Consider the following 57029-nt stretch of genomic DNA (forward strand, 5'->3'; position numbering starts at 1 on the left):
ATTGCTGTTCGAGCTTTTGATAAGCGTCCTCGATCTTCTTGGCCTTCTCCCTCACGGAACGGGGAACCCAGTCGCCTTGACGGAGCCCGTCGATCATCGCTCCGCGAATACGCCAGGAGGCATACGTTTCAAATTGCAGTCCCCGCTCGTAGTCGAACTTTTCGATGGCATCGATCAAGCCCATAATACCGCAGCTCGATAAATCTTCTTTCGAAACGTTTTTAGGCAGACCGATGGAAAGACGACCCGAAACGTAATCGACCAACGGCAAATACGTTTCGATGAGCGCCTGCTTCGCTTTCAATTGTCTGTCTTCTCTCCATTGCTTCCAAACATCGATATTCGCCAAATGGGATTTTTGCGCGATCATGACAGATGGTCACCATCCTTATTCTTCAGACATTCGGCGAACCGCCTGTGCCAATTCGTCAGGACTCCCTTGTATCTTCGTTGAGAGCTTCGGCGGATTCAGCGGGGAAAAATCGGTCTCCGCGGCGTCCTTCGGACCCGGCGACGGTTTCAGCATCTGATGCAGCTCCGCATCCTGATCGGGCGTTACAACATCGACCGCCGTTCCTTTAAGCTCATCCTCTTCTTCCGAATGCTCAGGAATCGGAGCGCCCGCCAATCCAGCAACCGTGCCAAGCAGCCAACGGAACAAAAATACGATTACAAACATCAGGACAAAGCTGTAGAAGCTGCGAATCAAGGTAGTCAGCCAAATATTGTCGGTGATCGACAATGCAAAGGTAATGACGAATGCCGCGGCTCCTACGATAAAGTTCCAACGTATCGATCCGATCATAGGTTTACAATTCCTTCACTCCGTGTTGTACGCTGCGAATCATGAGCATACCGGATTCGCAGTCGAATTCGATGGTTCGCCCGTAATTGCCGCCGGTATCTTCGGCAATAATCGGGATCTGGTACCGGCTGAGCATTTCCTTGCAGGACTCGACATTCCGCGGTCCAATCCGCATCGTGTCCGATTGGGAGCCGAATGCGAACATTTGTGCTCCACCGGCCATTTTGGCAACCATGCGCTTCACTTGAGCCCCAAGATCCTCCATCAGGCGAATCATTTCGGGGATTGCCGTATCTGCATATTTCGCGATGTTCAACTTTCCTTCTCTGGCAATATCCGAGGTCGGCAGCATGACGTGGGCCATTCCGGCTACTTTGGCCTTGGCATCGAACAAGGTAACGCCCACGCAGGAACCGAGCCCCGTCGTCTTGAGCACACCGGTCAAGTGAGCGACGTTCAGGTCGGCCATTCCTACTTTAATCAGATTGTCTTGGATCATGGAGTATGCACTCCCAAAGCAACGAAAATACGTTCGAAGGACTCCGGGTCCGGGATGAGGAAGAAATGCCCTTCCACCTCATCGCTTCCGTCCAGAAACTTCGTGTCGATCAAGAGCGCCTGGTCCCCCATTTGACCGAATTGGAGCAGGCCGTAGCTCAGAATGGCTCCCGCCATATCAATCGCAAGCGAAGGAACGGTCGGCTGCATGTTCAGCTGTGTGAAATCCGCCAGGGACGACAAGTACGAGCCCGCCAAAATGTTGCCGATCTCGTTGAGCGCGGACAACTCCATTTCGGAGTACTCTTCGTCTTCCACCGCGTCCATTCCGACCAAGTTACGAAGAAGCTTCTTGGCCGACTCGAACTTCAGGATAAAGAATAAATTTCCCGGCGTTTCCCCTTCGACTCTCAGAAATATAGCGATAACGGCTTCCTCGGCTCCTCCTACGCTGTCCGCGATTTCCTCGAAAGGAACCATTCGCACTTTGGGCACAAGCATATCTACAGGCTTATCGAGCAGTTGCGAGAGCGCAGTAGCCGCATGTCCGGCACCGATATTTCCGACTTCCTTCAGCACATCCATTTGAAAATCGGCAAAAGAATTAAATGCTTCCACTAGGCCTACTCCTCTACATTCTCCAGTTGAACGATCTCGCTCTTGGTCAATACTTCCTTCAGGTTCAGCAGCACAAGCAGCCGGCTTTCGCCTACTTTGGCAATCCCGTGAAGATACTTGGCCTTAATGCCGCCTACGATTTCCGGCGGATCGTCGATATGATCCGAATCCACATCGATGACGTCGTTGGCCGAATCGACAATCAGGCCGACTTCGATGTCGCCGACGGCAACGATAATGATCCGCGAGTTGTCGGTATACTCGGTCTCCGGAAATCCGAAGCGGCCGCGCAGATCGATGACGGGGGTAACAACACCGCGCAAATTGATAACGCCTTTGACAAATTCGGGCGTTTTCGGAACCCTGGTCATCGGCTGCATCCGTTCAATGGTGCGGACCTTCTCGACCTCTACCCCGTATTCTTCCTTTCCTAAAGTAAACACGATGACTTTCAATTCTTCTCCCATACTCGCAGCCTCCTTAAGTTATCGCGTGAATGTAGCCGTCTTTGCGTCCCGCTATTTAATCAAGGCATTCGTATCGATAATTAACGCGACTTGTCCGTCTCCCAGAATGGTTGCACCGGAAACCGCAAACAGCTTGGTCAAATATTTGCCGAGCGTCTTCAGCACGATTTCCTGCTGGCCGATAAATTCGTCGACGACGAGCGCAGCCATTTTATCGCCTTTGCGTATGATGACCACTTGCGTCTCGTTCTCGGAAATATTCGTACCTCCCGGCACATCGAACAGATCGGCCAAGGATACGAGCGGGATAACCCCGGTACGGTACTCGACCATGCGATTGCCGTGAACCGAGCGAATCTGTTCTTGACGGACAGCCATCGTTTCCACAATGGAAGAAAGCGGAATAGCGTACTTCTCGTTATTGAGCCGGATCAGCATCGCCGAGATAATCGACAGCGTCAGCGGCAGCTGAACGGAAAATTTGGAACCTTTCCCCCATACCGAATCAACTTGGACTTGTCCGCCGAGACTTTGAATCTTCGTCTTCACGACATCAAGTCCGACCCCGCGGCCGGAGATGTCCGATATTTTATCCGCGGTGCTGAAGCCGGAGGCAAAAATCAACTGATTGACCTCGTCATCCGTAATGCGCTCGGCTTGTTCCTTGGTCAAAACGTTGTTTTCCAGAGCTTTTTTCAACACTTTGTCCCGGTTGATGCCGCGTCCGTCTTCCTCGATCTCGATAAACACATGGTTTCCGCTATGATACGCGCGCAGATGAATCGTTCCGGTCTCGGGCTTTCCGATGGCAACGCGCTCGGCAGACGGCTCCACGCCATGGTCGACGGCATTCCGGAGCAAGTGCACCAACGGATCGCCGATTTCGTCGATGACCGTCCGGTCCAATTCAGTATCGGCGCCGGTGATGATCAGATCTACCTTTTTGTCCAGCGTCTTCGCGACATCCCGGATCATGCGCGGGAAACGGTTAAAGACGGTATCGATCGGCACCATGCGCAGCTTCAGTACGATATTTTGCAAATCGCTGCTGACCCGTGACATATGCTCGACGGTTTCCGTCAGTTCGCTGCGGCGAATTTCGCTGGCAAGCTGCTCCAACCGTACCCGATCGATCAACAACTCGCTGAACAGGTTCATCAGCGTATCAAGCCGCTCGATGTCGACGCGGATCGTGCGTCCGGCTACAGGGGCACCGCCTGCAGCAGGCGCTTTTTTGGCTTCCTGCTTCGGCGCTTCCTGCGTCGATGCGGCGGCTGTCTCGGCTTGCGCCTGCGCGGCCGCTGCGTTGGACCCGGAAGGCGGACTCATAAGCTCAGTCAGCTTGGTCTGATCCAAAACGATGACGTCCGCTTTATCGATTTCGGATACGCTCGCGACTTGCTTTTGCAGCTCATCGCTGTCGATTTGGGATATGTAATAAACGACGAACGATTGATCAAATCGCTCCTGCTCGATATCTTCCACGGAAGGATTGGACTTGATGACCTCCCCGTTCTGCTCGAGCACGTTGAACACCATATAAGCGCGCGCCGCTTTTAACACGCAATCTTGTCGAACCGTTACTTCCAGGCGAAGTACAGGAATACCCGCTTCGATGGACTGGAGAAGAATCGAATATTGAAATTCGTCAAGCTCTCCCCCGGCGATAGTTGTTGGCGCCGCTTTGGCGGTCGTGCCTCCGGCTCCGCCGCTCTTGGTGTAATCGCCGGAAACGATGGACTTCAGCGCGGCAACGATTTCGGTTACGTCCGCTTGGCCTGTACCGCCTTGAATGATGTTCTCAACCATGGATTCCAAGGAATCCAGACTTTTGAACAGGCAGTCGAAAATAAACGAATCCATCTTCAGCTTATGGTTGCGGACGAGGTCCAGCACATTCTCCATCTCGTGAGTCAGCGACGCCAGATCTTCGAATCCCATCGTCGCCGACATTCCTTTCAACGTATGCGCCGACCGAAAAATATTTTGCACGATCGTGATGTCTTCCGGGCTGCTCTCCAGACTGAGCATCTGTTCGTTCATCGCTTGCAAGTGATCTCTCGACTCATCGATAAACATCGAGAGGTATTGATTCATTTCCATATCTACACCTCCATCATGGTAATTGCTCTATCAAGGCTTACCCGGAAGTCAGGGCTCGCGGGCGACGGCTTGTACCAGCTTCGCGGTAATTTCCTGCTGGGGGAGCACATGCGTTACGCAATTCAGCTCCACCGCCGCACGGGGCATCCCGTAAACGATGCAGGTGTCCTCCGATTCGGCAATCGTCGTTACGGCTCCGGATTGCTTCAGCGCCAGCATCCCTCTGGCTCCGTCGGAGCCCATACCGGTCATGAGCACGATGTGGCGTTTAAGCTCCCTCATCGGCAACAGCGATTCGAAAAGCACGTCCACCGACGGCCGGTGTCCGCCGCGCGGATCTTCTTTAGTCAGATGGATCTTGTAAGAATGGTTCCCATTGCGAGCGACGGTCATATGATAGCCGCCAGGGGCGATATAAGCGGTGCCGCTCTCCAAAATCATGCCGGCTTCCGCCTCAACCACCCGCAGCCTTGAAACGGAATCGAGCCGCTGCGCCAGCGACTTGGTAAAGTTAGGAGGCATATGCTGGACGATAACGACCGGAGCGGGAAAGTACTCCGGGAAATCGGACAACACCTGATGCAGCGCCCGAGGCCCCCCGGTCGAGGTGCCGATGGCGACGATATGTTCGAATCCAGCCGTACCTGTAGCGGGGCGCCGTTCCATCCTTGGGGCCGGTTCCGAGAACGGCCGCGGATCTTTCGGCACCTCCGGCGCTTTCAGCGACGGCTTGCTCAACGCGGAACGAGACAGCTTGCGCATGTTCGTTTTTACCGCGATGTGCAGTTTTTCGAGCAGCAATTGCTTGACTTTATGCAAATCGAGTGAAATCGAACCCGACGGTTTTCCGACGAAATCGACAGCCCCCCATTCGAGCGCTTTGATGGTCTCCGCCGCGCCTTCCTGGGTCAGACTGCTTAACATGATGACCGGAACCGGGTGCTCATTCATGATCGCGCGAAGCGCATCCAACCCGTTCATTTCCGGCATCTCAATATCCATGGTGACAGCATGGGGATTCAATTTTTTGACCAGCTCGACGGCTTCCTTGCCGTTTTTTGCGGTTCCTACTACCCGCAGCGCCGGGTCCCCCGATATAAGGTCGGTGATGATTTTTCTCATAAAAACCGAGTCATCCACCACAAGCACATCATAAGGCTGCATACGTTTCACTCCTCTGCGTTGTGTCTGAAATCTGAAGGTCGGAGGACGTTCTCTTTTATTTAAGCAGCTTAATCATTCGGTTCAAGAAGCCTTTGACCGCCCCCGAGCTCATTTCCGCCGGCTTTTGGTTCGCAATAAAATCATCGGTCAGATCGTAGATCGATTTGGATGCGCCGCTCGACGGAAAAGCTACGGTAAAAGGCACCTGCTTTTTTACGGCCTTGGATACCGCAGCATCATCAAGCACGTAGCCGATTGTTGGAATGTCCAGATTCAAAAATTGCTTGGCGACCATACTGATCTTTTCGGCGGTTTGCCTGCCTTCCCGCCAATCGGTCACCCGATTGACGACCAGCCGGAAGCGAATGTCGTAATCCATCGCGCTTACCATTTTGATAATGGCATACGCATCGGTAATCGAGGTCGGCTCTGGCGTCGTCACCACGATCGTTTCTTGTGCGGCAACGATAAACTTGAGCGTTTCTTTGGACAACCCGGCCCCCGTATCGAAAATAATAAAGTCCGCATGTCCGTTCAGCTGGCCGATTTGCTCTTGAAAATAATCCAATTGTTCCTCGGACAGCCGAATCAGGTCGTTAAAACCGGATCCGCCTGCGATGAATTGCAAATTGTTATAACCCTTATGAATGATATCCCAAATCGTCTTTTCTTTTTTCAATAAATGATACAAATTGTACTTCGGCGTAATTCCCATCAGCACGTCGATATTGGCCAGACCGATATCGGCGTCGAAAACAAGTACCTTGAACCCTTTTTTTTGAAGCGCAAGAGCAAAATTAAGTGTAAAGTTCGATTTGCCGACCCCGCCCTTACCGCTTGTGACAGCGAGAATGCGTGTCGGCTTTTCTGCGGAGTTGGCTCGATGCCTGATCAGATTCCGAAGCTCTTGTGCCTGATCATTCATGGTTGTTATCCTCCAGAATCCAATCGATCAGCTGCCTCTCGTTCAACTCCTCGATATCGTCGGGAACGCTCTGTCCGTTGGCGATATAAGAAGTCTGCAATCCGAAATCGCGGATCAGGTTAACGACGGCGCCGTACGAATCGGTCTCGTCCCTTTTCGTAAACAATACTTTGTCTAATTTGAACTTGCTGAAGTTGTATGTAATGGCCTTCATATCTTTATATTTGGTCGTTAGGCTGAGCACCAGGAACGTTTCACTCTTCCCTCCGGATTGAAGCAGTGCATTGAGCTCCGAAACGTACATCTCGTTGCGGAAGTTCCGACCGGCCGTATCCATAAAAATAAGGTCGCAGTCTTTCAAATTCTCGAGTGCCTTGTTCAAATCCAGCGGGGAAAACACAACCTCAAGCGGAACGTTCAAAATGGTAGCGTACGTCTTGAGCTGCTCCACCGCGGCAATGCGGTACGTATCCGAGGTGATGAACCCGACCTTGCGGCGGTGCTTCAGCACTTGTTCCGCAGCCAGCTTGGCAATCGTCGTCGTTTTGCCGACGCCTGTAGGCCCGACAAAATGAGCGATTCGGGTATCGGAAGCGATCCCTTTGCCGTCCTGCGACTGAAGCAGCGTTTGGAGCTGGTTCCGGAGAGAATGGACCGCGAATTGTTCCGTGATCGGAATGTCCTCGGCTTCGGCTTCCTCCGATACCCGGGCCAGAAGCTCCTGAACCATCTGCGAGTCGATCTCCTGATCGAGCAGCCGGCGCTCCAGTTCCACTAAAACCGGATCTTGGGCTGCCTCCGGCATACGCTGTGAAGAAAGCTTCTGCATCATTTCTTTCATTTGCTTGATCTCTTCAAGCAGCGTATCTTCCTTTGCTCTGCTGCTGACGGATGCCGGCGGAGACCCAACAGGACCGGCCTGAGGAGGCGGGCTTGCCGGGAGCACGTCCGGCACTTCGGGAAACGAAAGCGTCGGCTGCACTTCCCGCTCCCGTTCCCGCTGCACCCCGTAAGCGGCAGTTGCAGCCGTACTCCCCACAAGCGTATTAGCCGCCGGGGCAGCCGGCTTCGCCAAGGTAGCGGTGGCCGACCTGCCGGTAGCCGGTTGTCCGCTTCCGGCTGCCGAATCCGTGGCAGCAATCACTTCGATCTTTTTCTTCGAAAACATGCCGAGAAATCCGCCGGAACGAATTTCTTTCGTATTGATGATGACAGCGTCTTTCCCGAGGTCCGTGCGAATTTTTTGCAGGGCATCCGGCATGGAGTCTACGACATACCGCTTCACTCTCATAGATTAACAACCCCCATGCTCTGAATTTCAACGCTCGGTTCCAGCTCGCTGTAAGATAAGACCGGAATGTCCTGCATCGTGCGTTCAAGCAGCTGCCTCAAGTACATGCGAATGGTGGGCGAGGTGAGAACGATTGGCTGCTGACCTGCTTGAAGCAGCTTGGTTACTTGATCGGTAACCTTCTGATAGATCACTTGGCTGGACGTCGGATCGAGCGCGAGATAGCTGCCTTGGTCGGACTGTTGTACCGACTCCGCAATTTTTTTCTCGAGCGTCGGCCCGACGGTAATGACCTTCAGCGACTCGCCACCGATCGTGTACTGCTGCGTAATTTGTCTGGATAACCCCTGCCGGACATATTCCGTCAGCACTTCCGGATCCTTCGTATACGTACCGTAATCGGCGAGCGTCTCCAAAATGGTGACGAGATCGCGGACGGATATTTTTTCGCGAAGCAGCTTGACCAGCACTTTTTGTACGTCGCCAATCGACAGAACGTTCGGGATTAAATCGTCGACCAGCGCCGGGTGATGCTCCTTGACGTTCTCGATAAGCGCCTTCGTTTCCTGGCGGCCCAGCAGCTCGTGAGCATGCTTTTTAATAATTTCCGTCAAATGCGTCGCTACGACGGATGGCGGATCGACAACCGTGTAGCCGGAAAGCTCGGCCCGTTCTTTAGTCGGTTCGTCAATCCATAGCGCCGGCAGCCCGAAGGCCGGCTCCAGCGTATCGATCCCTGTAATCGAATCGTCATCGATTCCTGGACTCATCGCCAAGTAGTGACCCAGTAGCAAATCGCCGCGTGCGACCGTATTGCCTTTAATTTTTATGACATATTCGTTCGGACGCAGTTGAATATTATCGCGAATCCGGATCACCGGTACGACGATTCCGAGCTCGAGCGCGCACTGTCTGCGAATGAGAATGACGCGATCGAGCAGGTCTCCGCCCTGCTGCGTATCCGCCAGCGGGATAAGTCCGTAGCCGAATTCGAACTCGATCGGATCGACCTGCAGCAAGCCGATGACACTTTCGGGGCTTCGTACTTCTTCGATCTGCTGTTCCTCCTCAAGCTGAACTTCAGCAGCTTGCTTGCGGTTCATCGTCTGCTGCATTTTGTAAGCTGCGAATGCAAGCACGGCAGCGATCGGCAATGTAGTGATCAGATGGATCGGCGTGAAAATGCCCAACGCTGTAATCGTTCCCGCTACAATATAAAGCAGCTTCGGATAAGAAAAGATCTGCGATGTCAAATCATGCGCCAAGTTTCCTTCGGAAGCCGCCCTCGTCACAATAATCCCCGCTGCGGTAGAGATCAGCAGCGCCGGAATTTGGCTGACGAGACCGTCCCCGATCGTCAGGATCGAATAGAGCGCTCCCGCTTCACTAAGCGACATTCCTTTCATCGCCATTCCGATAATCAAACCGCCGATGATATTGATCAGCAGCATGATAATACCCGCGATCGCATCCCCTTTGACGAATTTGCTCGCACCGTCCATCGCGCCGTAAAAGTCGGCCTCGCGCGAAATTTTCTCGCGTCGTTCTCTGGCCTGCTGTTCGTTGATCAGCCCTGCGTTCAAATCCGCGTCGATACTCATCTGTTTCCCCGGCATCGCGTCGAGCGTAAACCGTGCGGCTACCTCGGCAACCCGCTCCGAGCCTTTGGTAATGACGATAAACTGCACCAGCACCAAAATGATAAATACCACAAAGCCGACGACAATGTTACCCTGGGCAACGAACGATCCGAAGGTGCTGACCACGTTGCCCGCGTCCCCATGGGCCAAAATGTTTCTTGTTGTCGATACGTTCAGCGCAAGCCGGAACAAGGTGGTGATGAGCAGGAGCGACGGAAAAATGGAGAACTGAAGCGCGTCCTGTGTGTTCATGCCGATCAAAATGATCATAAGAGCAGCCGATATGTTGATAATCAGCAGGACATCCAGCAACCATATCGGCAGCGGGACGACCATCATCAGAACGATGCCGATCACGCCGATCAGCACGACCAGGTCTTTTGCTTTCATTGCAGGGTGTCCTCCTTTCCGGGATTAGTTCGCTTTTCCTTTAACTTTGTATACGTATGCCAGCACCTCGGCTACGGCCTGAAACATATCGGCCGGTATCGATTCTCCGATCTCAACCTGCGCGTATAAAGCGCGGGCGAGCGGTTTGTTTTCCATCGTTATGATGCCGTTATCCTTGGCAATCTGCCTTATCTTCAAGGCGATATAATCGGTCCCCTTGGCGATAACGGTAGGCGCCTGCATCTTGGAGGCATCGTATTGAAGCGCGACGGCAAAATGCGTCGGGTTCGTGATGACGACGTCCGCTTTAGGAACGTCCTGCATCATCCGCTGCAGTGCCATGCGGCGCTGCTTCTCGCGGATCTTCCCTTTAATCAGCGGATCCCCTTCCGTTTTCTTATATTCGTCTTTAATATCCTGCTTGGACATCCGCAAGCTCTTCTCATACTCATAACGCTGATAAATGTAATCCAAAATTGACATGACGATCAAAATCAAACCGATTTTAATTCCCAATTGCAGTGTCAAGGAGGCGGTGAAAGCGATGATTTCTTCCAGCGGCAGCCGCGCAAGCTGCAGTATGTTGTCCTTTTCCGCCATTAGCGTCGAATAAACAACAACGCCGATGACCGTCATCTTGAGCACCGATTTGAGAAAATCGACGATGGCCCGCATGGAGAACAGCCGCTTTGCCCCTTCGAGAGGGTTAATTTTGCTGAATTTCATCATGAGCGGTTCGCCCGTAAACAAAAAGCCGATCTGCACATAATTACCGACAACGCCGATGACCATCGAGATCAAAAAAATCGGACCAAGAATCAAAAACATCTGTGTGGCGATCTTTTCGAATAACACCATACTGTTATCCATGGTGACGTTCATATTGAGAAAATCGATAAAGATCGAGCGAAACAAACCGACGAGTCGCTCTTTCATGTAGCCTCCGAACAAGAAAAACGATAAGAAGGAGAAAAACAAGATGAAGGCGGCCGGCACTTCCATGCTTTTGGCCACTTGCCCTTTTTTGCGGGCTTCTTGTTTTTTCTTAGGCGTTGCCGCTTCCGTTTTCTCTCCCGAGAACAATTGCAAATCCAGCTTTAAACGTAATGCAGCCACGGCCTGCCTCCTCACACGCTAACTGCCAGCGAACAATCCGAAAAACTTGGCCATCGTTTCCAGCATGGTCGAGAATTTCTCTTTGTAGATCAATTCGTATCCCGGAAACAAGAGAAGCAGCAGAATAAAACCAACGATAATCTTCACCGGAATCCCGATGACGAAAATGTTGAACTGCGGGGCTACCCGAGCGAGAAGCCCAAGACCGACATCGGTCAGAAACATTGCGACGACAAGCGGCGCCGCCATTTGAAAACTAATAGCAAATACTTGAGAGAACGTCTTCAGCATAAAGTCCGAAAGCTGACCGTTATAATTTTTAACAAACAAATCGTTGTTCAAAGGAATCCATTCGTAGCTTCGCATGATTCCTTCGAGCAAGTAATGATGACCGTTGAAGCTTAAAAACAGCAGCATGGCGATCATGTACTTCAAGTTGCCCAGAATCGGACTTTGCGCTCCTGTTAGCGGATCGATCACGTTCGCTATACCGAACCCCATCTGAAGGTCGATGAAGGCACCGGAGATCTGAACGACCTGAAAGAACATATACGCTATGAAACCGAGGCTTAATCCCACAAACACTTCCCGGACAACGGAAAGAATATACAGTGAATCCATAGCCACCGGCGTCGTCAGCCCGATGCTGAAGAACGTAATGAAAGCAACGAAAAACGATAGCCCTACCTTCAGCTGCATCGGCACATTACGGGCCGCAAATACGGGAGCGACGACAAAAAACGAAGAAATCCGACAAAAAAACAACAAAAATCCGGGAAGATACTGCAAAACCCACTCCATTTCACCCACAACCTATCCCACGTATTTATACAGGTTATTCAACAGATTATAGGTAAAATCAACGAGTGTCGTCAGTATCCAAGGACCGAATATAAGTATCGCAAGCAGCACAACGACGATTTTCGGAACAAAGGCAAGGGTCTGCTCCTGGATTTGCGTCGTCGCTTGAAATACACTGATGATCAAGCCGACCGCCAGCGCCAGCACCATCATCGGAGCGCTGGCTTTAAGCGTGGTGTATACCGCTTCTCCGGCTAATCTGATTACAAATTCCGAGCTCAAAGTGCTCTCCTCCCGGCTGGTCCGTCTATGTATTGTAACTGAGCAGAAGCGAACGAACGACGAGATACCAACCGTCCACAAGAATGAACAGCAAGATTTTGAACGGCAACGAAATCATTACCGGCGGCAGCATCATCATCCCCATCGCCATCAGCGTACTGGCAATGACCATATCAATGACCAAAAACGGAATAAAGATCATAAAGCCCATCTGAAACGCCGTCTTTAACTCGCTAATCGCATAAGCAGGAACAAGTGCCGTAAGCGGTGTATCTTCCACTCCGCTTGGCCGTGGCGCCTTGCTGTAATCCAGGAACAGCTTCAAATCTTTCTCCCGGGTATGCTGAAACATGAACTTCTTGATCGAAACGGATGCTTTCTCCAGCGCTGCCGTCTGGGTCAGCTCTCCCTTAAGATAGGGCTGCACAGCCGTTTGGTTGATGTCTCCAAGCGTTGGCGCCATGATGAAAAAGGTCAGAAATAACGCAAGACCTATCAGCATTTGGTTCGGCGGCATTTGCTGCGTACCGAGCGACGTCCGGACAAAGCCGAGCACGATGACAATTCGGGTAAAGCTGGTCATCAGAATCAGAATGGCCGGAGCGATGCTGAGAATGGTAATCAGCAGCACGATGGTAATGGCGCTCGAAGCCCCCTGCGTATTGTCGGATGTCCCGATATCGATGTTGATTCCGGGAATCGGATCGGCCGCATAGGCAGTACTTGCGAGCGAACCGCACAGAACAAGAAGAATCAGCAGGAAAATGAGCCTCTTATTGAATTTCATCATTTATCATTCAACCGATCTGAATTAGTGTCTTGCTTGAGCAGCTGTTCCATTTGTTTCTTCTGATCCGACATATGCTGGATTTTTGTGTGAAACACCTCTTGGAACGAGGCTGTCACTTCTATGTCTTCTTCGATTGCCGGCTTGTTGCGAAGCTTTTTGAGCCAGCCTCCGATGGAATCGAAGGTCGGGCCCGCAAACGCCGGGCCGGAAGACATCAGCTCCGTAATCAAAGCGACCTCGGTTTCGTCCTCGATCTTTTCGAGCAGTTGAATGTTCTCCCCCACTCCGACGATATAAAGCGAACGGCCGATTTCGACAACTTGAATCGATTTATTTTGTCCGAGCGGCAGCCCACCCAAGGAACGTATCGACCGCCCGGATAAAAATTTATTTTTCTGCGAAATCATCTTCACGATGACCAGAAAAATTCCGATAATAAGTAAAAGAAAAAAAAGGACTTGGAAGATCATCCAGAACGTGCCCCCTGAACTACCTTCCGTTACAAGTCGATCCGGTGTGCCCAGCATTCCCGCCCCAGAAGGGGCCGGGTTCTCCGATTCCGCGAAACAAACAGCAGCAGGCCATACTGCTGTTTGCATCCAAACCATGGCAACACCGGACGATAACTTGGCTATGAGTCTTCTCAACATTTCACTTTCCTTTCAATTTGCGCAAGACCCATCGTTCGACCCTGGTTGAAATTATCCCAAGGTTTTCTTGATCGCTTCAATAACACGGTCCGCCTGAAACGGCTTCACGATGAAATCTTTGGCGCCTGCCTGGATCGCATCGATAACCATAGCCTGCTGCCCCATAGCAGAGCACATAATGACCTTGGCATTTCCATCAAGCTTCTTGATTTCTTTAAGCGCATGGATACCGTCCATTTCCGGCATCGTGATGTCCATCGTAACCAGATCGGGGCGGAGCTCTTTAAATTTTTCAATCGCTTGTGCGCCGTCGTTTGCTTCTCCGACAACTTCATAGCCATTTTTCGTTAAAATATCTCGAATCATCATTCTCATAAATGCTGCGTCGTCTACAATCAAAATACGGTTTGCCATGGGTAACCATTCCTCCTATAGGATGCTTAAGTAATCTTGTTGGTTGATTATTATTGTAATTTTTGAATCCGATCCCATTGATTCACAATATCCGTCACGCGGACACCGAAGTTTTCGTCAATGACGACGACTTCGCCTTTAGCGATCAATTTGTTATTGACTAAAATATCGACAGGTTCCCCGGCCAGCTTGTCCAGTTCGATGATCGATCCTTGAGACAATTCGAGAATGTCCTTAATGACCTTATGCGTACGACCCAGTTCGACCGTCACTTTAAGCGGGATGTCCAGCAGCAGATTCAAGTTCGTATCTTCTGCAGGGGATAGCTGCGGGTGACTGAAATTGGCGAATTGAGCCGGTTGGACGTTTACTCCCCGTGCCGTCGGAACACCGTAGTTGGCCGGCTGCGGCGGATAAGCTTGCGCTGCAGGCGGAGTCATCGGCGGCTGGTAAACCGGCTGCTGATAACCGTGCTGCGGCGGCGGTTGATGCCCTGCCGGAGGCTGCGAATAAGGATCTTGTCCGAAGGCGCTCGGCGCGGCAAAGGCTGGCTGTTCCGGGACCGGTTGGGAAACGGGCGCGGATTGTGCAGGCGCCGGTGCAGGTTCCTCTATTGCGTCTCCACCTCCCATTAAAGTAGACACCATCTCTCTGGCGAAAGGGACCGGCAGCAGCTGCATGATGGTCGAATCAATCAGGTCGCCGATCGTCAGTCGGAAAGAGATTTTGATAAATACATCTTCTGGAGGCAGGGAGGCAGTTCCTTCCCCTGACGCTAAATTTAATATGTCGATTCCCGGCGGCGAAATATTGACAAACCGGTTGAAGATCGTCGACATCGATGTAGCGGACGAACCCATCATTTGGTTCATCGCTTCTTGAACCGCGCTGATATGAATTTCGCTAAGCTCTTCCGTTTGTCCCGTTCCGTCTCCGCCCATCATCAAATCGGCGATAACCTGGGCATCCCGGGTTTTAATCACCAGAAGGTTGATCCCATGAAAGCCGTCGACGTAGTTCACATGGACAGCCACGTGCGGCTTCGGAAACTCGTCGGCGAGTTCAGACTGAGCGATGATGGATACTTTTGGAGTCGTAATATCCACCTTTTTGCCAAGCAGGGTGGAAAGTGCAGTAGCCGCGCTTCCGAATGTAATGTTTCCGATTTCGCCAAGCGCATCTTGCTCCAAAGAAGACAAATAATCTTCTACTTGAGGAACAAACTCGGAAATAGCGGAGGATTCGCCATCACCCGATTGTCTCAATAGCGCATCGATCTCTTCTTGAGACAAATAATCCTTGTTATTCGTCATTCTCTTCCACTCCTTCTTCTTGGACAATCTCGCTGATTTGGACAGCCAGCTTGCCTCGCGTCGTTCCGGGACTGCCGTAAAACTTCAACTTTTCCCCTATGCGAATGTCCAACGGCTCGTTCACGGATTTACCAAGCGTGATGACATCCCCGGCGTTGAGGTTCAAAAACTCCCTCACGGAAATTTGGGAAGAACCCAACTCCGCGATAATCGGCAGTTTCGCTTTATGCAGTCTGGACTGGAGAGCCGTAAGCTCCTCCGGCGCGCTTGTTTTTTTCTGGGAAACGAACCAATGGTGCACCGATAGTCTCGGCATAATCGGTTCGATGACGACATGCGGGATACACAGGTTGATCATCCCGGTCGTGTCGCCGATTTTGGTGCTGAGCGAGATCAGCGCGATCGTTTCGTTAGGCGATACGATCTGCATAAACTGCGGATTCGTTTCGAGCGCTTCCAGTCGCGGAGACAAATCGATAACCGTCTTCCAAGCCTCCTGCAAACTGTCGAAGGCCCGGCTGAAAATCCGTTCGATGACAATGGTCTCGATCTCGGTCAACGCATTGATCTTCGTTGGCGATGTCCCCGCTCCGCCTAACAGCCGATCCAGCATCGCAAAGGCTACGTTCGGGTGAACCTCAAGCACCATGCGGCCTTCCAACGGCTCCGCTTCAAAAATGTTGAGAATCGTCATCTTCGGAATGGACCGGATGAATTCGTCGTAAGGCAGCTGTTCAACCTGCACTACGTTGATCTGGACAAAGGTTCTAAGCTGAGCGGAAAAATACGTCGTCAAATATCGGGCAAAGTTTTCATGAATTCGGGTTAAGCTCCGGATATGATCCTTGGAGAAACGCACGGCACGTTTAAAATCGTACACCCGTATTTTTTTCTGCGTCTCTTCCTTTTTAAGCTCCTCCGCATCCATTTCCCCTGAAGAAAGCGCCGCTAGCAGGGCGTCAATCTCATTCTGTGAAAGAACATCAACCATTAGCGTCACCTCCTTTGAACTGCTGCATCATGCTATGTAGTTATTGGAGTACGAAATCCGTAATCAAGATTTGATTCATTTTTCCCGATTGGAGAAGCGGGTTCATTTTATTCATAAGGGCGGAAGTGAGATTGTCGAAGCCTTTGCTTCCCGATACTTGCTCCGGTGTCATATCGGATAGCGTTTGAATGACAATGGCCTTCATTTGGCTGTCCAACTTCTCAAACTCTTCCTTGGCCTTCTTATTTTCCAGTTCAAAGGCAAAGCTCAATTTAATGAATTTGCCATTGCCCCCGGCCAAATTGGTAAGCACGTCTTTCATGATGACTGTATTTTGCTTGACCTCATCCGGGGTCAGCTTTTTGGCTTGTTTTACGTCGCGGGCAGAACTTTGCGCCTGCTCTTGAGGGTTCTGATTCGCTTTATCCATATAGTTCCACAGTACGAACGCAGCCGTCAATATCAATGTAATCGCAATAAGAATAGCAACAACCATTATGAAAATTCTGCTTTTAAACAACTTACGACCCCTCCGAATTCAGGCTCTTAACCGTACCGCCGACAAGACCTACGGTTTGCAAAAAGCGGTGTACGGTGTCCATTACTTCCGCCACCGGCTCGAGCACCATGATTTTTTTACCGGTCACCAGCGTGATCATAGTGTCCGGCGTTTCTTCGATTGATTCGATCAAAAGCGCGTTCAGGACGATTGCTTTCCCATTAAGCCGTGTCAGGCGGACCATCGGTTACCTCCGAAAGGATAAAATCGGGGGAGAATTACTCCCCCTTGAAGCAAACTATCGTTTCAGATTGACGACTTCTTGAAGCACTTCGTCGGATGTAGTAATAATTCTCGAGTTGGACTGGAAGCCGCGCTGAGCGACAATCATTTCCGTAAATTCGGACGTTAAATCCACGTTGGACATTTCAAGCTGACCGGAGATGATAGCGCCGGTTCCCGTAGTTGGGTTGTTTGCCGTGGATCCGTTCGGGTCGATTGCTTCCGTATTCGAGTTTGGCGTCGTCCGGTACAGGTTGCCTCCGATTTTCTCCAACCCGCCAGGATTTGTTACTTTGGCAACGGCGATGAACTGATTTGTCGGCGTTGCAGCCCCGTCAGCTCCGATGGCGATAATTTCGCCGGACTGCGAAATCGAGAATGCGGTAACGGTCTCTTCCAGCGCCACAGCTGTACCTCCGGTGTTCAAAACAAACATACCGTCCGCCGTAACGAGACGACGTTGGGCATCCAGATCAAAGTTACCGGCACGTGTAAGGAGCGGCTGCCCATTTACATCAGTAGTTGGTGACACAAGGAAGAACCCGTCTCCGTCAATACGCAAATCCGTTATTTTATTCGTTGTTTGGGCGCTGCCCGGGGTGTGGAGAGTATCGATAGCGCCAACCGTCACGCCAAGTCCGATTTGTTTGGCATTAACGCCGCCAACCGTATCCGTCGGGGCCGTTACGCCTGAAATCTTTTGGCTCATGATGTCTTTGAACGCTACGCGTCCGGCTTTGAAGCCGTACGTATTCACGTTTGCGATGTTGTTGCCGATGACGTCAAGCTTTGTTTGAAAGCCTCTCATACCCGAAACGCCGGAATAAAGCGATCTTAACATCGATAGTTATCCTCCCATATTGCAACTGCGCATCGATGGATGAAAACAGTTGTCAATGATGATGTAATTAACGTTAGTTACAGCAAGTTCTATAACACTCGTTCTTCGGTTGTTTCAGTCGGTCCACAACCTCGGCCTCCGAAATTCGGGCCGGCCTATCGCTACGAAATAATCATGGCCGAGTCGATTTGGGTAAATACGTTGTCCTTCATCGATGCTCCGTCCATAGCTGTAACTACCGTGCGATTCTTGATGTTGACGATCAGAGCGGTATCGTTGATCAGCATCAACGAATCCTTTGCCCCTTTGCTCGCGGCTTTGTCAATCGCGGTGTTAAGCTTGACAAGCTGCTCGGGCCCAAGCTGAATGCCCCGCTGCCGCAAACGTTCTTCCGCGTGATGACTGAACCGCACGAGCTGATTTTGCAGCATCGCATCGAACGAGGTTGTCTGAACCCTCGGTTCCGGGTCCGTTCGTCGTACGGGCTGCGGCGCCACGGCATTCGGAAACAGGCGACCAACCGTTATTCGATCCGTCATGGAGTTACCTCCGGATTGGAAATCTGGCTGATCTGATCCATCTTCACTTCGTCGCCGTTAATTTTTGCGTACTGCTCGTCCTTCTTCATAAGGATGGACTCCACAGTTCCGGTTTTGACGATAGATTTGTTGTTTTTGTCAACGTAGGTGTAGGTAACCTTTTTACCAATCAAACTGGATGCAAATCCAAGCGACTGCCGAAGCATTTTCATTTCCGAACTCATTTTGGCGAGCTGCTCGACGGATGTAAATTGAGCCATCTGAGCGATGAATTCTTTATCCTGCAGCGGCTGCGTCGGATCCTGGTTTTGCAATTGGGTCATCAGAATTTTAAGGAATTCATCTTGTCCCAATTTCCCTTTTTCATCGGCCTTGCCGGCGTTCTGAATATTTCCTTTGGCGTAATACGGCCATATATTTCTGGTGCTGACATTTGAATCGGGCACGGTTTCACCCCCTGCTCCATCGGTGTAAGCTTACTTAGGCCGTAACGTCAATCGATCCGGTTCCCAGACTGCCTGCGGTGCTCGAAGTCATCGCTTCTTCCTTCAACTCGTCTTCCATCGCGGCAATTCGGCCGCTGGCCGCTTTCTGCTGCTTGGAGGATTGTCCGGACTGCTGCTGCTGGCGTCCTTCCTGGAACATGCCGGACTGGTAGTTCTGGCTCTGACTTACTTCGAGCTTCTCCACCTGGATGCCCTGACTTTGCAGTGTCGTTCTCAACTGCGATAACTGGCTCTCCAGCATTTCCTTACCGGCCAAGCTGTCCGCTACGAACTGGGCAATCAGTTGTCCGTTATGCATGGTCAATTTAACTTCGACATGTCCGAGATGCTGAGGATACAACGAAATTTTAGCCTCGGTCATCCCGTCTGCCGACGTTCCCATAAATATGGAACGAACGACAAACTGCGTCATGTCCTCCGAAAAAGTAGCTGCCTGCATCTGTACAACCGGCGCTTTTATCTGCGCATGATTGCCTTGCTGCTTAATGTATTCGTGCAGCGGCATCGGCTGACTTTCCGTACTGTCTGCCATTCCCGCGTTTAACGGTTCAAACAGAGGCCCTTCGTCGGCTTTCGGCGGATCCATATGAAGCTGTACCATCGCCGCCTTCGCTGTAAGCGCTTCGAGCTTTTGCACCGGGCTGGAGACCACTTGGACAAGCTTCCCGGCATCCGAGGATGGAGCTGCTTCCGCTGTCGCTGCAGTCTGTATAGTAGAAGAAACACGGCGTTGATCGGCGCTAGGTTTTTGCAGTTCGCTTAATTTGGACGCGGCCGACAACAGAACAGCCGGCAACTCTTTCACCGCTTGCTGAAGCTTCGAGTCTGTTTTCCCTTCCGCTACCAGGTCTTTCAACTGTTTCAAAATGGCGGCGGCTTCCTGTGCCGTCAGCGCTTTGGGCTGCTGTATCGCGCCAAGTTCATCCGTCTCCGACCCCGCAGGCGTATCCACCGTAGGCGTCAAAGGAATAAACAGCAGCGGATTAAGCGCATCCGCACTCTCTTCCGCGTTGTTTCCTTCGCCTGTTGGAACAGCCGTTTGACCGTTCTCCGGCTGACTCAAGGGAAGTGCTGCAAGCAGCGCTTGAAGCTGCAGCAACCAGGCTTGCAAATCCGGGTTGTTTATCAGCGCGTTCGCATCCTCGCCTTTTGCCGAGTCGAGCAGTTGGATTAAGCCGTCGATTTGTTGAGCCGTTTGAGCCTGAGCTTGATCCGCCGTCTGCGGGAGCGCGGCAATCAAAGGAGCGATCAACTGAGCAATTGCCGACAAGCCGGCGGTTCCTGCGGTGGTGGCTCCCGCTCCGGAAGCATCGCCTGTCATCATTCCGTTTAGAGCCGACGAGAAGGATCCGGCCCCTCCGGCTGCGCTCCCCGTACTGGCGGAAGCGTTCGATCCGGCAGCGGATGTCCCGGCAGATGCGGCCACAGGAGTTTGTGTTGAAATTTCCATCTTTTTTCACCTCCTTTCCATTGTATTTATTGAACCAGTCGGGCCGAGATCAGCGCTGCGGTTTCTTTGGACTGATCCGATATGGCCGCCAAAATTCTGGAGCGTCCGCCGCTGTCCATAGAACTCAAGATGGAGATCACTTTGTCGGGATTCGATTTCTGCATTTCCATCAAGACGGTAGCCGCACTTTTGGGCGTCATATTCGAAAACGTGCTGCCCAAATCGTCTTTGCTCAGCTTGTCTGCGGGCTGCTTGCTCTGCGACGCCAATTCTTTCAAGCGTTCCTGCAGGGCTGCAATTTCCGTATCCCTTACGTTCGTTTGGTCCTTCAGCAGAATCGAGGCGTCAGCAGCCTTCTTCGGGTCCATCTTCTCCAGCACCTTTACGCGCTCGTCCGGTTTCATCATCCCAAGCACCAAAACCAATTCTTTGGAGGTTAAGTTCTCCATAATCGGTGCCGATTTGCTCGGCGACATCTTCGCATACATGGTAGCAAGCTGTTGAATTTGATGCGCATATTCCTCGTCGCTCAAAGTCTTGCTTTTTGCGCTTTCTTCCAATGTACTGTTCTTGAGCTGCAATTCCTTTATCGTCTCATCCCGCTGCTGCAGCGAGGCCTCCGCCTTTTTCAGCGCCTGCTCCAATTCCTGAAGCTTGGCCGTCGTACCGGCATTCGCATTCTCCTGTGCCGGAGCGGACGACTCGGTCCCGGCAGATTGAGCCGTTTCCTGCTTGTCTGCCGTCTCCTTCGTTTTCGGGTCCGGGATGATGCTGTTTACGATAGGAATTTTATTGGCTGCCCGAAGGACGTTGTTCATCACATCATAATCAAAAATCGTCAACAGAACACCGAGCAGTACAGCTGTAAAAACAAAAGGGATCAGGAACCATATTAAAAACCGCTCCATAGCTCCGTAAGAGGAGGACTGCTCCGTATCTGTGTTTGCCACTTCCTCACCTCCCGCATTTTCATGAATTACGAAAGCCGTTTAAAACGATTCGTCGCCATTTCGTCCAATTGATTTTGTTCATTCTTCAAAACCTCGGTAGAAAAATGCTGAAACGCTCTTTCTTTCGCTTTCGTCCAAACTTTTTCTTCAATCATCTTACCGGTTAAATCGTCCTGTTTGAGCTGTACGATCGTTTTGGCTGCTTGCACATCCCGATGCTTGAGCTGAATGCGACCGTCAATATGGTTCACGTAACTTTGCATCATGAGCAGGTTGGATACCGTCGTTACTTGGCTGGAAGACTTGTGCAGCTCCTCCTGCATCTCGTGCTTGGCTTTCTCCAGTTCGGCCAGAGAAGATTCCTCTGCACGCATCTTACCGATCGCTTCGGACAGCATCCATTCCGCTTGCGTTTTCTCGTTCATCTTCAAATCAACGATTTTTTGAAAAGCGTATCGAAACCGCATGCTCCTTCTCATCCCCTGTAAAATTCTCGAATTAGCCTTTCCTGCGCTTCCGCGTATGTCAGCTTCTCCGTGACGCGTTGTCGCGTATAATCCCATATCGCTTGTATAGAGTCGAGAGATTGATCAATTTCTGAATTTGATCCTCGCTGGTACGCCCCGATATTGATCAGATCCTCCGAATCTTTATACACAGATAGCAATCTTTTCAAGTTCTCGGCCGCAAGCTGTTGCTCGTGAGGAACAATTTCTTTCATCACCCGGCTAACGCTGGCAAGAACGTCGATAGCGGGGTAGTGCCCGCGGTTGGCTATGTTACGGTTCAACACGATATGACCATCCAGTATTCCCCGTACAGCATCCGCAATTGGCTCATTCATATCATCCCCGTCGACAAGAACCGTGTAAAAGGCCGTAATGGAACCCTTGGGTCCGGTGCCCGACCGCTCCAGCAGCTTAGGGAGCGTCGCGAATACGGAAGGCGTATAACCGCGAGTTGCAGGAGGTTCGCCTACCGCCAAGCCGACTTCACGCTGTGCCATGGCAAACCGGGTCACCGAGTCCATCATCAGCATCACGTTCATCCCGCGATCGCGAAAAAATTCGGCGATCGTCGTAGCGATCAGCGCACCCTTGATCCGGATAAGCGCTGGTTGATCCGACGTTGCAACAATGACAACCGAACGGGCCAGCCCTTCGGGACCGAGATCGCGTTCGATAAAATCGAGCACCTCTCTGCCGCGTTCTCCGATAAGCGCAATCACATTCACGTCGGCTGACGTATTGCGGGCGATCATTCCCATCAGCGTACTTTTACCGACACCGGACCCGGCGAAAATACCGACGCGCTGTCCCTTGCCTATCGTCAGCAAACCGTCGATGCAGCGTACACCGACGCTGATCGGATCTAGAACGCGCGGCCGTTTTAACGGATTGTTAGGTATATTATTAGTAGAATATTGTGTCATGCGCGACGGCAAAAACGTTCCGTCGAGCGGTTGACCGAGCCCGTCCAGCACTTTGCCGAGCAACTCGTGTCCTACCTGCACCGTCAGCGGTTTGCCGGTACCGACCACATCGCAGCCTGGACCGATCGCATGAAGCTCGCCGAGCGGCATAAGAATAACCTTGTTGTTCTTAAAGCCGACAACTTCCGCTTTCAGCGGCTGGTTCGATTTGAACGGATAGATGTAGCATACATCGCCGATGCTCGCATCCGGTCCCTCCGATTCAACCGTTAATCCAATGACTTGAGTGACTTTTCCGTTTACGCGCACCGGGTCGATTTGACTTAAATGCTCTATGTATTTCTGCGCGGATGGCACCTGCATGATCTAAGATCCCTCGCTTCGCAGCGCCACTTGCCGAAGCGCATTCTTGATTTCGTTCAGCTGCGTGTCGATGCGGGCGTCGATGCTTCCGAAGGAAGACCGAATAACGCATCCGCGATCTTGTACCGAAGCATCCGGAATAATTTGTAGCTCCGCTTGCGAATCTAAGTGCAACAAAAGTTCTTCTCGTGCGTCTTGTATATAGGAGAATTGAGAAGGCGATACGCAAAGCGCAATAATTCCCTTTTCTCTTCGCCGTGACAGTACCTTTTGGATCAGTTCGATGACCCATTCGGATTCCAGCGTCAGCTGGCGGTCGACGATTTTCTCGGCAATCGAGCAGCTAAGCTCGATCAAAAACGGTTCGGACTCTTGAATGATCTGCTGCTTTAATAAGTACGATTGTTCCAAGATTTGCGATGCTTCCTGCAGCATGCTGTCGTATTGCTGGCGAAGCTCCGCTTCGGCTCTGGCCAGCCCTTCCTGGTAACCTTGCTCGAAGCCCCGGTCCATCGCTTGCTCGATCGTTTCCTGATCCAGCTGTCTGCGCTCGTCCCACCAAGCTTCAATTTCGGCCTGGGCCTGTTGTCTGATGGCTGCGGCCTCATCCATGGCGCCTCGAACTTGCTCTTCGGCAAACGATTCGGCGTCTTGAAGAATTTGGTCCTTCATCTGCATCAGATTGTCGAGCTCGAGCTGTTGTTCCTCCGTCAGTTCGCCGTCTTGCAGCGGTTCTTGTTTGAGAACGGGAGGGGCCGGAGGCTCTACAAGCTTGCTGTCTTCCATAGCTACATATTGAAATGATTTGATGACATTAGACAATAATATCATCTCCTCCGCCACGGGCGATGATGATTTCACCGGCTTCTTCCAAACGCCTGATCGTAGCTACGATGCGAGTTTGTGCTTCTTCGACGTCACGCAGCCGAACCGGACCCATGTATTCCATTTCTTCCCGGAACGTTTCGGCCATCCGCTTGGACATGTTTTTGAAAATGGCTTCCCGAACTTCTTCACTGGCCACTTTAAGCGCCAGCTGAAGATCGGCATTCTCGATGTCGCGGATAATCCGTTGAATCGAGCGGTTGTCGATGTTGACAATGTCTTCGAATACGAACATCCGCTTCTTGATTTCCTCGGCAAGCTCAGGATCCTGAATCTCGAGCGAATCGAGGATCGTACGCTCTGTCCCGCGGTCGACGCCGTTCAAAATTTGAACGACGGCCGAAATCCCGCCGGCATTCGTATAGTCCTGCGTAACCGTGGCGGAAAGCTTCTGCTCAAGTACCCGCTCGACTTGGCTGATGACCTCCGGCGACGTGCTGTCCATCAGGGCAACCCGTTTAGCCACGTCTGCCTGTTTCTCCTGAGGAAGCGAGGACAGGATGATGGAGGCTTGCTCCGGCTGCAGGTACGCGAGAACCAGAGCAATGGTTTGCGAATTTTCATTCTGGATGAAGTTCAAGATTTGAGCAGGATCGGCTTTCCGGGCAAAATCGAAAGGTCTCACTTGAAGCGTCGCCGTCAACCGATTGATGATATCCAATGCTTTTTGAGATCCGAGCGCTTTCTCCAAAATCTCTTTCGCATACGTGATACCGCCTTGCGATATGAATTCTTGGGCTAAGCAAATTTGATGGAACTCTGCCAAGATCGCTTCTTTTTCGGCGTTGTCAACTTTCCTGACATTGGCTATTTCCAAAGTGAGCTGCTCAATTTCTTCGTCACGCAGATGTTTAAAAATTTGAGCGGACACTTCCGGACCCAAACTAATCAAAAGAATTGCGGCTTTTTGTCGCCCCGTTAAACCCGGTTGCTGTACTTTAGCCAAGTGTTGCACACCTCTATTCGTCTACTAACCAAGTGCGGAGCAGATTAACAAATTCTTCCGGTTTTTTCTTGGCAAGCTGTTCCAGCTGCTTGCGCACTTGATTTTCATTGTTCAAGTTATCGATATCGATGGTCGGGAATTCCACTCGCGGCGACTCGTCCAGGATCTCTTCTTCTTCCTCTTGCTGCGCCTTGCGTCTGCGCATAAACCAGTAGGCGCCTCCGCCAAGCAATGCAAGAGCCAATCCGCCGAGTGCACCGTAGAGCAGCATCGAATTCGTGCTCGTTCCCTGGGTTTCGTTCGTTTTAGCGAACGTGTGCGGAAACACGGTTACCTTTTTATCAAGCTCTGTGTCCGTTATCTGTGGCTTGTTATCGGCCAAGCCTGCACGCACGACGTTGATAAGGATTTTCCGGATCTCATTCACCGTCTCTGGCGTAAGCGAGTTCGGATTTTGCGGATCGGGCGGTTCAATGCCGACATTAATGGTTAAATCTTTTACTATGTAGGGCGTCATCTCAATTTCGTTCGTAATCCGGTTGACTTCCCGGTTTACCGTTTTTTGCACCTCTTCGGAATTCGTCTTTCCGTTGTTGCTGCTTCCCGGATATCCCGGTACATCCGTCGCGCCCGTTCCCGGTACGCCGGAGGTCCCTGCGCTGCCGTCGCTCGTATAGTTCTTTTGGATCTCTTGAATGGAAATATCGAGCCCGGTTTGGTCTACCGTATTCGGCGCGGTCACCAACTGCTCTTTGCGTCTTGTCTGATCGAAGTTCATCGTAGAGAACACACTTACGATCACTTTGTCCCGGCCGAGAATGGAGCCGAGCATTTGTTGCACGTTGCGCTGCACATCGTTTCTGAACTTGTTGTTGATTTCGAATTGCTGTAAAGCAAGATTGGAAGCTCCGCTTACTTTGCCGTTCGCTTTGGAGTACTCAAGCAGATCGCCGTTTTGATCGGAAATCGTAATGTTCTCGACCGGCAGCCCTTTGATGCTGTGAGAAACCAAGTTGTACATCGTATCGACCTTGGCTTGATCAAGCGTATAGCCCGGCTTGATATCAAGCACGACGGAGGCCGATGCTTTCTCCGGTTGCTCCCCCTTCCGCAAGAACAAGCTTTCCTGTGGCAAGCTGATCAATACTTTCGAGCTTGCGATCGCATTGTTCGAGTTGATGAGCTGCTGCAGCTCGCCTTGAACGGCATTGACGTATTTGACATCGAATTCTCTGTCCGTAGTGCCGAAGGTGCTGCTTTGGCTGAAGGCACCATAGCCGACGTTACCGTTTTTGTTCAAGCCTTGCGATTCGACGGCAAGCTTGACACTGGCGACTTGACTGCGCGGAACGCCGATGCTTTTTCCGTCTTCGCTGAGCTGATACGGGATTTTGGCGCCGTCCAAGTACGCTTTAATGGCCGCCGCGTCGCTAGGCTGCAAGTTCGTGTAAGCCAAGGCGTACTCGGTTTTAGAAAAATTATAACTAATAATACCTACCGTCAGTATGACTAAAATCACAGTTGCGATAACAGTCCACTTTTGCGTTTTGCTGAATTGATTCCAATATTGTTTCGTTCGGTTCCAATATTGGAGCACATTTTCGTTCACTGTTTCACCCCATCTGATGAACCCTCTTCAGGTACGTTTGAAGATTAGATTTGCGTTCTCATGATTTCTTGATAAGCCTCGATGACTTTGTTTCGCACTTGAACCGTGAGCTCTAATCCCAAGGACGCTTTTTCAGAGGCGATCATCAGTTGATGCACGTCGGAGATTTCTCCTGTGACGAACTGGCCTTTCATTGCATCGGCGGCGGACTGCTTATCATTCAAATCGGCGATGGCGTCGCTCAAAAATTTTCCGAATTGGTCCGTAACTTCGGATGCGCTTGTTATTTTGGGTTGAACGGCGCCGGCAATCTGCTGCGGCTGCTGCAATTTCAGGGATTCGATCATCATTATTACTCCTTTTCGTTAACTATTTCCCGATTTCCAACGCTTTCCCGATCAAAGCCTTGGAAGCGTTCAGTGCGGTGACGTTGGCTTCGTAGGACCGGGTAGCCGAGATCATATCGACCATTTCTTTCAAAATGTCCACATTGGGCAAAAGTACCATGCCGTTCTCGTCCGCATCCGGATGCGTCGGGTCGTAATGCTGTCTAAAAGGAGAAGGATCTTGGATCACTTGAGTTACCCGTACGCCGTCCCCGGCTCCCGAATTTTTACCGGACATGGCATTGGCAAGCGACTCGCCGAAATTTTGCTGTTTTGGTTCGAAAGACACCAGTTTGCGCTGATACGGGACCCATTTGCCGTTTACCATCTGCGCTCTTGTCGAATCCGCATTGGCGATGTTGGACGAAATAACGTCCATCCGAAAGCGCTGCGCTGTTAGTGCGGAAGAACTGATGTCAAATCCGTTTGTAAGTCTCATCCGTTACACTCTCCCGCCGATAGCTGTTCTGATTTTTTTGATCTCGCCGCTGACTTGCTGGACCATTACGTTGTATCGAAGCTGGTTTTTGGCCATGAGCGCCATTTCGTAATCGATATCGACGTTATTCAAGTTGTTGTTAATCATGGATTGGTTGTCACGAACGATTTGTGGCTCCGGCTTTGGCGGGCGGCCGATATAAAAATGCCTTGGGTCGGTCCGATACCCTTCAATCCCGGCTCCGTTCATTTCCTGCTGCAGCAGTTCTTCAAAACGAACTTCCGACCGTTTGAAAAAGGGCGTGTCGACATTTGCCACATTGTCGGCAATCACTTTCTGCCTAACTGCGGCGGCATCTAAGGCACGCTCCAGCGTTTGAAATGAGGGTTTGTTTAAAATATTCATGCGTTGACTCCCACTTTCCAAGGATGATTCTGAATCTAGTTATTCAACAAGATAACGTAATATCCTCCTTCCTTCGACATCTAAACATAAAAAAAATACAATACGGTTTGTCGTAAAATGTAGTAAACGAGAACTACATCTATATTGAGAGATCTTGGAAGTGAATACAATATGAAAAAAGCCCTATATTTGCATATAGAGCCCGAAATGTTAATTATTTCACGTTTTTGAGAATGTTGGCTACGCTTTCACGCTTTGGATTCCAGCCATCAATTGATCGTTCAAAACACGAATGTACGTTCCCTTCATGCCAAGCGAACGCGTTTCAATGACACCGGCGCTTTCCAGCTTGCGCAGGGCGTTGACAATCACCGAACGGGTAATCCCTACGCGATCCGCGATTTTGCTGGCTACAAGGAGTCCTTCAGACCCTTCGAGCTGCTCGAAAATATGTTCGACCGCTTCCAGCTCGCTGAAGGACAACGAACCGACCGCCACCTGAACGACCGCTTTGCCCCGGGCTTCGATCTCAATCTGCTCCGCTTTTTCACGCAAAATCTCCATCGCCACAACAGTTGATCCATATTCCGCCAAAATCAAATCGTCATCGATAAACTTGCCGTTGCGTTTCGTAAGAACAAGCGTTCCCAAACGTTCGCCGCCGCCGATAATCGGAACAATCGTCATGTAAAAGCCTGAATCAGACGAAATTTGTCGAAAGATATCGAATTCGCTGCCTGCATCCAGGTTGGACGACGTCTCCTCCACCTTGAGCAAAAGCTGGTTGTATTCGGACGGAAATCGGTTTTCCTGCAGCAACGTTTCGTTCACGCCAGCCTCGAATACGGGCGTTGTGAACGCGCTCCCCAGCACCTTTCCTCTCCGACTGACGACAAATATATCCGCCTGCAAAATATCGCTCAGCACCGCGGCCATATCCATAAAGCTGACCGGGTTCCCCGCTTCCTTTTGCAGCAGTTTATTCAGCCTTCTGGTTTTCATCAAAAGTGTCATTAGTCTTGCCTCCAAAGTTGACATTACAAAATGTACTGGCTGAGATCCCGGTTCTGCACGATGCCGGACAGCTTTTCCCTGACATACTCCGGTGAGATTACGATTTGCTCAAGCGTGATTTCCGGCGCTTCGAAGGACAAATCTTCCAGCAATTTCTCTAAAATGGTATGCAAACGGCGGGCGCCGATGTTATCGGTATTCTGATTCACGTCAGCGGCAATCCGGGCAATTTCCAGAATCGCTTCGTCGGAAAACTCGACGCGAATCCCTTCCGTTTCCAGCAGCGCCGTATATTGTTTGGTTAATGCATTTTTCGGCTCCTTCAATATGAGCACAAAGTCCTGCTCCGATAAGCTGCTCAGTTCGACCCGAATCGGAAAACGTCCCTGTAGCTCGGGAATCAAATCCGACGGTTTCGCGATATGGAATGCCCCTGCCGCTACAAACAGAATATAATCCGTTTTTACAGGGCCGTATTTGGTCATGACGGTCGATCCTTCGACAATAGGTAAAATGTCCCGTTGCACGCCCTCGCGTGAGACGTCCGGCCCACTGCCGCGGCTGGAGCTGCATATCTTATCGATCTCGTCGATGAAAATGATGCCTCCCTGCTCGGCCCGCTTTACCGCTTCCTGGATCACTTCGTCCATATCCAGCAGCTTTTGGGCCTCCTCTTGAAGCAGCACTTTGCGCGCTTCTTTGATCGGGAGCTTGCGTTTCTTCGTCCGCTTCGGCATCAGGCTTCCGAACAACTCCTGCATATTCATCCCCGCTTGATCGTTGCCCTGTCCCGCCAGCATATCGAACATCGAAGGAGAGCTATCCTCCACCTCGATTTCGATCACTTGATTCTCAAGCTCACCGCGCAGAAGACGTTCCCTAACTTCCTGCCTCTGGGACGTAAGTGACGAATCCGTTTCCGGCTCCGTATCCGTATGGCCTGCATTCTGCTGGCCAAACAGCATTTCCAGCGGATTGCGCTGACCCCGATGCTTGGACGGACTAGGTACAAGGATGGATACGATCCGGTCGTGAACCATTTGCTCCGCACGGTCTTTAAGCTTATCGGTTTTCTCCGCTTTTACCATGCGGATCGACGTTTCCACCAAGTCCCGGACCATCGACTCAACATCGCGTCCGACGTATCCGACTTCCGTGAATTTGGTCGCCTCGACTTTGATAAACGGCGCATTGACCAGCTTTGCCATGCGGCGGGCGATTTCCGTCTTGCCGACACCGGTCGGTCCGATCATTAGCAGGTTTTTCGGTGCGATCTCGTCGCGAAGCGATTCTTCGAGCAGGCTCCGGCGATACCGGTTGCGCAGCGCGACGGCAACGGACTTCTTGGCCTGCTTCTGTCCGACGATATACTTATCCAATTCGGCTACGATTTCTCTGGGGGTTAAGGCTATTTGCTTCAACGTCATAACCTCCTGGATCATTCGATTTCTTCGACAATGATATTGTGATTCGTAAACACGCAAATCTCAGCCGCCATCGTAAGCGCGGCATGGGCGATTTCCTTCGCGCTCATCTGCGGCGCATAACGGTGAAGCGCCCGGCCGGCGGCGAGCGCAAAGCTGCCCCCGGAACCGATCGCCAGAATGCCATCGTCCGGCTCGATGATTTCCCCGTTGCCGGACAAAAGCAGCAGCCCGCTTCGATCCATCACGATCATCATGGCTTCCAGTCTGCGCAGCACGCGATCCTGACGCCAATCTTTGGTCAGTTCGACGGCAGAGCGCTGCAAATTGCCGTGATGCTCCTCCAACTTCGCCTCGAACTTCTCAAATAATGTAATCGCATCGGCGACCGAGCCGGCAAACCCGGCTATGACGTTGCCGCGATACAATCTTCTCACTTTTTTGGCTTGACTTTTCATGACCATGCTGTTGCCGAAGGTCACTTGTCCGTCCCCTGCAATAGCGCCCTTGCCCTGATGGCGGACGGCAAAAATCGTCGTGGCGTGAAATTGCTCCATGGGCCCGATATTCCTCCTCCATTGTAAAGAAAAGCTTCGGATTAAGCGCTTTTCCGCCCACAATAGCACTCGCTGCGGGCTTCCGGAACTTCGTTGATGCATAAATTAGTGGTCTACAAGACGAAAACTAAGCTGTTTCAAGCTTAGTTTGGCGAGGGCTCCGTAACCGGAGCAAGATAATATTCGGATCTATCGTAACACAGTACATGTTTTATTTACAAGGCGAATTGTATAGGTTTTGTGAAAAATTCTGAATTTTCTCAATTGCTCGCATAGCAATTTTCTCATATTTAAGCTTCTTGTTCTTGATCTTCTCGTCAAGCGGCGCGAATAGCCCGAAATTGGCGTTCATCGGCTGAAAATGCTTGAAATCTGCCGTCGTGATGTATTGCGCCATGCTGCCAAGCGCGGTATCCGGAGGCAGTACGAACAGCTCCTGACCTTTGGCGTAACGCGCTGCGTTCATGCCTGCAATGAGGCCCGAAGCAGCCGATTCGACGTATCCTTCCACACCGGTCATCTGTCCGGCAAAGAACAGGCTGTCCCGATCTGTAAATTGGTAAGTAGGGCGCAGCAGTCTAGGCGAATTAATGAACGTATTGCGGTGCATGACGCCGTAACGGACAAACTCCGCGTTTTCCAATCCGGGAATAAGGGAAAGTACCCGTTTCTGTTCGCCCCATTTCAAGTGGGTCTGAAAACCTACTAAATTATAGAGCGTACCGGCCGCGTTATCCTGACGCAGTTGAACGACCGCGTAAGGCAATTCGCCCGTATGCGGATTGATCAGTCCTACGGGCTTCATCGGACCGAATAAGACGGTTTGCCGGCCGCGCTTCGCCATGACTTCGATCGGCATGCAGCCTTCGAAATAAATTTCTTTCTCGAACTCCTTCACCGGCGCCGTTTCCGCAGAGATCAAGGCTTCATAGAACACCGTAAACTCCTCTTCGGTCATTGGGCAGTTCAGATAGGCTGCCTCGCCCTTATCGTAACGGGAGGCGAGGTAAACCTTGCTCATATCGATCGATTCTTTTTCCACAATCGGCGCTGCCGCGTCATAGAAGTATAGGTACTCCTCGCCCGTCAGCTCCTGCAAATGCTTGGAAAGCGCAGGCGAGGTCAGCGGTCCGGTCGCAACGACGACAATTCCTTCGGGAAGCGACTCCAGCTCCTCGTTGCGCACCTCGATCAGCGGGTGGTTGCGCAGCAAGGACGTTACCTCGCCCGAGAAGCCATCCCGGTCGACGGCAAGCGCCCCGCCGGCCGGAACGGCATGCTTGTCGGCTGCGCGCAATATTAACGAGTTCAGAATGCGCATTTCTTCCTTCAATACGCCCACCGCATTCGTCAATCCGTTCGCCCGCAGCGAATTGCTGCAGACGAGCTCGGCAAATTGATCAGAGATGTGCGCAGGCGTTTTTTTCACGGGACGCATTTCGTATAAAACCACCGGTACGCCTTGGCTTGCGATTTGCCACGCAGCTTCGCTTCCAGCCAAGCCCGCGCCGATGACAGTCACTTTCGGTAAGACAGTCAACTTCCGTTCCTCCTATATGAAGCCAGATGACAAGTTAGTCCTGATCTTGCTCTTCTTTCGCTTCTTCTCTAAAGTCGCAGGACACGCATTGGGTGAACGTTCCTGATTTGTTTCGCTTTTCGACGAGCATCGCGCCGCACTTCGGACACGGGTGCCCCACAGGTTTATCCCACGAGACGAAATCGCATTCCGGATAGCGGTCGCATCCATAGAAGATGCGCCCTTTTTTGCTGCGCCGTTCGATGATTTTCCCTTCGTGGCAATTCGGACAGGTGACGCCGGTATCCTTGACGATCGGCTTCGTATTGCGGCAATCCGGGAAACCGGAGCAGGCCAGAAACTTGCCGAAGCGCCCCATCTTGTAGACGAAATGACGGCCGCATTTCTCGCAAATCTCATCGGAAACCTCGTCTTGAATCTCGACCTTCTCCATCTCTTCCTCGGCCACTTCAAGCCGCTTCTCGAACGACTCGTAAAACTCGCTCAGCACGCGGACCCAATCTTCTTTCCCTTCCTCGATGTGGTCCAATCCCTCTTCCATGTGGGCGGTGAAATCCACGTCCAGAATTTCCGGGAAAAATTCGATCATTAGCTGAATAACCAGCTCGCCGAGCTCGGTCGGCACAAATTTCTTTTCCTCTATAGCCACATAACCGCGCTTTTGGATGGTTTCGAGCGTCGGAGCGTAGGTGCTCGGGCGTCCGATGCCCATTTCTTCCAACGCTTTAACCAATCGCGCTTCCGTAAAACGCGGCGGAGGCTGCGTAAAATGCTGCTTCGGATCGATCTGCTGCTTTTTCACCTTGTCCCCTTCTTTCAGAGGCGGGAGCAGCTTATCGTCATCCCCTGTGTCTGCCGCAGCATCGTCGTTACCTTCCACGTACACCTTCATAAAGCCGTGGAACTTCACCTTCGAACCGACGGCCCGGAAAATCGTGTTGGCGGCCGTTAAATCGACGGTCATCGTATCCAAGACCGCGGAAGCCATCTGGCTTGCAACGAAGCGCTCCCAAACGAGCTTGTAGAGGCGATATTGATCGCGGCTCAAGTACGCTTTGATCTGATCCGGTTCGCGCAGCACCGAGCTCGGACGAATCGCTTCGTGCGCATCCTGCGCGTTCGTATTCTTCTTCGTATAGACGCGCGGCGTTTCGGGATAAAAGGACTCCCCGAATTTTTGCACGATGTAGTCTTTGGCTTCTTCCTGGGCCACAGGGGAAATCCGCGTCGAATCCGTACGCATATACGTAATCAAGCCGACCGTACCTTCGCTGCCGAGATCGATTCCTTCATATAATTGTTGTGCTACCGACATCGTCTTGGCCGCGCGAAAGTTTAATTTCCGGGCCGCCTCCTGCTGAAGCGAGCTTGTAATGAACGGAGGGGACGGATTGCGGAGACGCTCCTTTTCCTTGACTTCGCTTACAATAAAATCGGCCTTCTGAAGCGCGGCCAAGACAGCGTTCACTTCCGCTTCGTTCTTCAGCTCTTTCTTTTCGCCGTCCAAGCTGTAGAACTTCGCTTCAAAATCCGCTTTTCCGGAGGACAATTTGGCCGTAATGGTCCAATATTCTTCGGGCACGAACGCTTTAATCTCGTTCTCACGGTCATAGATCAGCTTTACAGCCACGGATTGCACCCGGCCGGCCGATAACCCTTTCTTGACCTTCTTCCACAGCAGCGGGCTGATTTTGTAGCCTACCAGCCGGTCCAATATGCGCCGGGCTTGCTGCGCGTTCACCAGATCCTGATTTATTTTGCGTGGGGTCTTGAATGCATCCTTGACCGCCTGCTTCGTGATCTCGTTGAACACGACACGGCACGCTTCCTGATCGGAAAGCTCAAGATAATGAGCCAAATGCCAGGCAATCGCCTCGCCTTCGCGATCAGGGTCCGCTGCCAGATATACTTTTTTCACGCGTTTGCTTGCGTCTTTAAGCTCTTTGAGTACGGAGCCTTTGCCCCGGATCGTAATATATTTCGGTTCAAAGTTTTTCTTGACTTCGACCCCGATCTGGCTCTTCGGCAAATCCCGAATATGCCCCATCGATGCTTTTACAATATATTTGCTTCCTAAATATTTGCTGATCGTTTTGGCTTTTGCGGGTGACTCCACAATGACTAACGAATCGGCCATAGGGTCTTGCCCCCTTCGACAATGGAAATATGTATGACCATCAAGGTACGGCGTACACCGAACCCGGTAGTTCGACGATCCTGCGCGTCATTAGTAAATTTATCAGAACTGAATGCAAATGTCCAAAGGTAAATTGGCTTTGCGAAAGCAATTCGTCGATCGTAAGCGGACGGATTTGAAGCATGTCAACTATTTTTTGCTCATCCTCAGACAAGACAGGCTTAGCTTCCGTTGTATTCATAATGTATGCCTTTTGATCCAAGGATATCCGGCCTGCATACTCCTCCAAGATGTCTGCGGCTCCGGTTACCAGCTTGGCGCCCTGCTTCAGCAGGGATAGCGTACCTTCGCTCTTGGGAGAGGAGATCGGGCCCGGAACGGCAAACACGTCACGCGAAGCTTCCAATGCCTGATCCACCGTGATCAGGGAGCCGCTTCTCAGGGCCGCTTCAACTACGACAACTCCGAGGCTCAGGCCGGCAATAATGCGGTTGCGCTGCGGAAACAAGCCGGGATGCGGCCTTGTGCCGAGCGGGTATTCGGAAAGAAGCAGCCCGCATTCGGAAATTTTACGGTATAAAGATTTGTTCTCGGGCGGGTACACCGTCTCGATACTGCAGCCCAGCACGGCTATCGTACCCCCGTGGCTGCGCAAAGCTCCTTCGTGGGCTGCGCTGTCAATCCCCCGGGCGAGCCCGCTTACCACGCATACGCCTGCTGTAGATAACGATTCGGCCAGACGCTCGGCCGTCATTTTCCCGTAAGCGGTCGGAGTGCGCGTGCCGACTATAGCAATGCACGGTTGGTTTACGATATCCATTTGCCCACGGTAATACAAAATCCAAGGCGGGTCGGCCGTCTCCAAAAGCATCGACGGATAACGGTCATCCCCCAGGACCACCCATTCGATGTGCAGCTCCTCGTAACGGGATCGCTTGGCGTCCAGTTGGGCTTCGGTTAAACTGCCGAGTCCCCTAACCATTTGTTCGGCCCGGACCGGGGTCAGGCCAAATTCGAGCCAATCGGCATAGCTAAGCGAAAGGATATCGCATAACCGCGGAAATTGCCGCATCAGCCGGCCAATCGTCTTAGAACCGATACCTTCCATATGATGCAAGGCAAATAGCATACTTCGGTTGTCCATATAGTATAGCTCACTCCTTTGGTCAGAAACAACTTTCTTCATTTGTAAGGTATAGCCAAAAAACAAAAAAGCCTCTCAAACCCGTATCTCATACGGATTTGAGAGGCTGCTTGCCATCTCTTCATTGATGCGAAAGGCTGCTTACTTTTTGGTGATGCACTTTTCGAGCAGGCCTTTTTCTTCCAATACGCTCACCAGAGTGGAGCCCATTTCGGAAGGTGTCGGCGCTACTTTGATACCGCAGCGTTCCATCGTTGCGACTTTCTCCGCTGCCGTTCCTTTGCCGCCGGAAATGATAGCGCCCGCGTGGCCCATCCGTTTTCCTGGAGGCGCTGTTTGACCACCGATGAAGCCGACAACCGGCTTCTTCATGTTCGCTGCGATCCACTCTGCCGCTTCTTCTTCTGCGGAACCGCCGATTTCACCGATCATGATGACGGCATAAGTGTCCGGATCTTCATTGAACAGCTTCAAGATATCGATGAACTCGGAGCCTTTTACCGGGTCGCCGCCGATTCCTACGGCAGACGATTGGCCGATGCCGCGAGTCGTCAGCTGATGTACCGCTTCGTAAGTCAGCGTTCCGCTTCGGGATACGACGCCGACATGACCCGGCGTATGGATGTAACCCGGCATGATGCCGATTTTGCACTCGCCCGGAGTGATGACACCTGGGCAGTTCGGCCCGATCAAACGGGTCTTTTTGCCTTCCATGTAACGGCTGACTTTGACCATATCAAGCACCGGAATACCTTCGGTGATGCAGATGACGAGATCGAGCTCGGCGTCCACGGCTTCCATGATCGAATCCGCAGCGAAAGCCGGCGGAACATAGATAACCGAAGCGGTAGCGCCGGTCGCATTTTTCGCTTCCAGAACGGTGTTGTACACCGGAAGAGTTACCGTCGTACCGTTTTCCAGCGTGAAATCAACATTCGAGCCGCCTTTGCCCGGAACCGCGCCGGCTACCATTTGCGTGCCGTACTCCAGGCCGCCCAGCGTATGGAACATGCCTGTCTTGCCTGTCATGTTCTGAGTGATGACCTTTGTATTTTTATCAACCAAAATAGACATGGTTAAAATTCACATCCTCTAATAGTATGGAAGAAGAAAGGTGCTGCTTCGGAAAGAGAAATTACTTCACCAACGCAACGATTTTTTGTGCGCCGTCGGCCATCGAATCGGCTGCTACGATGTTCAAACCGGATTCGTTCAAAATCTTTTTGCCGAGATCCACGTTCGTGCCTTCCAGACGTACGACAAGCGGACGGTCCAGACCCAGTTCCTTCGCTGCAGCCACAACGCCTTCAGCGATAATGTCGCACTTCATAATGCCGCCGAAAATGTTAACGAAAATTCCTTTTACATTCTCGTCGGACAAGATGATTTTGAACGCTTCGGTTACTTTCTCTTTCGTAGCGCCGCCCCCTACATCGAGGAAGTTGGCCGGTTCGCCGCCATAGTATTTGATGATATCCATCGTCGCCATGGCCAGACCTGCGCCGTTAACCATGCAGCCGATATTGCCGTCGAGCGCGATGTAGCTCAGGTCGAATTTGGAAGCTTCGATTTCTTTTGCGTCCTCTTCGTCCAAGTCGCGCAACTCGACGATGTCTTTATGACGGAACAGCGCGTTGGAGTCGAAGTTCAACTTCGCGTCAAGCGCCATAACGTTGCCGTCACCCGTAACGACGAGCGGGTTGATTTCGGCGATAGAGCAATCTTTCTCAACGAAAGCGGTATACAAAGCTATCATGAATTTAACGGCTTTGCCTACGAGCTCGCCCGGAATATTGATGGCATAAGCCAACTTGCGCGCTTGAAACGCTTGCAAACCGACAGCCGGATCGATTACTTCTTTGAAGATTTTTTCCGGAGTGTGGGCGGCTACTTCTTCGATCTCCGTTCCGCCTTCTTCGGAAGCCATCATGACGACGCGGCCCGTAGCGCGGTCGACCACGAGACCGATGTAGTATTCTTTCTTAATATCGCAGCCTTGCTCGATCAGGAGGCGTTTTACTTCTTTGCCTTCCGGACCGGTTTGATGCGTAACGAGGACTTTACCCAGGATTTCCTGTGCGTATGTACGAACTTCGTCGAGGTTCTTGGCAACTTTGACACCGCCCGCTTTACCGCGGCCGCCGGCGTGAATTTGCGCTTTGACGACAACTACGGGAGTACCCAGCGATTTGGCCGCTTCCACCGCTTCGTCTACCGTGAAAGCCACTTTTCCTTCCGGTACGGCAACCCCGTACTGTTTCAGCACTGCTTTGCCTTGATACTCATGGATATTCATTTAGCAAAATCCTCCTATCAGTAATGACTTACTATATGGAATCGACCCTTCCCAAGCTCGGGACGAGTCCACTCGCTAATAAAGTCCGGTTGCCAAACATTAGCATGTCCTAAACGGCAAACCTTTATCATTGTACCACTTTTTTCGAGCGGTTTCCTTATATTTTGTGTTAAATATTTGATACATCTTTTTTATAAGCGTCGAAAAGAATAGTTATTTGGAAAATTAACCATGCGCGGCCGCGAAACATGTAAAAAGCGCATCTTCCCCGATACTCTGCATACCGAAATAGATGCGCCGCGCGCAGTTCCTGTTAATAATAAGTCGGATTGGCCGGCATTCCCGCCCGAGGCTCCCGTTCCGCTTGCTTTACAAAACGCATTTCGTTTCCAGTAAAGCTGCATACCATGCATTGAATGGTCGGTTCGGTTTCGTCGATGCGCTGCGGTTCTGTCACCTCCTGGACGGTTCCGGAAATCGCATCCTTGAGAAAAGATTGGGAGAAGCTCGAGATCATGCTAAATTTGACCCGGTTGGAACGGCAGTTCGGACAAAAGTAAGGTTTTTCCTGCATCTCATGTTCACCTCATCGAGTATTTTTGCCAATTGTTGATTTTTTATCCGGGAACGTCCCGGATCGGTACAATTCGGTTGCACAGGACGAGGGGACATATTACAATAACAGGTAAGTTAGTACGGCCGATAAGGAAGCACCTTTCGCCATGAATCGACATAGGAAAGGTGTGTTTTTTATGTACGGAAAAGTGGTAAGCGCTTGTCTGCATGGCGTGGACGGAAAGCTGGTCGAAGTCGAGGTGGATCTGAGCAACGGTTTGCCGCAAATGATGATTGTCGGGCTCCCCGATGTGGCCATCAAAGAATCGATGGAGCGTGTTCGGACCGCGATTAAAAATTGCGGGTTTACGTTCCCATTGCAGCGGATCACGGTAAATCTGGCGCCGGCGGATTTGCGCAAAGAAGGCTCTGCCTTCGACTTGGCCATCGCCCTCGGCGTTCTCCAAACGAGCGGACAACTGCCGGACGAAGCGCTAAGCGATACGTTGATTATCGGGGAGCTTGCTCTGGACGGTTCCGTCCGGTCGGTCCCCGGCGTCTTATCGATGATAGCAACGGCCAGGGAACAAGGAATAGCGCGTGTGATCGTACCGACGGAAAATGCGGAAGAAGCCGCTTGGATCGGAGGATGCGAGGTTCGCTGCGTTCGGCATTTGAGTCAGTTTCGGCGCTCTGAGGGAAATGCGGAAGGGGCTGTTACTGACGGAGCCGAGGAATTGAATCCCGGGCCGATGCTATCTTTAGCGGGAAGCGGGTTATTGTCCGGTCCCAAAACGGCTGCTTCTCGGGAAACGAGAAAAGCGGAGGACGATTATGCGGACGTCAGCGGACAGCTCCATGTCAAACGGGCGCTCATGATCAGCGCGGCCGGCATGCATAATTTCATCCTTATGGGTCCTCCAGGGACCGGCAAAACGATGCTGGCCAAAAGACTCCCTACCATTTTGCCGCCCATGAGCGATTCGGAGTCGCTGGACGTCACGAAAATTTACAGCGCTTCGGGAAAATTTGCCGACCGGCGGCAGCTCATCCGTGAGCGACCGTTTCGGATGCCTCACCATACGATTTCCGCCGGAGGCCTTGTGGGAGGCGGGGGCATCCCCAAGCCCGGTGAAGTAAGCTTGGCGCATCGCGGCGTACTTTTTCTGGACGAGCTTCCGGAGTTTTCCCGGGTCGCCCTGGAAGTGCTGCGCCAACCGATGGAGGACCGGTTCGTGACCATCGGCCGCGCGCGGGCCGTTTACCGGTTCCCCGCGCATTTTCTACTCGCAGCCTCGATGAATCCGTGTCCTTGCGGGTATTGGGGGGCGGCGAGCGATCAGCATGACTGCGTATGCAGTCCGCTTAAAATATCGCATTATCGCGCGAAAATTTCCGGGCCGCTCTTGGACCGGATCGATCTGCACGTCGAAGTGCCAAGAATCGAGTATAAGGACTTACGCGGACCGCAGCAGCCTTTGTCGTCTTCCGAAATGCGCGACGCCGTGGAGCGGGCGCACGAAATCCAAAAGCACCGATACGCTGAGTCAGGCATCATGTTTAATAGTGAGCTTAACGGCAAAAAGCTGAGGGAGCATGTGATACTGGACCCTCCCTCCGCGCAGCTGCTGGAGCGGTCATTTGCAGTGCTCGGTTTGAGCGTGCGCGCGCATGACCGGATTCTGAAAATCGCGCGTACAATCGCCGATCTGGAAGGGCAGTCCGAGATCCGGGCAGATCATGTGGCCGAGGCGCTGCAGTATCGGGTGCTCGATAAAAAAATAAATCCGCATACGCTTTTCGGTTAAAAAGCGTTGCGGATATGCTCGAGCTCCCGGACGGCGCCCGCCGGGTCCGTTTGGATCGAGATCACGTCGAAACGGACTTGCTTGTCCTGGAGCCGCTGCATATGCATGTATACTTGAGCGGTCTCCATCACCTGCCGCTGCTTGCGCGCATGGACCGACTCCTGCGGCGTGCCGAAGGTCCCGCCTATGCTGCGGGTCCGTACCTCGATAAAAACCAAGATCTCGCGATCCTCGGCAATCAAGTCGATTTCGCCGGTCCGGCAGCGCCAGTTTCGGGCCCGAAGCTTCAATCCTTGCCTCAGCAAATGATCGGCCGCTGCCGCTTCGCCGAGGGCTCCGAGCTCCTTGCGGCTGAGCCGGGTTTCCTTCATCGGACATCGCTCCTCCATTCTTTGGCCCGTTGATCCGAACGGTAAATATAACTAAGCACCTCGGCGACCAGTTTATAAAGCTCCGGCGGTATCTCTTGATCCAAGTCAAGCTTGGACAATACTTCGACCAGGGAGGCGTCTTCCTGAATCGGAACTCCGCTTTCCTTGGCTTTCTCCATAATTTGCTCGGCGACCCTGCCCTTCCCTTTGGCGATAACCTTCGGGGCATCCGACATTTCGGGGGCGTACTTTAGGGCCACCGCTTTTTTTAACCCGACTGGTTTCTCCTTCATATCCGAATATCCATTCCCTTATACGGTTTTTGCGAGTATGTGTTCGGCAGGCGACCGGCTCCGGGATGGTTAAGAGTCTCGGCAAAAGCCGAAACGGCTTCATTGCCCTCCTGAACGGCTTTCGTCGGATACGGGCTGTATTTCATCGATATAAATTGATAGCCGATGGACGCAAGTCCGGCCGCAATCTCCTCTTTGTGCGCTTCCAGCAGCTCCTGCGTAAAGGGCGAATCGTTATGAACATGCAGGCTGACAATGCCGTTTACGACCTGCACGTCAACCATGGTATCTCCAAGCATTTTCATGCGCAGATCGAACACAAGCCGACAGTTGCTGGCGTCCAGGCTGCCGTTTTTGCCTTTACGCGATTGAATATGAACCGCAGCCGTCTGTTCGCCGCCGGCATGCATGATCGGCACAAACAGCGTGAGATGGGAAAGCATCGCATTCCGGTCGGCGCTCAACATGAGCTGCTGTCCGGTAATTTGCTGCACCGCCTGCTGGGCCGCGTCCTTCAAGCCTTGCGGAGCATCGGAAGCCTGCGACAGCTGCATCAGCAGGCTTTTGAGCGTATCTGCCGATTTGGCAAAGTCGGCTTGCGCACCGACTGATGCGTGAGACAATCCCGACTGCGGAGCATCCGGCATGGTCCGCTCCAGCAGCTTCATCGCCTGATGCTCATGTTCGATGCCAAGCGTTTTCATAAGGCGCCCGATCAAGTTGCCGCCCTCTTGCGGCGCTTGTACCGGCTGCGCCGCCGCTTGCGCTCCCGCGCCTGCGCTCGCCCCCGGCTGCGCCGCTGCTTGCGCTCCTGCGCCTGCGCCCGCTCCCGGCTGCGCCGCTGCTGGCGCTCCCGCGCCTGCGCCCGCTCCCGGCTGCGCCGCCGCTTGCGCTCCCGGGCCTGCGCTCGCTCCCGGCTGCGCCGCTGCCTGCGCTCCCGCGCCTGCGCCCGCCCCCGGCTGCGCCGCCGCTTGCGCTCCCGCGCCTGCGCCCGCTCCCGGCTGCGCCGCTGCCTGCGCTCCCGCGCCTGCGCCCGCTCCCGGCTGCGCCGCTGCTTGCGCTCCCGCGCCTGCGCTCGCCCCCGGCTGCGCCGCTGCCTGCGCTCCCGCGCCTGCGCCCGCTCCCGGCTGCGCCGCTGCTTGCGCTCCCGCGCCTGCGCCCACTCCCGGCTGCGCGGCCGCTTGCGCTCCCGCGCCTGCGCTCGCTCCCGGCTGCGCCGCTGCTTGCGCTCCCGCGCCTGCGCTCGCCCCCGGCTGCGCCGCTGCTTGCGCTCCCGCGCCTGCGCTCGCTCCCGGCTGCGCCGCCGCTTGCGCTCCCGCGCCTGCGCTCGCTCCCGGCTGCCCTGCTGCCGCTCCCGCGCCTGCGCTCGCCCCCGGCTGCGCCGCCGCTTGCGCTCCCGCGCCTGCGCCCGCTCCCGGCTGCGCCACTGCTTGCGCTGCGCCTGCGCCCGCCCCCGGCTGCGCCGCCGCTTGCGCTCCCGCGCCTGCGCTCGCTCCCGGCTGCGCCGCTGCCTGCGCTCCCGCGCTTGCGCCCGCTCCCGGCTGCGCCCCGGCTTGCGCCCCTGCGCCTGCGCTCGCTCCCGGCTGCGCCCCGGCTGGCGTCCCCTCTCCACCGTTGGGTTTCGCCCCGATCAACAAAGTCGCCGTATCGCGAAGCTGTTGAACAAGCTGCCGCACGTTTTGCAGCAGCTCACGGCTTTGCGGCGACAGCGAAGCGTTGCCATCCAGCTCGCGTCCTGCAAGCTGTCCGAGCTGATCCAAAACCTCATGAAACGGCGGCCCCTGCACCGCCTGCCGCACCGAAGCGACCGTCTCCGGAGTTAGCGGCAGTCCTTTTTGAAACGCGATAACAGCCGAAGAAAGCCATGCTTCTTGCGGCATATTCGGAGGCATTTGAGCCTGCAGCTTCGCAAACGCCTGCACATTCTCCTTCGTCAACGTTACTCCGGCCTGATGCAAAAGCTGCACCAACTGCCGGTTTGCCGGAGAATCAGGGAGTCCCATCGTTTTCACGATATCCGCGAGAGATCCGTCCGATATTTGCACGCTCGACTGCAGCGGCTTAAGGACCACCTGTCCGCCCGACGATTCCGGCTGCACTTGAAGCATTGTCACTTCCCCCGGCTTCAGCGGCGCTTCGAGCTGTGCTCGTACCTGCACCCCGCCGATGTTGACCACAGCATCTTGCTCCGGTCCAACCTGAAGCACCATGCCCTTCACCACTTGCCCGACCTTCAGCTCCAAAGCTTTCGGCTCCGCCGCCTGTGCGTCGCCCGCCAATCCCCGGATCAATCCGCTGATATTCATCGCTGCCGCTCCTTCCATCTATACAAATAAAGCCGGCCTGGGCACCGCTTGAACGTCTCCCTGCCGGCTGCATTTCCGGTTCATTATATATATCGGCTGACCGCCGGGCTTTTTTCAGCGCGGACTTGCAGCGACTAGAACAGCACCTGCTGTTCGTAAACGATGTTTCTTAGAAACGTTTTGCGATGCATTGGCGACGGGCCATATTCCGCCAGACGCTCCCGATGCATTTTTGTCGCATATCCTTTATGTATCGCAATGCCGTACTCCGGAAATTTCATATCCCATTGCAGGCACATGCGGTCCCGTGTCACCTTCGCAATAATGGAAGCGGCTGCGATCGACTGGCTTAAAGCATCACCGTGTATAACGGCAAGCTGCTCCACGTCCACATCGACTTTCTCGGCATCGACAAGCAGCGAATCGGGAATGGGGTCCAGTTGTTCGACCGCACGTTTCATTGCGAGCCGTGCTGCCTGCTTAATATTGATCCGTTCGATCGTGTCGACGTCCGCCATCCCGATTCCGATGGATAGCGCCTCCTGCTGGATCAAATCATACAACGCTTCCCGCTTTTTCTCGCTTAACTTTTTCGAATCGTCGACGCCTTCGAGCACAAGGCCTTTTGGCAAAATAATCGCCGCAGCCACCACATCACCGAATAAGCAGCCCCGTCCGACCTCGTCAACTCCGGCCACGAGCGTCCTTCCTCGACCCCAGAGCTCTTGTTCGTATTCCAGCATTTCCTCACCCGCATTTCCTGCACCAAAATTCGACCTTGTCATTCGCCATGATGTTCCATTATACCGCAGGATTCGGGACCTGCCTATCCCCTTACGCATAAAACCGCGAATTCAAGCTTTTTCTCGTTTCGTCCAATAAATGTAAAATTACTTTTTTTCCTTCTGCCGTCAACGTATAGTACTCTGCGGAACGACCCAGATCCACGAACAAACGGTCGTTATTTTGCGCAAGCCAAAAGTACAGCAGATGCTCTCTGCCATCCTTCAAGCTCAAAGCGATCGACATGTCGGGGGGCCGAATGTCCAGCTTGGCCGTCTCCGCAGTCGCTTCCTGTATCGCTTCGAGAAACTGTCCGATCGCATCCCGGGAAACGATCGAACCTGTATTGCCCGACGAATCGGTAATGAGCAGGCTTGTAATATCTTCCGCCCGAAGTTGCTGCGGCTGGCCCCAAGTCCGTTTTCCGGCGGCAAAATCTATTCCCGCCTCGTAATTGCAAGCACTGAGCAATCCGATGCCGAACAAAGCGGTGACAACGGCCACCCGCATCCGTACTTTCCATCCGTGCATTCCGTTCATTTTCTCCCGCCTTTCAGCAGCTGTAACTATAAATACAGGACGTCGCGCACAGCCGTTTTGTTTCTTCTTTCCAACCAAAAATTTTCAGGGCCTGTCCATTACGGCCGCCTCAAAAAAAACAAAAAGGACCCGATTATGGAAAACCATAATCAAGTCCATGAACGCTATTGCCGAACTCGGCTGCAAGAGAGGAGAACGGAGCGCATTTATATAAATACATATTTTTGAATAAATATTCATTATTGGATATGAAAACTCCTATACTTGCAAAATCATCGCTTCATTATAACTGCGCATCATTTGGGACACAGTTACCAATTTGTAGTTATTCCCAATCAAATGCGGAAGCAGCATTTCGATGGCCTGCACCGTCTGGCTGCGGTCCTCGTCCGGATCGTCTCCGCTGCCGTCGTGAAATAAAATAATATCGCCCGTTTGCAGCGTTTCCAGCACCCGCTCCACAATCGTGTCGGCGCCTGGGAGACTCCAGTCCTTCGTGTTTTGATGATCCGGCCATATCACCGTATGGAGCCCGAGCCGATCGGCCGCCTCGACGGTATGCTTATTGAATTCGCCAAAAGGGGGGCGAAACAAGGCAGGCTCGATTCCTGTAATTTCTCGAATAATTCCGTTCGTCGTTTCCAGCTCGTTATAAACATCCTGTCTTTCGCATTCGGGCAAAGCAGGGTGGCTGTACGTATGGTTTCCTATTTCGTGCCCTTCTTCAACAATACGGCAAAGGAGGTCCGGGTACTGCTTGGCATAGGAGCCAATAACGAAAAAAGTGGCATAAGCGTGGTGCTTCTTAAACAAATCCAGAATTTGCGGAGTATAGACCGGATTCGGACCGTCGTCGAACGTGAGCGCGAGTTGTCGTTCCCGCGAAGGCAATTGATAGATGATCATCGTAACTCTCCCTTCCAAGAGGAAAATAAAAAGGAGAGGCGTTCGCTTCCTCTCCGAAAGCACGAGGTCCTCGGGTCGGATCGTCGCTAACCCTTCGATGCCATCGCCGTCTCGGATAATCGTTCGTACAAGACGTTGCCTAATTCCTCCGCCACCCGGTACACGGCCAGTATACTTTCCACGTGGGTTTCAAGAGCATCCTGGTTCAATAAAGGGCCGATGACAAAGCCGTTGTCCGCTCCCTCAAGCTCGTAAGAATTCGGCCGCAATTGGAAGCCCCGCAAGGAAGCGTTCATTTTAAAATGATTTTCGCGCGCCCGCAAATTGCTAATCAACGGGGAATCCGTCCGGTTCACGCGTCCCGCTCCGGTGCAGTTCACCACGATATCCGCCGTCAGCTCGATTCTCCCCTCCAGTCCATCCGCTTCGATATACAACCGCCCGTCTGCCTTGCTGTCAAAATGGACAATTTTTGCTTGCGTGGCGGTGACAAGCCCTTCCGCTACAAAGCGGGCAGCGATCTCGATGTACTCGCGCGCCGACGGACGCTGGCCGCCTGACGTCAGAGCTTCGTTCTCTTCGCCTTCGAAGACGCCGCCCGGCAAATACCCGCTTGAGGAAACGACATTGATGCTGCGCACGGCAGAGAGCAGCTCCGCACGGTTCGACAAAAAATAGATCACCTCAATCGCCGAAGCGTTCGAGCCTGCGACCAAGATGTCCAGCTTCCGGCCGAACACTTTGGCGCGCTTCGCAACCGTCTGTTCCAGACCGGCATAGGCATCCTCGTACAAATCGTGGATGTACCCCTCGTCCACGCTCAATCCGCAGCTATTGCTGCGCGGAATGCATCCCGTTGCCAGCACGAACGCCCGGCTTTGAAAGCTTGAATCGTCAGCCAGCCGGATTTTAAAGCCGGATGCCTCCGGCTCGACATCCGTTACCTCTCCTGTAACGAACCCAACCTTGGCCAAATTTCGCTCTTCCGCCAGTTGCACCGTTTGGCGAAGCAAGTGCTCGATGTAGAAGCCGAACAGCTTCCGGGGCACATAAAGCTCGTCTACCTGCCCGCTTTCGAGCTGCACCTTGTATCGAAATATCCAAGCCTGCAGCAATCGATCTTCATGATGGACGCCTTCATGGACCAGCTCCTTATAATGCAGCGACAGCCAGTCCCGAAACGGTTTCGGCGTCGATTGGGCAGCCGGTTCAATCAGCAAAAATCCGGATGGGCTTTGTTTCCCGTAAGGAATCCCGCGTCCGAATTCGCCGAAACGGTCAATCACGACGATTTCAATCGGCTTTTCTCCCGCTTCTTTGCCCGTTTCCAGCAATCGGTTCAATACATGAATGACCACCCGGCTTCCCGACAAGCCTCCGCCGGCGACAACCAAATCGGCATGATTAAGGTTCATCATCGCTTCTCGCCCACTCCTTTTTCTAACTATCTTTTCCACGCAATCTGTCGATATAAATCCCCGGATTCGACCCTTCGATATCGATAGCGCCCACAACCCGCGCATAGAATGGAGCCGCCTCCTTGGGACCGCCTATAATGGCATAGGCGTAGCCCATATCCGCCATCGCATGCAAGCAATGCAGCAGCAGCGCTTTGCCTACCTGTCCGCCCCGATAAGCCTCGCCCACTCCGATCGGACCGAAAAAATTCCGGTATGTCGCCTCGTAGCAAGCAAACCCGATAATTTCGCCGTCCCGGGTGGCGATAAAGCTGCTGACCGGAGAATTGGAAAACGTGACGTCGCACTCGCTCATCCAGCCTTTGCTAAAATTGGTTTGTACCCATTCCAGCACCTGATTTTTTTCATAAGCTCTCGGACGGCGCACCAGGATGCCCTTCTCGCGCAGCACATTAATATAGTCCTCCAACGGAGGCAGTTCATAAAGTTTCACTAATCTGTCCAGCATTTCCACGATCGCTTCACCTCAAAATAATTTTCAATATTACATCGCCGAATACGTCTGCTCGCGCGTCTTAACCGTGACAAGGTTCCGAACCCATTTGCCTTGCCGGATGCGGTAAAGCGTCATGCATGCCTTCACAAGATCTTCCATGATGACCAGAATAAAAATTTGCGGCAAGCTCCACTTCAAGACGAATGCGCCCACTAAAGCAAGCGGAATGCCTATCAGCCATTGTCCGGTAAAATCAATCACCAGTCCCGCCTGCAAGTCTCCTCCGCTGCGCAGCACCCCGCTAATCCCGACGGCATTGATCGTTTTCAGCCAAAACGTGAGCGCCATGATCATATACACTTGGAACGCCGTATCGATTAACGAGTCGTCGATCGCCCCGTACAACCCGATGATCGGACGATAAAACAACAACAGCAGCGATCCCAGCGCCAACGACAGCAAAAGACTGATCATGAGCATCCCTTTAGCTTGTTCAATTACCGCATTAAAGCGTTGTTGTCCAAGAGTATGTCCCAGGAGCACGGCCGTCGCCGTTGCGCATCCTTGCTCAAAAGCGGCACTGAAAGAATCGACGGTCGCCATCATCGACATAATAGCCAACGCTTCAGTGCTGATCTTTCCGTAAATGACATGATACAAGAAGATACCCGTAGACCAGATAAAGCCGTTGACGGTAGCCAGCACGGATATTCGGACAAACTGTATTAAACGATCTTTGGTGATATAACGGATGAAATCGTTCGGAACGAACGCCAGGGGGTGTTTTGTGAAGTAAATCATTGCGGTGAGCAGCAAGGCCTCCGCCACACTGCTGATCAGCGTAGCATAGGCAGCCCCCATGATGCCTAACTGGGGAAACCCGAACTTTCCAAAAATAAGCAGGTAGTTGAGCAGCACATTCAAAGCGACGCCTCCGATGCTGAAGTACATCGCTGTGGAAGCTTGTCCGATGGCTCGAAGACCGACGCCAAACACATTGACAATCGCTAAAAAAATGACGCTTAACGAAATGACGCCCAAAAACTTCGATGCGATATCGGCAAGATGGCTATCGGATGTGGCCAGCCCCATAACGACCGCCGGATTGGCGGTAAAGAAGAGCAGAACCGGCAGCACGACAAGCACAAACGCCATCCCGAAGCTGAGACCCAGAATTCCTTTGACACCGGAAAGATTGTTCGCTCCCCAATATTGGGCGGCCAGAACGCCGCAACCGCTGCTGAGGCCGACTAGCAGCACGATCGGAATCATCATCGCTTTGCTGACAATACCGACCGCAGCCACTTCGGTTTGTCCCAACGTCCCGACCATAAGGACATCCGACAAATTCCGCGACGACAACATAAGCACCTGAATAATGACAGGAATCGCCGTCGCAATAAAACTGACGAAAAATGCTTTTTCAAAGCCAAAAAGCTTTCTTGTTTTCATCCCGGTTCTCCCTATCGTATGTCTCTTCATCCTTTCGCCGACTGTGTTGCAGACCGGCGAATCTTTATCGCCGTCACTATTTCTCGTATGCTCGCCAAGCATTCACTCCTTTTTATGGTTTATTCTCCATCCCCGGTTTCCCCTAACCTCCATCAGGGAAACTTTTTCTACTAATCCAATAAATAGTAAACACTATTTATTAAAAGGATATTATCAAATATTTCCCATTGGATCAATAGGTTTTTATGGATTTAAAATGTATAATTTTTACTAAGAGAACCGTTGTTCATTGAGGGTTGAAAATTAGAAAAGCCTCTTGCGCCATAACGCAGAGGCGGACTCTTGAAAACCAAGCGCGCTTTTTTTTCGGTCAAAATATCGGCAGCACATGGAAAAACACATTCGGCGAAGCAATTCGAAAATAATAGCTGCTCCAGCCTGCGCCTTTGTTGTTAAAACGATTGCGCTGGCCGAACACCAACCGCTCCTGTTCCAATTCCTCGAGTTTATCGACTCTGCCCTCCGCATAATCCAGCAGTCGCGCGCTTGTGCTCTCCAGCCTTGTCAGAATGCCGCCATACCGGATATCGAGCACTTCCCATCCAAAAGGCTTATACATCGCGTGCCATTGGTTCCGATGGGCGATCCGCAGCGCGTTGACGCGTCGGGAAAGCTCGGGAAGCACATTCAGGGCCGCATCTTTAAGCTTTTCCAGTTGACCGTTGTCGTAAGCCTGCTTCAGGTCAATGCCCAATTGGCTTTTTAACGCCAGCACCCTGCACAATTGTTCCGGCACCTCGAACAAATAATCAAGATCCGCCTCCGGATTGCGTCGCTCATGAATCGCTTGTTCCAACTGCGCATAATGCTCCGACAGCTCCAAACCCTCGATCTGCTTGTCAAACAACCCCAACAGCACATCCTGCCACAGCAAAAACTTGGACGGATTGCTCTGCTCCGTATTGTCCGGCACGCTCCCCGGCGTTTCATCCAAATATTTCAGATTGAGAAACGTCTCCGCATCAATGCCCGTACAAAACTTCACTCTTTGATGCAATTGTTCCGTGTTCACTTCCTCCGCGTAAGCATGTTCCGCATACAATTGAATGCCGAGCAGCGCATTGAAGTGGTTATTTTCCATGCCATCGTCGCCCCACATGGCCGCATGCACTTGCTTCACGCCCTCTTTTTTGCAGGCTTTCAAAGCTGCCTCGGACGTTTTCAAAGAAAGCCCGTAGTTCGTACCAAAGCAGTTCCACGTCCAGATGCCGCCAAGGAAAATCGGATTTTGACCTCGGTCCAATTGACGATGAAGATCAATCAGATACGAATAGTCCTTTTCTTCCGTATGGAAAAAGTCCCAGTAAACTAACCGTACGTCGCTCGGAATCACGCTCACCATTTCCTCGGGAAGCTCCACGTTTTTCACGAACACGTAATGATCGCCCTCGGCCTTGGAAGCCATCTTCAAAAACATATCTCCGTACATGCACGGCTCCAAGCCGAGCTTGTGCGCAATTTCGCGCACCTTGGATAAGTGCCGGATCATCACGTCGAACCGGTCCTTGTAACCGAAACGGTCCAGGTATTTCCCTCTTCCCAGTTCCTCCGCTTCGTCCATGCCGATGTTCACCTTTTTACTGCGAAACGGAGCGGTTGCAGCTGCAAGCATTTTCTCAATCAGCTCGTACGTCGGCTCGTATTCGGACAGCAGCACGCCTCTCGTGTCCCTGTAATGCGCCGCCTGCTCCCATTTCAAAAACTCCTCCAGATGCGCGTAAGTCTGGATGCTGGGATAAGCTTCGATGCCAAAGATGTCGGCGTAGTCGTCAATCGCTTTCAACTCGGAGAACGAATATCTCCCCCGCATGTAGCCGAAATAAGGCTCGCCCTCCAGCTCGTACACGTCTTCCATGTAAAGAACCATCGAATTGAGCCCCATCAGTGCGAGTTTGCGTATCCATTCTTTAAAGCTGTCTACCGTCAATACCGCATTGCGGGACAAGTCGAACTGCGGTCCGATCGCATCGAACTGCGGATGCTCCTTGATATGGAACGATTCTTTCTCGCCGTAATGCTGAATAAACAATCCTAGAGCGCGAAAAAATTCATGCTTTTTCCCATAGCGGATCGTTCCATGCCCTTGTTCCAGACGAACCTCCAGCACATTCGGCGTCCGCTCCACATGCACCGGAATTCCGTCATCCGACAGCGTAAACCGCAATTCCTCCGCCAACAGCCCAATCCCGGCAGACAGCTCTTCCGTTTGCCCTTCAAACTTTATTCTCATCGCTTATCCCTCCAAACTTGTATAAATACAAAAAAACATTGATATGTAACATTATTACGTATATTATTATATTGCGAGGAATTATATTACGTCAATGAATAAATCACAAGCAGGTGAAGGTCATGAACAATGCCGGTGTATTGCTGCAAAGCATGCTCGATACGCTGCATCCGGCTGAAAAACGGGTAGCCGAGTATATCCTCAAACACCAGCAGCAAATTAGCCAAATTTCCGTGCAAAAGCTCGCCGAGGACACCGAAACCAGCGTAGCGACGGTCGCCCGGCTTGCCCAGCGCGCCGGCTTCAGCGGATACCGCGAGCTAAAGTTCGCGCTGCTTTCCGCCGCGGCCGCCATTCCGAAGACAGACGACCATTTTGACGATATTCGTCCCGGTATGGATTCCGCCCAAGTGATTCAACAGCTTACCTGTTGGGCGAAGAAATGTATCGAGGATACCGCGCAGGTTCTTTCCCCCGAACAGGTCGACCGGGCTGTTACCGCGCTGCTGAACGCTTCGAAAACAGCTTTTTTCGGCGTAGGCAGCTCTTCTTTCGTCGCGATGGACGCCTCTTTCAAGTGGATTCGCCTGAACCGGTGGAGCTTTGTTTACAGCGATCCTCAAGTCATGCTGCTTTCGGGCGTCATGCTTCAGCCAGGGGATGTGCTGGTTGCTATCTCTTATTCCGGCAAAACAAAGGAAACGCTCGAAGTGGCTGCGATGGCCAAGGAGCACGGGGCCACGGTAATCAGCATCACGCAGGTCGGCAACAATCCGCTTCATCAGATGGCGGATATCGGGCTTTGGGTCACGGCGACCGAAGCGGGGATGAAACGGGGCGACATCGGTTCGCGCCTGGCGCAAACCCATGTGATCGATATTTTATACATGTCCATGATCAGCCGTAACTTTACCGACGCCGTCATGCAGTTGGAAGAAACCTACACCATGGTGCGCCAAAAAAGGAAGGACTAAACTAAGAGCAAATGGAGGCGTTGCACATGACGGAGCGCAAACGGGGCGCCGGCCGGCTGGTGCTCAAAGGGACGATTCTCGACGGGAGCGGCAAAGAGCCTTTTAGCGGTTATGTCACTGTCGAGCAGGGCCGGATCGCAAGTGTATTCCCCGAAGAAGTAACGCCTACGGAAGTTATTCCGCAGCCTGATTTTACCGACGCCCCCGTGCTTGATTTCGGTAAGGCATACCTGACCCCAGGCTTGATCGACATTCATCTTCACGGCGGCGCTGGCGCGGATGTCATGGACGGCAGCGCCGACAGCCTGATTCGGATGCTCCGCTACTATCTCGCCCATGGCACCACCTCGATTCTCGCCACCACCTTGACGGCCCCGAAGCCGGACATTGATCGCGCGCTTGCCGCCGCTTTTTCCGTTCAGCAAACGGAGCGCATCGGCCAGGTGATCCAGGGCGTCCATCTCGAAGGGCCGTTCCTCAGTTCCAAATGGCCGGGCGCCCAGCACCCGCAGTGGATTTGCAGCCCGCAGACCGCATGGCTGCGCGAATGGACTGCCCGCTTCCCCGGACTCATTCGCATGCTGACGCTTGCCCCCGAACTGGAAGGAGCCCAGGAGGCTGTCGCTTATGCCTTGGAGCAAAACATCATCGCCGCTTGCGGACATTCCGACGCTACCTACGATCAGGTGCGGACTGCCATCGGGTGGGGAGTTTCCCATGCCGTCCACTGCTGCAATGCCATGCGTCCGTTTCATCATCGGGAACCTGGGGTTGTGGGGGCGGTGTTTCTGCACGACGAGCTTAGCACCGAAATCAATGTAGACGGGTATCATCTGCATCCGGCAGCAGTGGAATTGATTTTAAGACTGAAGCAGGACCGCGTCTGTGTAATTACGGATTCCATGCGCGCCGCGGGAATGACGGACGGCGTCTACCATTTGGCCGGACTGGAGGTACACGTCAAGCAAGGGGCTGCCCGCTTCGCCGACGGCACGATTGCCGGAAGCACCATTCCTTTGGTGCAATCGGTACGAAATCTCGTGCAGAAGCACGGCAAATCGTTACCGGAGGCGGTGAAGCACGCGACCTCGATTCCGGCGGGAATCGTAAAGCTGCACAACAAGGGGCTTTTAAAAGCCGGGTATGACGCGGACCTTGTCGTGCTGGAGCCGGAGGGGCTGCAAGTGAAGCGTGTCATGCTTGGCGGGGATTGGTATGATCCCGAGACCCATGATTTTGCCTAAACGGGGAGAAGCATTAAGTTCACAAGCGTTCATTTCAGGGAGGGGCTCGCATTGAAATCCATTGGTGTCATTCAAGCCATTTACCGGTATCCCGTTAAGTCCTTTCAAGGGGAGCGCCTGACCGCGGTCGATATCGAGCGGTACGGATTATACGGAGACAGAGGGTACGCCTTTATCGATCATACGCGTTCAACCGATGCTTCCCGGTCCAACAAAAAGCTGAACGCCAAATTTGTTCCTAAGCTGCTCGCTTACTCCAGCAAATACATCGCCGACAGATCGGACAACGAATTTCCGCCAATCCAGGTAACGGCCCCCGACGGCCGGATATTTCAATGGGACGAGGAGCTTTTTGAAGAAATTCGGGCCGTCGTTTCTCCGCGGGAAATTTCTCCCCGGAAGTATTCCTCCAAGTATGACGACCTGCTGGGGGTTGATGAAGCAAGCATTTTGATTACTACGGATGTTTCTCTGGCCGAGCTGGAAAAAATCATTGGCGTGGAAACCGACATGCGCAGGTTCAGGCCCAACTTCGTCATTCGTTACGACGATCCGCAGCCCTTTGAGGAATTTGATTGGATCGGGAAAACCGTCCAAATCGGAGATACGAAACTGGAGATATACAAAAAATGCCACCGATGCAGCATGGTAAACGTAGATCCGGATCACAATACCGTAAACCCGACCTTCCTAAAGCATATTGCCAAGCATCTAGATGCCTGTTTTGGGGTGTATGCCAGAGTCATTCGGACCGGAACCGTTACCGTTGACGATCCCGTTTATTTGCTCGACTAAATTTCAAATAAAAAAGAGCGATTCGTTCCTTTACGAATTCGCTCTTGCAGGATAAATTTTATATCGTTCCCGATGCGCGCCGTGCCTCTCACAGCGCGCGTTGCGGCGTTTATGGCTATTCATTCATGGTCAGGTTGTAGCGGCATCGTCAGGCGCTTCGAGACTAATGCGTCCCAGCTTGCCCGCCCTCAGCTCGCGCAGAATGGCCAGTGAGGCCTTCTCCAGATCCACCCGTCCTCCGCTCATCAGCGCGCCGCGCTTGCGGCCTACGGCTTCCATCAGAGCCACAATCGCATCGGTATCCGCCGGGTCTTGCGGAACCTCTTCTACGCCAAACCGTTCTTTGACCGCTTGTGCGTAATGCTCAGTCAAGTAACGCATGGCGAACAGAGCAATTTCCTCCACCTGCAAAATCTCTTCCTTAATCGCTCCGGTCGCTGCCAAACGCAGACCGACCGACTGATCTTCAAACTTCGGCCACAAAATCCCGGGCGTATCGAGCAGCTCCATCTCAGTGCCGACTTTAATCCACTGCTGACCTTTGGTTACCCCCGGCTTGTCTCCGGTTGCGGCGATTTTACGTCCGGCCATCCGGTTGATCAGGGTCGATTTTCCGACATTCGGAATTCCGACAATCAACGCGCGGATCGCTCTCGGATTCATCCCTTTGCGCAGCTGCGCCTGAATTTTCTCCGACAGCAGCTCCTTGCTGCGCTGCATAATTTCTTTCACCGGATTGCCGCCTACGGAATCGATAGGTATCGCTTTCAACCCTTGTTCGGCGAAAAACTCAATCCACTGCCGGGTAACTTCCGGGTCCGCCAAATCGTGTTTGTTCAGCAGAACCAATCGCGGTTTATTTTGCAATATTTCATCGATCATCGGGTTTCGGCTGGATAACGGTACCCGCGCATCCAAAAGCTCGATCGCCATATCAATCAGCTTCAGCTTCTCTTGGATTTGCCGCCTTGCCCGTGTCATGTGACCCGGAAACCATTGGATCGTCATCTGAGTCACCTCAATCTGTTTACCTACTGCCGGTTCGGACTATTGAAATGAACCAGGCTAATTTTATTGAACGGCCAGAATATCAGGTCGGCACGTCCGACAATTTTATCATAATTGACAAAGCCTACAGACGGGTCGCGGCTATCCGAGCTGTTCGAACGGTTGTCGCCCATCACGAATACGCTGCCCTCGGGAACTGTCTGCTCCGGGAAATTTCTTGTGTTATAGGGTCTCCCTTCCGAGGCCGCTTTATCCAACGCCGGCTTCAGATAGGTTTCGTCCACCAATTGGTTGTCCACATACACCTTGTCGCCCTCGACTTTAACCTTTTGGCCCGGCAAGGCAATGACGCGCTTTATGTAATCTTTATCTTTGGTCGCATGAAACACGACGACTTCCCCGTGCTCCGGCTTCCCGAACTTGTAAATAAACTTATTGACGATGAGCCGCTCTCCCGTATAGAAATTCGGCTCCATGGAAGGCCCTTCCACAATGAACGGGGCGAAAACGAGCCAGCGTATAAAAAACACGAGGGCCGCCGCAATCAGCAGCGCTTTGATCCATTCCCAAGCTTCATTTTTGACGGGATTCGTTTTTTCTACGGTTTGATCCTGCTCCATTAGCTTTCCTGCCCTTTCGCCAGAGTGGGTAAAAAACGAAAAGGGACTTGGTGTGCAAGCCCCTTTGTTTTCGTTATCGAATCTCTTGAATTCTTGCTGCTTTACCGCGCAGACCGCGAAGATAGTAGAGCTTCGCGCGACGGACTTTACCACGGCGAGCCACTTCAATCTTATCGATCTTTGGAGTATGAATCGGGAACGTTCTCTCAACGCCGACACCGTAAGAAATTTTTCTTACTGTGAACGTTTCGCTGATTCCGCCGCCGCGGCGCTTAATAACAACGCCCTCGAACAGCTGGACACGCTCGCGCGAACCCTCGATAACCTTAACATACACTTTCAAAGTGTCGCCAGGACGAAAGCTCGGAATGTCGCTGCGCAGTTGTTCCTTCGTAATCTCTTGGATCAAGTTCATGGATGACTCCCTCCTTCCACACAGGTGTTCATGCCGCTGCTATTAGATGTCGGTTCTTCGATGTCACGCGCAGAGGACCACCGTATTCAAGCAAATTGCCACAACGTTTTATATCATAGCATAAAGTCGAGGGAAACACAACCAGTTCTTTTATTGGCAATGCCTCCAAATTAAAAAACCGCCTTGGCTCATGCTTCTGCGCATGACGCAAAACGGTTTTTCCTGAGGCCTGTCATTCCGGCTTACCGGGGACATCCCGTCCTAAACGCTCCTGCGCTTCCCATTCGTCAAGCCAGCGGCGCTCTTTAGGCGTGAGCCCGATCCCTTCCAGCAAATCCGGACGTTTCTTCCATGTGCGCTCCAGCGACTGCTTTCTGCGCCACTCTTCGATATTCCCATGGTGGCCGGAGATCAGCACTTCGGGAACCTCCCAGCCGCGGAAATTCGCAGGTCGGGTATAATGAGGGTATTCCAGCAGTCCGGTGCTGAACGAATCCGTCACCGCCGATGTTTCGTTGCCCAGCACGCCGGGAAGCAAACGTACGACGCTGTCGATCACGACCATCGCCGGCAGCTCTCCCCCGGTCAGCACATAATCGCCGATGGACAGCTCGTCCGTCACCAAGTGCTCGCGGATTCGCTCGTCATAGCCCTCGTAGTGTCCGCAGATGAAGATCAAATGCCGCTCCGCCGCAAGCTCCTCAGCCTTTTTCTGTGAGAACGGCTCGCCTTGAGGACACATCAGAATCACGCGGGGCTTCGATTCCAGACCGGAGGTTACATCTTCAACCGCGGCGAACAGCGGCTCCGGCTTCAGCACCATTCCGCCTCCGCCCCCGTACGGATAGTCGTC

General features: G+C 52.6%; 60 protein-coding genes (2 of these 60 only partly in view). 4 read left to right on the forward strand and 56 right to left on the reverse strand.

The window, feature by feature from the left end; genetic code table 11:
• The 42 genes from NI000_RS01325 to NI000_RS01530 all read right to left on the reverse strand — a co-directional run.
• Positions 1-370: the beginning of a FliA/WhiG family RNA polymerase sigma factor gene (locus NI000_RS01325; protein WP_251602969.1), read on the reverse strand. Its footprint begins 413 nt before the window's first position; the window shows 370 of its 783 coding nt (coding positions 1-370); the start codon lies at positions 368-370; the stop codon falls past the left edge of the window.
• Positions 371-388: 18 nt separating this feature from the next.
• Positions 389-805, reverse strand: a complete 417-nt coding sequence (locus NI000_RS01330; RefSeq protein ID WP_253406987.1) for a hypothetical protein — start codon at positions 803-805, stop codon at positions 389-391.
• Between the two features lie 4 nt (positions 806-809).
• Positions 810-1304: a chemotaxis protein CheD gene (locus NI000_RS01335; RefSeq protein WP_054972315.1), complete on the reverse strand. Its 495-nt coding sequence runs from the start codon at positions 1302-1304 to the stop codon at positions 810-812.
• The gene (locus NI000_RS01340) at positions 1301-1921 is read right to left on the reverse strand and encodes a chemotaxis protein CheC (protein ID WP_253406989.1); all 621 of its coding nucleotides are present in this window, start codon (positions 1919-1921) and stop codon (positions 1301-1303) included. The genes NI000_RS01335 and NI000_RS01340 overlap by 4 nt, the downstream gene beginning before the upstream one ends.
• Before the next feature lie 5 nt (positions 1922-1926).
• The gene (locus tag NI000_RS01345) at positions 1927-2388 is read right to left on the reverse strand and encodes a chemotaxis protein CheW (protein ID WP_036676403.1); all 462 of its coding nucleotides are present in this window, start codon (positions 2386-2388) and stop codon (positions 1927-1929) included.
• 51 nt (positions 2389-2439) lie between these two features.
• Positions 2440-4491 (reverse strand): chemotaxis protein CheA, encoded by a 2052-nt coding sequence (locus tag NI000_RS01350; protein WP_253406992.1) that lies wholly within the window; start codon positions 4489-4491, stop codon positions 2440-2442.
• A gap of 48 nt (positions 4492-4539) precedes the next feature.
• Entirely contained in the window at positions 4540-5655 is a 1116-nt protein-coding gene (locus tag NI000_RS01355; RefSeq protein WP_253406993.1) for a protein-glutamate methylesterase/protein-glutamine glutaminase, read from the reverse strand.
• A 55-nt stretch (positions 5656-5710) separates the two neighbouring features.
• Positions 5711-6580, reverse strand: a complete 870-nt coding sequence (locus NI000_RS01360; RefSeq protein ID WP_253406995.1) for a MinD/ParA family protein — start codon at positions 6578-6580, stop codon at positions 5711-5713.
• Positions 6573-7871 carry a flagellar biosynthesis protein FlhF gene (flhF, locus tag NI000_RS01365; RefSeq protein ID WP_253406997.1) on the reverse strand — a complete coding sequence of 433 codons (1299 nt, stop codon included), beginning with the start codon at positions 7869-7871 and terminating at the stop codon, positions 6573-6575. The genes NI000_RS01360 and flhF overlap by 8 nt, the downstream gene beginning before the upstream one ends.
• Positions 7868-9901: a flagellar biosynthesis protein FlhA gene (gene flhA, locus NI000_RS01370; RefSeq protein WP_253406999.1), complete on the reverse strand. Its 2034-nt coding sequence runs from the start codon at positions 9899-9901 to the stop codon at positions 7868-7870. The genes flhF and flhA overlap by 4 nt, the downstream gene beginning before the upstream one ends.
• A 24-nt stretch (positions 9902-9925) precedes the next feature.
• Positions 9926-11017, reverse strand: coding sequence for a flagellar biosynthesis protein FlhB (gene flhB, locus NI000_RS01375; RefSeq protein WP_253407000.1), 1092 nt, complete (start codon positions 11015-11017; stop codon positions 9926-9928).
• A gap of 18 nt (positions 11018-11035) precedes the next feature.
• Positions 11036-11818, reverse strand: a complete 783-nt coding sequence (gene fliR, locus NI000_RS01380) for a flagellar biosynthetic protein FliR (RefSeq protein ID WP_253407002.1) — start codon at positions 11816-11818, stop codon at positions 11036-11038.
• Between the two features lie 12 nt (positions 11819-11830).
• Positions 11831-12100: a flagellar biosynthesis protein FliQ gene (gene fliQ, locus NI000_RS01385; protein WP_025850740.1), complete on the reverse strand. Its 270-nt coding sequence runs from the start codon at positions 12098-12100 to the stop codon at positions 11831-11833.
• Between the two features lie 25 nt (positions 12101-12125).
• Positions 12126-12890 (reverse strand): flagellar type III secretion system pore protein FliP, encoded by a 765-nt coding sequence (gene fliP, locus NI000_RS01390; RefSeq protein ID WP_253407011.1) that lies wholly within the window; start codon positions 12888-12890, stop codon positions 12126-12128.
• Positions 12887-13360, reverse strand: coding sequence for a flagellar biosynthetic protein FliO (locus NI000_RS01395; RefSeq protein ID WP_253407012.1), 474 nt, complete (start codon positions 13358-13360; stop codon positions 12887-12889). The genes fliP and NI000_RS01395 overlap by 4 nt, the downstream gene beginning before the upstream one ends.
• Positions 13361-13591: 231 nt before the next feature.
• The gene (locus NI000_RS01400; protein ID WP_010491286.1) at positions 13592-13954 is read right to left on the reverse strand and encodes a response regulator; all 363 of its coding nucleotides are present in this window, start codon (positions 13952-13954) and stop codon (positions 13592-13594) included.
• Between the two features lie 50 nt (positions 13955-14004).
• Entirely contained in the window at positions 14005-15267 is a 1263-nt protein-coding gene (gene fliY / locus NI000_RS01405) for a flagellar motor switch phosphatase FliY (RefSeq protein WP_253407014.1), read from the reverse strand.
• On the reverse strand, positions 15257-16258 hold the full coding sequence (fliM, locus tag NI000_RS01410) for a flagellar motor switch protein FliM (protein WP_025850745.1): 1002 nt from the start codon (positions 16256-16258) through the stop codon (positions 15257-15259). The genes fliY and fliM overlap by 11 nt, the downstream gene beginning before the upstream one ends.
• Positions 16259-16298: 40 nt before the next feature.
• Entirely contained in the window at positions 16299-16754 is a 456-nt protein-coding gene (locus NI000_RS01415) for a flagellar basal body-associated FliL family protein (protein ID WP_193394388.1), read from the reverse strand.
• A gap of 25 nt (positions 16755-16779) precedes the next feature.
• A complete protein-coding gene (locus tag NI000_RS01420; protein WP_163857859.1) occupies positions 16780-17001 on the reverse strand; it encodes a flagellar FlbD family protein in 222 nt (73 codons plus the stop codon).
• 54 nt (positions 17002-17055) lie between these two features.
• Positions 17056-17880, reverse strand: coding sequence for a flagellar basal body rod protein FlgG (gene flgG, locus NI000_RS01425; RefSeq protein ID WP_253407016.1), 825 nt, complete (start codon positions 17878-17880; stop codon positions 17056-17058).
• Positions 17881-18041: 161 nt separating this feature from the next.
• Positions 18042-18419: a TIGR02530 family flagellar biosynthesis protein gene (locus NI000_RS01430; RefSeq protein WP_010491298.1), complete on the reverse strand. Its 378-nt coding sequence runs from the start codon at positions 18417-18419 to the stop codon at positions 18042-18044.
• A complete protein-coding gene (locus tag NI000_RS01435) occupies positions 18416-18865 on the reverse strand; it encodes a flagellar hook capping FlgD N-terminal domain-containing protein (RefSeq protein WP_253407018.1) in 450 nt (149 codons plus the stop codon). The genes NI000_RS01430 and NI000_RS01435 overlap by 4 nt, the downstream gene beginning before the upstream one ends.
• A 34-nt stretch (positions 18866-18899) precedes the next feature.
• Complete coding sequence (locus tag NI000_RS01440) at positions 18900-20375, reverse strand: flagellar hook-length control protein FliK (RefSeq protein ID WP_253407020.1); 1476 nt, start codon at positions 20373-20375, stop codon at positions 18900-18902.
• A 26-nt stretch (positions 20376-20401) separates the two neighbouring features.
• Positions 20402-21325, reverse strand: a complete 924-nt coding sequence (locus tag NI000_RS01445) for a magnesium transporter MgtE N-terminal domain-containing protein (protein ID WP_253407022.1) — start codon at positions 21323-21325, stop codon at positions 20402-20404.
• 26 nt (positions 21326-21351) lie between these two features.
• Positions 21352-21792, reverse strand: coding sequence for a flagellar export protein FliJ (fliJ, locus tag NI000_RS01450; RefSeq protein ID WP_253407024.1), 441 nt, complete (start codon positions 21790-21792; stop codon positions 21352-21354).
• Between the two features lie 8 nt (positions 21793-21800).
• Complete coding sequence (gene fliI, locus NI000_RS01455; protein WP_253407030.1) at positions 21801-23120, reverse strand: flagellar protein export ATPase FliI; 1320 nt, start codon at positions 23118-23120, stop codon at positions 21801-21803.
• A 3-nt stretch (positions 23121-23123) separates the two neighbouring features.
• Entirely contained in the window at positions 23124-23942 is an 819-nt protein-coding gene (locus NI000_RS01460; RefSeq protein WP_253407032.1) for a FliH/SctL family protein, read from the reverse strand.
• Positions 23935-24960: a flagellar motor switch protein FliG gene (gene fliG, locus NI000_RS01465; RefSeq protein WP_029191232.1), complete on the reverse strand. Its 1026-nt coding sequence runs from the start codon at positions 24958-24960 to the stop codon at positions 23935-23937. Before fliG ends, NI000_RS01460 begins: the two co-directional genes overlap by 8 nt.
• Before the next feature lie 4 nt (positions 24961-24964).
• Positions 24965-26560, reverse strand: a complete 1596-nt coding sequence (fliF, locus tag NI000_RS01470; protein WP_253407034.1) for a flagellar basal-body MS-ring/collar protein FliF — start codon at positions 26558-26560, stop codon at positions 24965-24967.
• 44 nt (positions 26561-26604) lie between these two features.
• A complete protein-coding gene (fliE, locus tag NI000_RS01475) occupies positions 26605-26907 on the reverse strand; it encodes a flagellar hook-basal body complex protein FliE (protein ID WP_253407036.1) in 303 nt (100 codons plus the stop codon).
• A gap of 22 nt (positions 26908-26929) precedes the next feature.
• Positions 26930-27385 carry a flagellar basal body rod protein FlgC gene (gene flgC, locus NI000_RS01480; protein WP_054972339.1) on the reverse strand — a complete coding sequence of 152 codons (456 nt, stop codon included), beginning with the start codon at positions 27383-27385 and terminating at the stop codon, positions 26930-26932.
• Positions 27386-27388: 3 nt separating this feature from the next.
• Entirely contained in the window at positions 27389-27790 is a 402-nt protein-coding gene (gene flgB / locus NI000_RS01485; protein WP_253407038.1) for a flagellar basal body rod protein FlgB, read from the reverse strand.
• A 240-nt stretch (positions 27791-28030) separates the two neighbouring features.
• Complete coding sequence (gene codY, locus NI000_RS01490; protein ID WP_253407039.1) at positions 28031-28804, reverse strand: GTP-sensing pleiotropic transcriptional regulator CodY; 774 nt, start codon at positions 28802-28804, stop codon at positions 28031-28033.
• 23 nt (positions 28805-28827) lie between these two features.
• Positions 28828-30225, reverse strand: coding sequence for an ATP-dependent protease ATPase subunit HslU (gene hslU, locus NI000_RS01495; RefSeq protein WP_301292198.1), 1398 nt, complete (start codon positions 30223-30225; stop codon positions 28828-28830).
• Positions 30226-30242: 17 nt separating this feature from the next.
• Positions 30243-30785, reverse strand: coding sequence for an ATP-dependent protease subunit HslV (gene hslV, locus NI000_RS01500; protein ID WP_010491321.1), 543 nt, complete (start codon positions 30783-30785; stop codon positions 30243-30245).
• Between the two features lie 211 nt (positions 30786-30996).
• Positions 30997-32325 carry an FADH(2)-oxidizing methylenetetrahydrofolate--tRNA-(uracil(54)-C(5))-methyltransferase TrmFO gene (gene trmFO / locus NI000_RS01505; RefSeq protein ID WP_253407043.1) on the reverse strand — a complete coding sequence of 443 codons (1329 nt, stop codon included), beginning with the start codon at positions 32323-32325 and terminating at the stop codon, positions 30997-30999.
• Between the two features lie 34 nt (positions 32326-32359).
• The gene (gene topA / locus NI000_RS01510) at positions 32360-34462 is read right to left on the reverse strand and encodes a type I DNA topoisomerase (protein WP_253407045.1); all 2103 of its coding nucleotides are present in this window, start codon (positions 34460-34462) and stop codon (positions 32360-32362) included.
• 40 nt (positions 34463-34502) lie between these two features.
• The gene (gene dprA / locus NI000_RS01515; protein ID WP_253407047.1) at positions 34503-35606 is read right to left on the reverse strand and encodes a DNA-processing protein DprA; all 1104 of its coding nucleotides are present in this window, start codon (positions 35604-35606) and stop codon (positions 34503-34505) included.
• 141 nt (positions 35607-35747) lie between these two features.
• Positions 35748-36680 (reverse strand): succinate--CoA ligase subunit alpha, encoded by a 933-nt coding sequence (gene sucD, locus NI000_RS01520; RefSeq protein ID WP_253407049.1) that lies wholly within the window; start codon positions 36678-36680, stop codon positions 35748-35750.
• 61 nt (positions 36681-36741) lie between these two features.
• Positions 36742-37902, reverse strand: a complete 1161-nt coding sequence (gene sucC / locus NI000_RS01525) for an ADP-forming succinate--CoA ligase subunit beta (protein ID WP_054972346.1) — start codon at positions 37900-37902, stop codon at positions 36742-36744.
• A 313-nt stretch (positions 37903-38215) separates the two neighbouring features.
• A complete protein-coding gene (locus tag NI000_RS01530; protein WP_253407050.1) occupies positions 38216-38476 on the reverse strand; it encodes a hypothetical protein in 261 nt (86 codons plus the stop codon).
• Positions 38477-38654: 178 nt separating this feature from the next.
• On the opposite strand from NI000_RS01530, the gene NI000_RS01535 reads away from it, so the two are divergent.
• On the forward strand, positions 38655-40265 hold the full coding sequence (locus NI000_RS01535) for a YifB family Mg chelatase-like AAA ATPase (RefSeq protein ID WP_253407051.1): 1611 nt from the start codon (positions 38655-38657) through the stop codon (positions 40263-40265).
• Here NI000_RS01535 and NI000_RS01540 read toward each other — a convergent pair.
• The 10 genes from NI000_RS01540 to NI000_RS01585 form a co-directional block, all read right to left on the reverse strand.
• The gene (locus tag NI000_RS01540) at positions 40262-40636 is read right to left on the reverse strand and encodes a YraN family protein (RefSeq protein ID WP_253407052.1); all 375 of its coding nucleotides are present in this window, start codon (positions 40634-40636) and stop codon (positions 40262-40264) included. The genes NI000_RS01535 and NI000_RS01540 overlap by 4 nt on opposite strands.
• A complete protein-coding gene (locus NI000_RS01545; protein ID WP_054972431.1) occupies positions 40633-40929 on the reverse strand; it encodes an EscU/YscU/HrcU family type III secretion system export apparatus switch protein in 297 nt (98 codons plus the stop codon). Before NI000_RS01545 ends, NI000_RS01540 begins: the two co-directional genes overlap by 4 nt.
• The gene (locus tag NI000_RS01550) at positions 40926-43235 is read right to left on the reverse strand and encodes a hypothetical protein (protein WP_253407053.1); all 2310 of its coding nucleotides are present in this window, start codon (positions 43233-43235) and stop codon (positions 40926-40928) included. The genes NI000_RS01545 and NI000_RS01550 overlap by 4 nt, the downstream gene beginning before the upstream one ends.
• 134 nt (positions 43236-43369) lie before the next feature.
• Positions 43370-43978: a ribonuclease HII gene (locus tag NI000_RS01555; protein WP_253407418.1), complete on the reverse strand. Its 609-nt coding sequence runs from the start codon at positions 43976-43978 to the stop codon at positions 43370-43372.
• Positions 43979-44069: 91 nt separating this feature from the next.
• Positions 44070-44558 carry a hypothetical protein gene (locus NI000_RS01560; protein ID WP_253407055.1) on the reverse strand — a complete coding sequence of 163 codons (489 nt, stop codon included), beginning with the start codon at positions 44556-44558 and terminating at the stop codon, positions 44070-44072.
• A gap of 258 nt (positions 44559-44816) precedes the next feature.
• Positions 44817-45464: a polysaccharide deacetylase family protein gene (locus tag NI000_RS01565; protein WP_253407057.1), complete on the reverse strand. Its 648-nt coding sequence runs from the start codon at positions 45462-45464 to the stop codon at positions 44817-44819.
• Positions 45465-45550: 86 nt separating this feature from the next.
• Entirely contained in the window at positions 45551-46882 is a 1332-nt protein-coding gene (locus tag NI000_RS01570; protein WP_253407058.1) for an FAD/NAD(P)-binding protein, read from the reverse strand.
• Positions 46883-46904: 22 nt separating this feature from the next.
• Positions 46905-47375, reverse strand: a complete 471-nt coding sequence (locus NI000_RS01575; protein ID WP_309247863.1) for a GNAT family N-acetyltransferase — start codon at positions 47373-47375, stop codon at positions 46905-46907.
• A 51-nt stretch (positions 47376-47426) separates the two neighbouring features.
• A complete protein-coding gene (locus NI000_RS01580) occupies positions 47427-48830 on the reverse strand; it encodes an MATE family efflux transporter (protein ID WP_253407059.1) in 1404 nt (467 codons plus the stop codon).
• A 370-nt stretch (positions 48831-49200) separates the two neighbouring features.
• On the reverse strand, positions 49201-51120 hold the full coding sequence (locus NI000_RS01585) for a beta-N-acetylhexosaminidase (RefSeq protein WP_253407061.1): 1920 nt from the start codon (positions 51118-51120) through the stop codon (positions 49201-49203).
• A gap of 122 nt (positions 51121-51242) precedes the next feature.
• Between NI000_RS01585 and NI000_RS01590 the strand changes: the two genes are divergently transcribed.
• From NI000_RS01590 to NI000_RS01600, 3 genes are read left to right on the forward strand one after another with little or no spacing between them, the layout of a single operon-like run.
• Positions 51243-52094 (forward strand): MurR/RpiR family transcriptional regulator, encoded by an 852-nt coding sequence (locus NI000_RS01590; protein ID WP_253407063.1) that lies wholly within the window; start codon positions 51243-51245, stop codon positions 52092-52094.
• Between the two features lie 26 nt (positions 52095-52120).
• Positions 52121-53338 carry an N-acetylglucosamine-6-phosphate deacetylase gene (gene nagA / locus NI000_RS01595; RefSeq protein ID WP_253407072.1) on the forward strand — a complete coding sequence of 406 codons (1218 nt, stop codon included), beginning with the start codon at positions 52121-52123 and terminating at the stop codon, positions 53336-53338.
• Between the two features lie 51 nt (positions 53339-53389).
• Complete coding sequence (locus tag NI000_RS01600) at positions 53390-54133, forward strand: MOSC domain-containing protein (RefSeq protein WP_253407074.1); 744 nt, start codon at positions 53390-53392, stop codon at positions 54131-54133.
• Positions 54134-54262: 129 nt separating this feature from the next.
• Here the strand turns inward: NI000_RS01600 and ylqF are convergent, their stop codons facing one another.
• The 4 genes from ylqF to trmD form a co-directional block, all read right to left on the reverse strand.
• Positions 54263-55141, reverse strand: a complete 879-nt coding sequence (gene ylqF, locus NI000_RS01605; protein ID WP_253407076.1) for a ribosome biogenesis GTPase YlqF — start codon at positions 55139-55141, stop codon at positions 54263-54265.
• Positions 55142-55164: 23 nt separating this feature from the next.
• Complete coding sequence (gene lepB, locus NI000_RS01610; RefSeq protein WP_010501086.1) at positions 55165-55761, reverse strand: signal peptidase I; 597 nt, start codon at positions 55759-55761, stop codon at positions 55165-55167.
• A 73-nt stretch (positions 55762-55834) separates the two neighbouring features.
• Positions 55835-56176, reverse strand: a complete 342-nt coding sequence (gene rplS, locus NI000_RS01615; RefSeq protein ID WP_010501088.1) for a 50S ribosomal protein L19 — start codon at positions 56174-56176, stop codon at positions 55835-55837.
• Positions 56177-56408: 232 nt separating this feature from the next.
• Positions 56409-57029, reverse strand: the 3' portion of a protein-coding gene (trmD, locus tag NI000_RS01620; RefSeq protein ID WP_253407081.1) for a tRNA (guanosine(37)-N1)-methyltransferase TrmD. It continues 147 nt past the right edge of the window; only the last 621 of its 768 coding nucleotides appear in the window; the start codon falls outside the window, past its right edge; its stop codon occupies positions 56409-56411.

It is taken from the genome of Paenibacillus tyrphae (assembly GCF_024158745.1).
Classification (GTDB): domain Bacteria; phylum Bacillota; class Bacilli; order Paenibacillales; family NBRC-103111; genus Paenibacillus_G; species Paenibacillus_G tyrfis_A.

Bases quoted from the DNA above. Each gene is read 5' to 3' on its own strand.
- NI000_RS01360 (WP_253406995.1), bottom strand. From the start codon at position 6,580: ATGAATGATCAGGCACAAGAGCTTCGGAATCTGATCAGGCATCGAGCC.
- flgG (WP_253407016.1), bottom strand. From the start codon at position 17,880: ATGTTAAGATCGCTTTATTCCGGCGTTTCGGGTATGAGAGGCTTTCAA.
- ylqF (WP_253407076.1), bottom strand. From the start codon at position 55,141: ATGACGATCCAATGGTTTCCGGGTCACATGACACGGGCAAGGCGGCAA.
- NI000_RS01550 (WP_253407053.1), bottom strand. From the start codon at position 43,235: ATGAATATCAGCGGATTGATCCGGGGATTGGCGGGCGACGCACAGGCG.
- NI000_RS01330 (WP_253406987.1), bottom strand. From the start codon at position 805: ATGATCGGATCGATACGTTGGAACTTTATCGTAGGAGCCGCGGCATTC.
- fliY (WP_253407014.1), bottom strand. From the start codon at position 15,267: ATGACGAATAACAAGGATTATTTGTCTCAAGAAGAGATCGATGCGCTA.
- sucC (WP_054972346.1), bottom strand. From the start codon at position 37,902: ATGAATATCCATGAGTATCAAGGCAAAGCAGTGCTGAAACAGTACGGG.
- flhF (WP_253406997.1), bottom strand. From the start codon at position 7,871: ATGAGAGTGAAGCGGTATGTCGTAGACTCCATGCCGGATGCCCTGCAA.
- fliM (WP_025850745.1), bottom strand. From the start codon at position 16,258: ATGGTTGATGTTCTTTCACAGAATGAGATTGACGCCCTGCTAGCGGCG.
- NI000_RS01400 (WP_010491286.1), bottom strand. From the start codon at position 13,954: ATGGCAAACCGTATTTTGATTGTAGACGACGCAGCATTTATGAGAATG.
- NI000_RS01545 (WP_054972431.1), bottom strand. From the start codon at position 40,929: ATGAAGGAGAAACCAGTCGGGTTAAAAAAAGCGGTGGCCCTAAAGTAC.
- NI000_RS01540 (WP_253407052.1), bottom strand. From the start codon at position 40,636: ATGAAGGAAACCCGGCTCAGCCGCAAGGAGCTCGGAGCCCTCGGCGAA.
- NI000_RS01535 (WP_253407051.1), top strand. From the start codon at position 38,655: ATGTACGGAAAAGTGGTAAGCGCTTGTCTGCATGGCGTGGACGGAAAG.
- NI000_RS01395 (WP_253407012.1), bottom strand. From the start codon at position 13,360: ATGATCTTCCAAGTCCTTTTTTTTCTTTTACTTATTATCGGAATTTTT.
- NI000_RS01560 (WP_253407055.1), bottom strand. From the start codon at position 44,558: ATGAACGGAATGCACGGATGGAAAGTACGGATGCGGGTGGCCGTTGTC.
- NI000_RS01345 (WP_036676403.1), bottom strand. From the start codon at position 2,388: ATGGGAGAAGAATTGAAAGTCATCGTGTTTACTTTAGGAAAGGAAGAA.
- NI000_RS01580 (WP_253407059.1), bottom strand. From the start codon at position 48,830: ATGAAAACAAGAAAGCTTTTTGGCTTTGAAAAAGCATTTTTCGTCAGT.
- fliP (WP_253407011.1), bottom strand. From the start codon at position 12,890: ATGATGAAATTCAATAAGAGGCTCATTTTCCTGCTGATTCTTCTTGTT.
- NI000_RS01590 (WP_253407063.1), top strand. From the start codon at position 51,243: ATGAACAATGCCGGTGTATTGCTGCAAAGCATGCTCGATACGCTGCAT.
- NI000_RS01585 (WP_253407061.1), bottom strand. From the start codon at position 51,120: ATGAGAATAAAGTTTGAAGGGCAAACGGAAGAGCTGTCTGCCGGGATT.
- NI000_RS01420 (WP_163857859.1), bottom strand. From the start codon at position 17,001: ATGGTCCGCCTGACACGGCTTAATGGGAAAGCAATCGTCCTGAACGCG.
- codY (WP_253407039.1), bottom strand. From the start codon at position 28,804: ATGACACTTTTGATGAAAACCAGAAGGCTGAATAAACTGCTGCAAAAG.
- NI000_RS01555 (WP_253407418.1), bottom strand. From the start codon at position 43,978: ATGCTGGAATACGAACAAGAGCTCTGGGGTCGAGGAAGGACGCTCGTG.
- flhA (WP_253406999.1), bottom strand. From the start codon at position 9,901: ATGAAAGCAAAAGACCTGGTCGTGCTGATCGGCGTGATCGGCATCGTT.
- NI000_RS01415 (WP_193394388.1), bottom strand. From the start codon at position 16,754: ATGGTTGTTGCTATTCTTATTGCGATTACATTGATATTGACGGCTGCG.
- rplS (WP_010501088.1), bottom strand. From the start codon at position 56,176: ATGAACTTGATCCAAGAGATTACGAAGGAACAACTGCGCAGCGACATT.
- hslV (WP_010491321.1), bottom strand. From the start codon at position 30,785: ATGGAGCAATTTCACGCCACGACGATTTTTGCCGTCCGCCATCAGGGC.
- fliI (WP_253407030.1), bottom strand. From the start codon at position 23,120: ATGCAGGTGCCATCCGCGCAGAAATACATAGAGCATTTAAGTCAAATC.
- NI000_RS01335 (WP_054972315.1), bottom strand. From the start codon at position 1,304: ATGATCCAAGACAATCTGATTAAAGTAGGAATGGCCGACCTGAACGTC.
- dprA (WP_253407047.1), bottom strand. From the start codon at position 35,606: ATGGACAACCGAAGTATGCTATTTGCCTTGCATCATATGGAAGGTATC.
- NI000_RS01430 (WP_010491298.1), bottom strand. From the start codon at position 18,419: ATGACGGATCGAATAACGGTTGGTCGCCTGTTTCCGAATGCCGTGGCG.
- sucD (WP_253407049.1), bottom strand. From the start codon at position 36,680: ATGTCTATTTTGGTTGATAAAAATACAAAGGTCATCACTCAGAACATG.
- fliR (WP_253407002.1), bottom strand. From the start codon at position 11,818: ATGGAGTGGGTTTTGCAGTATCTTCCCGGATTTTTGTTGTTTTTTTGT.
- NI000_RS01440 (WP_253407020.1), bottom strand. From the start codon at position 20,375: ATGGAAATTTCAACACAAACTCCTGTGGCCGCATCTGCCGGGACATCC.
- lepB (WP_010501086.1), bottom strand. From the start codon at position 55,761: ATGGAGCAGGATCAAACCGTAGAAAAAACGAATCCCGTCAAAAATGAA.
- NI000_RS01530 (WP_253407050.1), bottom strand. From the start codon at position 38,476: ATGCAGGAAAAACCTTACTTTTGTCCGAACTGCCGTTCCAACCGGGTC.
- flgB (WP_253407038.1), bottom strand. From the start codon at position 27,790: ATGAATATTTTAAACAAACCCTCATTTCAAACGCTGGAGCGTGCCTTA.
- NI000_RS01570 (WP_253407058.1), bottom strand. From the start codon at position 46,882: ATGATGAACCTTAATCATGCCGATTTGGTTGTCGCCGGCGGAGGCTTG.
- fliJ (WP_253407024.1), bottom strand. From the start codon at position 21,792: ATGCGGTTTCGATACGCTTTTCAAAAAATCGTTGATTTGAAGATGAAC.
- NI000_RS01565 (WP_253407057.1), bottom strand. From the start codon at position 45,464: ATGATCATCTATCAATTGCCTTCGCGGGAACGACAACTCGCGCTCACG.
- flgC (WP_054972339.1), bottom strand. From the start codon at position 27,385: ATGAGACTTACAAACGGATTTGACATCAGTTCTTCCGCACTAACAGCG.
- topA (WP_253407045.1), bottom strand. From the start codon at position 34,462: ATGGCCGATTCGTTAGTCATTGTGGAGTCACCCGCAAAAGCCAAAACG.
- NI000_RS01355 (WP_253406993.1), bottom strand. From the start codon at position 5,655: ATGCAGCCTTATGATGTGCTTGTGGTGGATGACTCGGTTTTTATGAGA.
- fliE (WP_253407036.1), bottom strand. From the start codon at position 26,907: ATGATCGAATCCCTGAAATTGCAGCAGCCGCAGCAGATTGCCGGCGCC.
- NI000_RS01350 (WP_253406992.1), bottom strand. From the start codon at position 4,491: ATGGAAATGAATCAATACCTCTCGATGTTTATCGATGAGTCGAGAGAT.
- nagA (WP_253407072.1), top strand. From the start codon at position 52,121: ATGACGGAGCGCAAACGGGGCGCCGGCCGGCTGGTGCTCAAAGGGACG.